The sequence below is a fragment of the Pseudomonas sp. S2_E02 genome (genome assembly GCF_054668355.1).
Map to the genome: position 1 here is coordinate 2,287,023 of NZ_CP162761.1, position 56,563 is coordinate 2,343,585.

At 56.5% G+C, this 56,563-nt stretch carries 58 protein-coding genes (2 of these 58 only partly in view); 23 read left to right on the plus strand and 35 right to left on the minus strand.

Annotation, left to right across the window (positions count from 1 at the left end; all coding sequences use genetic code 11):
- From AB4O01_RS10135 to AB4O01_RS10145, 3 genes are all read right to left on the minus strand, one after another.
- Position 1, minus strand: a 1-nt sliver of a protein-coding gene (locus AB4O01_RS10135) for an alpha/beta fold hydrolase (RefSeq protein ID WP_186624064.1). The gene continues 728 nt to the left of window position 1, outside the view; just 1 of its 729 coding nucleotides falls inside the window; the start codon is cut by the window's left edge — 1 of its three bases falls inside, at position 1; its stop codon lies beyond the left edge, outside the window.
- 3 nt (positions 2-4) lie between these two features.
- Positions 5-502 (minus strand): PAAR domain-containing protein, encoded by a 498-nt coding sequence (locus AB4O01_RS10140; protein ID WP_150811783.1) that lies wholly within the window; start codon positions 500-502, stop codon positions 5-7.
- Positions 503-637: 135 nt separating this feature from the next.
- Positions 638-1,303, minus strand: coding sequence for a ribonuclease T2 (locus tag AB4O01_RS10145; protein WP_320337513.1), 666 nt, complete (start codon positions 1,301-1,303; stop codon positions 638-640).
- A gap of 165 nt (positions 1,304-1,468) precedes the next feature.
- Between AB4O01_RS10145 and AB4O01_RS10150 the strand changes: the two genes are divergently transcribed.
- The 3 genes from AB4O01_RS10150 to AB4O01_RS10160 all read left to right on the plus strand — a co-directional run bounded on the left by AB4O01_RS10150 (position 1,469) and on the right by AB4O01_RS10160 (position 4,236).
- Positions 1,469-1,939, plus strand: coding sequence for a hypothetical protein (locus AB4O01_RS10150; protein WP_320337512.1), 471 nt, complete (start codon positions 1,469-1,471; stop codon positions 1,937-1,939).
- Between the two features lie 123 nt (positions 1,940-2,062).
- The gene (locus tag AB4O01_RS10155) at positions 2,063-3,334 is read left to right on the plus strand and encodes a V-type ATP synthase subunit I (RefSeq protein WP_093433803.1); all 1,272 of its coding nucleotides are present in this window, start codon (positions 2,063-2,065) and stop codon (positions 3,332-3,334) included.
- A gap of 110 nt (positions 3,335-3,444) precedes the next feature.
- Complete coding sequence (locus AB4O01_RS10160; RefSeq protein ID WP_460091585.1) at positions 3,445-4,236, plus strand: transporter substrate-binding domain-containing protein; 792 nt, start codon at positions 3,445-3,447, stop codon at positions 4,234-4,236.
- Positions 4,237-4,239: 3 nt separating this feature from the next.
- Here AB4O01_RS10160 and AB4O01_RS10165 read toward each other — a convergent pair whose 3' ends face one another.
- Positions 4,240-4,452 carry a hypothetical protein gene (locus AB4O01_RS10165; RefSeq protein ID WP_016984584.1) on the minus strand — a complete coding sequence of 71 codons (213 nt, stop codon included), beginning with the start codon at positions 4,450-4,452 and terminating at the stop codon, positions 4,240-4,242.
- Positions 4,453-4,630: 178 nt separating this feature from the next.
- Here AB4O01_RS10165 and AB4O01_RS10170 point away from each other — a divergent pair, with 178 nt between their 5' ends.
- Complete coding sequence (locus tag AB4O01_RS10170; protein WP_460091586.1) at positions 4,631-4,999, plus strand: DUF7079 family protein; 369 nt, start codon at positions 4,631-4,633, stop codon at positions 4,997-4,999.
- Between the two features lie 77 nt (positions 5,000-5,076).
- Here the strand turns inward: AB4O01_RS10170 and AB4O01_RS10175 are convergent, their stop codons facing one another.
- A complete protein-coding gene (locus tag AB4O01_RS10175; protein ID WP_093433799.1) occupies positions 5,077-5,577 on the minus strand; it encodes an Lrp/AsnC family transcriptional regulator in 501 nt (166 codons plus the stop codon).
- A gap of 119 nt (positions 5,578-5,696) precedes the next feature.
- On the opposite strand from AB4O01_RS10175, the gene AB4O01_RS10180 reads away from it, so the two are divergent.
- From AB4O01_RS10180 to AB4O01_RS10190, 3 genes are all read left to right on the plus strand, one after another.
- Positions 5,697-6,731, plus strand: a complete 1,035-nt coding sequence (locus tag AB4O01_RS10180; RefSeq protein ID WP_320337508.1) for a histone deacetylase family protein — start codon at positions 5,697-5,699, stop codon at positions 6,729-6,731.
- Between the two features lie 50 nt (positions 6,732-6,781).
- On the plus strand, positions 6,782-7,834 hold the full coding sequence (locus AB4O01_RS10185) for an ornithine cyclodeaminase (protein ID WP_460091589.1): 1,053 nt from the start codon (positions 6,782-6,784) through the stop codon (positions 7,832-7,834).
- Between the two features lie 127 nt (positions 7,835-7,961).
- Positions 7,962-9,377 (plus strand): amino acid permease, encoded by a 1,416-nt coding sequence (locus tag AB4O01_RS10190; RefSeq protein WP_460091590.1) that lies wholly within the window; start codon positions 7,962-7,964, stop codon positions 9,375-9,377.
- Positions 9,378-9,421: 44 nt separating this feature from the next.
- Here AB4O01_RS10190 and lepB read toward each other — a convergent pair whose 3' ends face one another.
- The 6 genes from lepB to AB4O01_RS10220 form a co-directional block, all read right to left on the minus strand.
- Complete coding sequence (gene lepB, locus AB4O01_RS10195; RefSeq protein WP_460091591.1) at positions 9,422-10,219, minus strand: signal peptidase I; 798 nt, start codon at positions 10,217-10,219, stop codon at positions 9,422-9,424.
- Between the two features lie 81 nt (positions 10,220-10,300).
- Positions 10,301-10,627: a hypothetical protein gene (locus AB4O01_RS10200; protein WP_460091592.1), complete on the minus strand. Its 327-nt coding sequence runs from the start codon at positions 10,625-10,627 to the stop codon at positions 10,301-10,303.
- Positions 10,628-10,854: 227 nt separating this feature from the next.
- Positions 10,855-11,217 carry a DUF6124 family protein gene (locus AB4O01_RS10205; protein WP_095050540.1) on the minus strand — a complete coding sequence of 121 codons (363 nt, stop codon included), beginning with the start codon at positions 11,215-11,217 and terminating at the stop codon, positions 10,855-10,857.
- A 469-nt stretch (positions 11,218-11,686) separates the two neighbouring features.
- A complete protein-coding gene (locus AB4O01_RS10210; RefSeq protein ID WP_460091594.1) occupies positions 11,687-13,618 on the minus strand; it encodes an AAA family ATPase in 1,932 nt (643 codons plus the stop codon).
- A gap of 4 nt (positions 13,619-13,622) precedes the next feature.
- Complete coding sequence (locus AB4O01_RS10215; protein WP_460091596.1) at positions 13,623-14,096, minus strand: hypothetical protein; 474 nt, start codon at positions 14,094-14,096, stop codon at positions 13,623-13,625.
- Positions 14,093-15,295: an ABC-three component system protein gene (locus AB4O01_RS10220; RefSeq protein WP_460091598.1), complete on the minus strand. Its 1,203-nt coding sequence runs from the start codon at positions 15,293-15,295 to the stop codon at positions 14,093-14,095. Before AB4O01_RS10220 ends, AB4O01_RS10215 begins: the two co-directional genes overlap by 4 nt.
- A gap of 319 nt (positions 15,296-15,614) precedes the next feature.
- Between AB4O01_RS10220 and dusA the strand changes: the two genes are divergently transcribed.
- Both dusA and AB4O01_RS10230 read left to right on the plus strand, forming a co-directional pair.
- The gene (dusA, locus tag AB4O01_RS10225; protein WP_460091600.1) at positions 15,615-16,610 is read left to right on the plus strand and encodes a tRNA dihydrouridine(20/20a) synthase DusA; all 996 of its coding nucleotides are present in this window, start codon (positions 15,615-15,617) and stop codon (positions 16,608-16,610) included.
- Positions 16,611-16,637: 27 nt separating this feature from the next.
- Positions 16,638-17,057 (plus strand): DUF2388 domain-containing protein, encoded by a 420-nt coding sequence (locus AB4O01_RS10230; RefSeq protein ID WP_460091602.1) that lies wholly within the window; start codon positions 16,638-16,640, stop codon positions 17,055-17,057.
- Here the strand turns inward: AB4O01_RS10230 and AB4O01_RS10235 are convergent, their stop codons facing one another.
- Positions 17,058-17,891 (minus strand): undecaprenyl-diphosphate phosphatase, encoded by an 834-nt coding sequence (locus AB4O01_RS10235; protein WP_099756770.1) that lies wholly within the window; start codon positions 17,889-17,891, stop codon positions 17,058-17,060.
- 505 nt (positions 17,892-18,396) lie between these two features.
- Here AB4O01_RS10235 and AB4O01_RS10240 point away from each other — a divergent pair.
- From AB4O01_RS10240 to AB4O01_RS10250, 3 genes are all read left to right on the plus strand, one after another.
- Entirely contained in the window at positions 18,397-19,137 is a 741-nt protein-coding gene (locus AB4O01_RS10240; RefSeq protein WP_186624444.1) for a winged helix-turn-helix domain-containing protein, read from the plus strand.
- Positions 19,138-19,416: 279 nt separating this feature from the next.
- Positions 19,417-20,049: a winged helix-turn-helix domain-containing protein gene (locus AB4O01_RS10245; RefSeq protein ID WP_093433774.1), complete on the plus strand. Its 633-nt coding sequence runs from the start codon at positions 19,417-19,419 to the stop codon at positions 20,047-20,049.
- A gap of 389 nt (positions 20,050-20,438) precedes the next feature.
- Entirely contained in the window at positions 20,439-21,833 is a 1,395-nt protein-coding gene (locus tag AB4O01_RS10250) for an undecaprenyl-phosphate glucose phosphotransferase (RefSeq protein WP_093433772.1), read from the plus strand.
- Positions 21,834-22,725: 892 nt separating this feature from the next.
- Here AB4O01_RS10250 and AB4O01_RS10255 read toward each other — a convergent pair.
- From AB4O01_RS10255 to galE, 6 genes are all read right to left on the minus strand, one after another.
- On the minus strand, positions 22,726-24,804 hold the full coding sequence (locus AB4O01_RS10255) for a YjbH domain-containing protein (protein ID WP_099756773.1): 2,079 nt from the start codon (positions 24,802-24,804) through the stop codon (positions 22,726-22,728).
- Positions 24,801-25,559 carry a capsule biosynthesis GfcC family protein gene (locus AB4O01_RS10260; RefSeq protein ID WP_093433764.1) on the minus strand — a complete coding sequence of 253 codons (759 nt, stop codon included), beginning with the start codon at positions 25,557-25,559 and terminating at the stop codon, positions 24,801-24,803. Before AB4O01_RS10260 ends, AB4O01_RS10255 begins: the two co-directional genes overlap by 4 nt.
- Complete coding sequence (locus AB4O01_RS10265; RefSeq protein ID WP_414926301.1) at positions 25,559-26,224, minus strand: YjbF family lipoprotein; 666 nt, start codon at positions 26,222-26,224, stop codon at positions 25,559-25,561. The genes AB4O01_RS10260 and AB4O01_RS10265 overlap by 1 nt, the downstream gene beginning before the upstream one ends.
- Before the next feature lie 9 nt (positions 26,225-26,233).
- The gene (locus AB4O01_RS10270; RefSeq protein WP_175559610.1) at positions 26,234-27,352 is read right to left on the minus strand and encodes a polysaccharide biosynthesis/export family protein; all 1,119 of its coding nucleotides are present in this window, start codon (positions 27,350-27,352) and stop codon (positions 26,234-26,236) included.
- A gap of 90 nt (positions 27,353-27,442) precedes the next feature.
- Positions 27,443-27,679, minus strand: a complete 237-nt coding sequence (locus AB4O01_RS10275; RefSeq protein WP_007910552.1) for a hypothetical protein — start codon at positions 27,677-27,679, stop codon at positions 27,443-27,445.
- Between the two features lie 230 nt (positions 27,680-27,909).
- Positions 27,910-28,926: a UDP-glucose 4-epimerase GalE gene (galE, locus tag AB4O01_RS10280; RefSeq protein WP_460091605.1), complete on the minus strand. Its 1,017-nt coding sequence runs from the start codon at positions 28,924-28,926 to the stop codon at positions 27,910-27,912.
- 389 nt (positions 28,927-29,315) lie between these two features.
- Between galE and galU the strand changes: the two genes are divergently transcribed.
- Entirely contained in the window at positions 29,316-30,149 is an 834-nt protein-coding gene (galU, locus tag AB4O01_RS10285) for a UTP--glucose-1-phosphate uridylyltransferase GalU (protein ID WP_116256600.1), read from the plus strand.
- A gap of 29 nt (positions 30,150-30,178) precedes the next feature.
- Entirely contained in the window at positions 30,179-30,583 is a 405-nt protein-coding gene (locus AB4O01_RS10290) for a phosphohexomutase domain-containing protein (RefSeq protein WP_093433750.1), read from the plus strand.
- A gap of 142 nt (positions 30,584-30,725) precedes the next feature.
- Here the strand turns inward: AB4O01_RS10290 and AB4O01_RS10295 are convergent, their stop codons facing one another.
- The 8 genes from AB4O01_RS10295 to AB4O01_RS10330 all read right to left on the minus strand — a co-directional run bounded on the left by AB4O01_RS10295 (position 30,726) and on the right by AB4O01_RS10330 (position 40,431).
- Complete coding sequence (locus AB4O01_RS10295) at positions 30,726-31,856, minus strand: SGNH/GDSL hydrolase family protein (RefSeq protein ID WP_460091607.1); 1,131 nt, start codon at positions 31,854-31,856, stop codon at positions 30,726-30,728.
- Between the two features lie 233 nt (positions 31,857-32,089).
- Positions 32,090-33,136, minus strand: coding sequence for an acyltransferase family protein (locus AB4O01_RS10300; protein WP_460091609.1), 1,047 nt, complete (start codon positions 33,134-33,136; stop codon positions 32,090-32,092).
- 12 nt (positions 33,137-33,148) lie between these two features.
- A complete protein-coding gene (locus AB4O01_RS10305) occupies positions 33,149-34,252 on the minus strand; it encodes a hypothetical protein (protein WP_016986717.1) in 1,104 nt (367 codons plus the stop codon).
- Positions 34,243-35,475, minus strand: coding sequence for an MATE family efflux transporter (locus tag AB4O01_RS10310; protein WP_460091611.1), 1,233 nt, complete (start codon positions 35,473-35,475; stop codon positions 34,243-34,245). Before AB4O01_RS10310 ends, AB4O01_RS10305 begins: the two co-directional genes overlap by 10 nt.
- Positions 35,472-36,584: a polysaccharide pyruvyl transferase family protein gene (locus AB4O01_RS10315; RefSeq protein ID WP_414926296.1), complete on the minus strand. Its 1,113-nt coding sequence runs from the start codon at positions 36,582-36,584 to the stop codon at positions 35,472-35,474. Before AB4O01_RS10315 ends, AB4O01_RS10310 begins: the two co-directional genes overlap by 4 nt.
- Positions 36,585-36,599: 15 nt before the next feature.
- On the minus strand, positions 36,600-37,682 hold the full coding sequence (locus AB4O01_RS10320; protein ID WP_095050484.1) for a glycosyltransferase: 1,083 nt from the start codon (positions 37,680-37,682) through the stop codon (positions 36,600-36,602).
- A gap of 40 nt (positions 37,683-37,722) precedes the next feature.
- Positions 37,723-39,951: a polysaccharide biosynthesis tyrosine autokinase gene (locus AB4O01_RS10325; RefSeq protein WP_186624450.1), complete on the minus strand. Its 2,229-nt coding sequence runs from the start codon at positions 39,949-39,951 to the stop codon at positions 37,723-37,725.
- A gap of 39 nt (positions 39,952-39,990) precedes the next feature.
- Positions 39,991-40,431, minus strand: a complete 441-nt coding sequence (locus AB4O01_RS10330) for a low molecular weight protein-tyrosine-phosphatase (RefSeq protein WP_093433725.1) — start codon at positions 40,429-40,431, stop codon at positions 39,991-39,993.
- A gap of 293 nt (positions 40,432-40,724) precedes the next feature.
- On the opposite strand from AB4O01_RS10330, the gene AB4O01_RS10335 reads away from it, so the two are divergent.
- Together AB4O01_RS10335 and tal are read left to right on the plus strand one after the other, a co-directional pair.
- Positions 40,725-41,681, plus strand: coding sequence for a cellulase family glycosylhydrolase (locus AB4O01_RS10335; RefSeq protein WP_460091614.1), 957 nt, complete (start codon positions 40,725-40,727; stop codon positions 41,679-41,681).
- Between the two features lie 202 nt (positions 41,682-41,883).
- The gene (gene tal / locus AB4O01_RS10340; RefSeq protein ID WP_016986723.1) at positions 41,884-42,810 is read left to right on the plus strand and encodes a transaldolase; all 927 of its coding nucleotides are present in this window, start codon (positions 41,884-41,886) and stop codon (positions 42,808-42,810) included.
- Positions 42,811-43,008: 198 nt separating this feature from the next.
- On the opposite strand, the gene rssC is transcribed toward tal, so the two are convergent.
- Complete coding sequence (gene rssC, locus AB4O01_RS10345; protein WP_003226553.1) at positions 43,009-43,491, minus strand: anti-sigma factor antagonist RssC; 483 nt, start codon at positions 43,489-43,491, stop codon at positions 43,009-43,011.
- Positions 43,491-44,672, minus strand: coding sequence for a two-component system response regulator RssB (gene rssB, locus AB4O01_RS10350; protein ID WP_016986724.1), 1,182 nt, complete (start codon positions 44,670-44,672; stop codon positions 43,491-43,493). The genes rssC and rssB overlap by 1 nt, the downstream gene beginning before the upstream one ends.
- Positions 44,673-44,947: 275 nt before the next feature.
- On the opposite strand from rssB, the gene AB4O01_RS10355 reads away from it, so the two are divergent.
- Positions 44,948-45,247 (plus strand): PilZ domain-containing protein, encoded by a 300-nt coding sequence (locus tag AB4O01_RS10355; protein WP_093433719.1) that lies wholly within the window; start codon positions 44,948-44,950, stop codon positions 45,245-45,247.
- A gap of 52 nt (positions 45,248-45,299) precedes the next feature.
- On the opposite strand, the gene AB4O01_RS10360 is transcribed toward AB4O01_RS10355, so the two are convergent.
- Positions 45,300-45,989 (minus strand): MlaA family lipoprotein, encoded by a 690-nt coding sequence (locus AB4O01_RS10360; RefSeq protein ID WP_093433716.1) that lies wholly within the window; start codon positions 45,987-45,989, stop codon positions 45,300-45,302.
- 197 nt (positions 45,990-46,186) lie between these two features.
- Between AB4O01_RS10360 and AB4O01_RS10365 the strand changes: the two genes are divergently transcribed.
- Together AB4O01_RS10365 and AB4O01_RS10370 are read left to right on the plus strand one after the other, a co-directional pair.
- Complete coding sequence (locus AB4O01_RS10365; protein ID WP_099756786.1) at positions 46,187-46,807, plus strand: phosphatase; 621 nt, start codon at positions 46,187-46,189, stop codon at positions 46,805-46,807.
- Between the two features lie 108 nt (positions 46,808-46,915).
- Positions 46,916-47,179, plus strand: a complete 264-nt coding sequence (locus AB4O01_RS10370) for a DUF4404 family protein (RefSeq protein WP_034156421.1) — start codon at positions 46,916-46,918, stop codon at positions 47,177-47,179.
- A gap of 187 nt (positions 47,180-47,366) precedes the next feature.
- On the opposite strand, the gene queF is transcribed toward AB4O01_RS10370, so the two are convergent.
- Both queF and copI read right to left on the minus strand, forming a co-directional pair.
- Positions 47,367-48,197 (minus strand): NADPH-dependent 7-cyano-7-deazaguanine reductase QueF, encoded by an 831-nt coding sequence (gene queF / locus AB4O01_RS10375; RefSeq protein ID WP_460091617.1) that lies wholly within the window; start codon positions 48,195-48,197, stop codon positions 47,367-47,369.
- 61 nt (positions 48,198-48,258) lie between these two features.
- Positions 48,259-48,792, minus strand: coding sequence for a copper-resistant cuproprotein CopI (copI, locus tag AB4O01_RS10380; RefSeq protein ID WP_186624457.1), 534 nt, complete (start codon positions 48,790-48,792; stop codon positions 48,259-48,261).
- 154 nt (positions 48,793-48,946) lie between these two features.
- Here copI and AB4O01_RS10385 point away from each other — a divergent pair, with 154 nt between their 5' ends.
- A complete protein-coding gene (locus tag AB4O01_RS10385) occupies positions 48,947-49,627 on the plus strand; it encodes a heavy metal response regulator transcription factor (protein ID WP_116256588.1) in 681 nt (226 codons plus the stop codon).
- Complete coding sequence (locus AB4O01_RS10390) at positions 49,627-50,973, plus strand: heavy metal sensor histidine kinase (protein WP_460091619.1); 1,347 nt, start codon at positions 49,627-49,629, stop codon at positions 50,971-50,973. The genes AB4O01_RS10385 and AB4O01_RS10390 overlap by 1 nt, the downstream gene beginning before the upstream one ends.
- 119 nt (positions 50,974-51,092) lie before the next feature.
- Here the strand turns inward: AB4O01_RS10390 and AB4O01_RS10395 are convergent, their stop codons facing one another.
- The 3 genes from AB4O01_RS10395 to AB4O01_RS10405 all read right to left on the minus strand — a co-directional run bounded on the left by AB4O01_RS10395 (position 51,093) and on the right by AB4O01_RS10405 (position 54,342).
- Positions 51,093-52,337, minus strand: a complete 1,245-nt coding sequence (locus AB4O01_RS10395) for a lipoprotein-releasing ABC transporter permease subunit (RefSeq protein WP_093433700.1) — start codon at positions 52,335-52,337, stop codon at positions 51,093-51,095.
- 63 nt (positions 52,338-52,400) lie between these two features.
- Positions 52,401-53,099 (minus strand): lipoprotein-releasing ABC transporter ATP-binding protein LolD, encoded by a 699-nt coding sequence (lolD, locus tag AB4O01_RS10400; RefSeq protein WP_007910506.1) that lies wholly within the window; start codon positions 53,097-53,099, stop codon positions 52,401-52,403.
- Entirely contained in the window at positions 53,092-54,342 is a 1,251-nt protein-coding gene (locus AB4O01_RS10405; RefSeq protein ID WP_034156426.1) for a lipoprotein-releasing ABC transporter permease subunit, read from the minus strand. The genes lolD and AB4O01_RS10405 overlap by 8 nt, the downstream gene beginning before the upstream one ends.
- Positions 54,343-54,436: 94 nt before the next feature.
- Between AB4O01_RS10405 and AB4O01_RS10410 the strand changes: the two genes are divergently transcribed.
- Both AB4O01_RS10410 and AB4O01_RS10415 read left to right on the plus strand, forming a co-directional pair.
- Complete coding sequence (locus AB4O01_RS10410; RefSeq protein WP_007910502.1) at positions 54,437-55,018, plus strand: PilZ domain-containing protein; 582 nt, start codon at positions 54,437-54,439, stop codon at positions 55,016-55,018.
- Between the two features lie 14 nt (positions 55,019-55,032).
- Complete coding sequence (locus AB4O01_RS10415; protein WP_007910500.1) at positions 55,033-55,755, plus strand: glycerophosphodiester phosphodiesterase; 723 nt, start codon at positions 55,033-55,035, stop codon at positions 55,753-55,755.
- A gap of 42 nt (positions 55,756-55,797) precedes the next feature.
- On the opposite strand, the gene sthA is transcribed toward AB4O01_RS10415, so the two are convergent.
- Positions 55,798-56,563 carry the 3' portion of a Si-specific NAD(P)(+) transhydrogenase gene (gene sthA / locus AB4O01_RS10420; protein ID WP_064117858.1) on the minus strand. Its footprint extends 629 nt past the window's final position, so 766 of the gene's 1,395 nt are visible here — the last part of the coding sequence; its start codon lies beyond the right edge, outside the window; it ends in the stop codon at positions 55,798-55,800.

Sequence of the window (56,563 nt, forward strand, 5' to 3'; positions counted from 1 at the left end):
TGCCTTACTCCTCCAAAAACAACTTGATGGTTTCCGGCAGATGCGAGCTGACTTGATGAGTAAATCCGTTCGCGTCAGACACTCCATGTTCCAGACGCCCGTCAGCGCGCTGAATAACGTAAGGATGATCAGGCATTGGCTCACCGGTCACGTCATTGACCAGTTTCAACCTGTCAGTGAAATGCACCGGCATCGGCAGCAAACCACTGAAGGGAGCCGACGTCACCGTGTCACCGATGATGACCGTGCCTGAACCGCCGATGACGACGTTGCCGTGCCCACCGGTGCTGTCCAGTGTCGCGGCGTTCAAACCGTTGATGAACACCGTCGACGCAACAGCGCCGGTAATCGGGCTACCGCAGGCGGATTTGTCAGTCATCCGCGCAGCCGCCAAGCCGTCGAAATTCACATTCGGGGAGCCACTGACAATGGGATTGGTGCCATGTCCCGGCAATGGGCAGGCGGTTGGATCGGTGACGCGGGCGGCGGGTTTTCCGCTCATGAACAGCTCCTTGCAATGTAACGTGGTCATCCTTTCGGGAGCGCAAGCATGCGGGAGTTCGCCGGGTACTTCAAACCTTCAGACCAAAAAAGGCGCCCGATCGGGCGCCTTTCCTGTTCATGGAAACTGCTCGTATCAGCGCGACGGCGGCACCCGAATATCCCCCGCCCGACACTGGGTTTTCACGCCCTTGCCACAGGCGCCGAACTGCAAATCCTTGCCCATGCACACGCGCACTTCCGACAGTTCCGGGCCGCTGCAAATGACGGCGATGCCATCTGCCGGGATCCCCGGGTTGGCCTTGCGGAACAGGTCAGCAATTTCCTGAGCTTCGAAGTAATAGGAGCTGCTGAACGGTTGCAGTTCCTGCGGGATTTTCACCGCCGCCACCGCTTTGTCCGCTTCATCCAGATAGCCCATCGCGCCGAGGCCGCTGCAGGTGCCGTGTTTGGACCATTCGTGGTCGAGCAGTTTTTTGGTCGGGAACAGCGTCAGGCCCTGGCTGGTTTGCGCCGCGTTCAGCGTGGTCAGCGGTGGACAGGACTCCGGCCAGCCACCCTTGGCGTATTGCGGCCACAAACCGTGAAGCACGAAGCCGTAGCCCTTGCCCGTGCACTGCGAGTCATCTTTGTGCGTCAAACAAAAGGTCGGCGACCAGGACAGCGCCAGCAGGTAGTAATCGAACACCCCCGCCACCGATTCTGCCTGGGCCTTGCTGGACTGTGACTGGCGCGCCGAACTCAAACCGATGCTACCGGCCGTCAGCGCAATCACCGCCAAAATTGTAAACAGCTTTTTCATGTACCCACTCCTTTGGGACGCCTGCGTCCATGGTTTTTGATCCTGACCGACTTGGCCAGCGCTGATTTCGACACGCTTGTGTTGCAAGCGCATGACGCAAGGCAAAGCCGTACGCCGTTGAAAGGTCTACGATTAACAGGCAGCCACCAAACCAAGGGAACCAAAATGAGTAAAGCAGACGAACTCGCCGCCAAACTCAAACAAACCCGGCATACCCACGCGGATGCGGCACTGGAAATCGATTGCTGGCCTGCTCAGGTGTATGACTTGTACCACCGCATTGAGGCGTGGTTGCAGCCCGTCACCGAAGTAGGACTGAAGATTCGGCGAAATCCTACGCATGTTTGCGAAACTTCACCGGATTGTGAGGCGCATGACTACGCAATTGATCAACTGGTGATCGAGGCCAATGATCGAAGCCTGACATTCGATCCCATTGCGCGGTTTACCGAGGATGGCGCCGGGCGGGTGCAGATCATCCCGTCAGCCACGGACACCTATCTGCTGCGTACCGTGGATGAGCACGGTGAAAGCCATTGGTGGATGCAGTCGATTGAAACCGGGCAGCAGTTGGATGCCATTGCGCTGACGGAAAATAATCTGTTGTTGGCGGTGCAGGAAGGATTGGGGCTTTAAATTCTTTCCATCACGAACAACTCAGAAAAACAGACCAATTGCATTGAATGGCCGGATTTCTAAAGAAATCTGGCCATTTGTCGTTACAGAACCACCAATCAAACCCGATGGAATCTTGATCGCATGGATGCTTCGCCCGCACCAACGTTTACGCAGTTCTTCAAACGCAATTTCAAACGCGTTCTTGATTACTGGAGCCAGATCACCGTCACTCTGGGCTTTCTCGGCGCGGGGTTGGCAATCCTTGGGCTATACGTCTACACCCGGACAATTGGTCGTACTGACCTTTTCCTGGCAGGCAGCGATGCCAAGTCAGCCCTTGCTATCTGGCTGTTACTGATCGTGCTGATCATGGTGGGCTACCTCGGCGTACTCTCCGCCAGCGCATGGTTCTACGGAATCACCGTTTCGATGTTCGAAAAAGTGCCAAAAAGGCACAAACAAATCGCTGCCTTTTTGCTGCTTCCTATGTGTTTTGGCTTTGGTACCTTCATTTCTCTGCTTTTCAAGTTCCCGAACACATTCAGCGCCGCAGGTTCGATGCTGTTTGTTTTTTCCTTGACCCTGCTGGTCTACTTCGCACTTTTCCTGCTCAAACGCTTTCGAAAGATCTTCAACAAAAACACCCGGCGAATGGGTGGCTGGAAGAAAAACGGGTTCCGACTCTTGATCGGTAGCATGATCGGCTTTGCCGTTCTGTGTGCGTCCCTCCCCACATTGCTGATTATCTCGACCTACGTCGGCGAAGATAACGCGAAAGCGGTAGTGGTTGTCGGGGTGTTTTCCCTCGGCACACTCATTTTCAGTCTCCTCCCCGTTTTCATTTTTTACATCAGCAAAGGTCATGTCTTTGCGCGTATCGCTTATGGAATCGCAACAGCACTGGTTCTGTTCAGCGGGTTTCTTCTTTTATCGCCAGGTGCAATGCCAAGCATCACCTACGCGGCTGCTGGAAATCTGGCGATTCGTCAGCAGCCAGCGCGATTCATACTTGACGAAAACATCAGCCTGGACGATCTGGATAACAGACTGTGGCGAACCACACTCAATGAAAAACAAAAGATCGAAGTCACGGCGTTTCCATTGTTCACCTTTGGCGACATCTTGCTGTTGTGCAGCAGAGACCTGCAGCGTTTGAACCTCTATGAATTGCCTCGCTACACACACTTTTGCATCGCCACACGTAACAGCAAGGTCACTCAGAAACCGTTGCGTCCAGGGGTTGCGCCGCTACTCAGCTGGCAGCAGCGTGCTGAACACGTCGTTGGCTGGGATCACTTGCGCTCAGCCATTCTCAAGCCGATTCACCTATCGCCACAGGTCTTCCAACTGCAACGCCGCATTGAGCAATTGGCTGAACCTGTCAAAACTGTAATCCCCTACTCAGCCAACTGAAAGCTGGCGCTGGAGGCGTTGCCCGGTACGTTGAGTCCGGGCGCGGGATGACACCCGGGAAAGCCTTTCACTACACTGGGCCACCGTCCTTCTCAGAAGCCCCGATCGCAATGACAACATTAAAAAGCACGATGATCCTCTGCGGCCTGCTGACCCTGGCCGCCGGCGCCCATGCCGAGCAACCCCCTTCGCACCTCGACAGCATCCAGCAACAAGGCCAGTTGCGCGTCTGCACCACTGGCGACTACAAGCCCTACACCTTCAAACGCACCGACGGCGATTTCGAAGGCATCGACATCGCCATGGCTCGCTCGCTGGCCGACAGCCTCGGGGTCAAAGTCGAATGGGTGCAAACCACCTGGAAAACCCTGATGCCGGACATGCAGGCCGGTAAATGCGACATCGGCATGGGCGGCATCTCGGTGACGCTCGAACGGCAGAAAAAAGCCTACTTCAGCAACACCCTCGACACCGACGGCAAGATCCCGCTGGTGCGCTGCGCCGATGTCAGCAAGTACCAGACGGTGGAACAGATCAACCAGCCCAACGTGCGTCTGGTCGAACCTGCCGGTGGCACCAACGAAGCCTTCGTCCACGCCTTCCTGCCCAAGGCGCAACTGGCCCTGCACGACAACGTGACGATCTTCCAGCAACTGCTCGACAACCAGGCCGACGTGATGATCACCGACGCTTCGGAAGCGCTGTATCAGCAGAAACTCAAACCGGGCTTGTGCGCGGTGAATCCGCATCAGTACATGCAATATGGCGAGAAGGCTTACTTGCTGCCGCGCGATGACATCAGCTGGAAACTGTATGTCGATCAGTGGCTGCACTTGAGCAAAGTCACCGGCAAGTATCAACAAACGCTAAGCGAATGGATTGCCGTACCGGCCGCGCAGTAATCCTTAATCGTCATGCAGCATCCCGGAGCTGTACTGATTGAGACTGCTGCCGATACTGTTGCCGCCGAACTTCAAGGTATTGGCGTTGCGCCCCTCCGGCGACTGACAGTCGCTGGAGAAGCAACTGGTGGTGGTCAAACCACCCGCGCCGGAACAGGCACTCAACACCGATACTGCAGCAGCAATCAACAGCACTTTGACGACATTAAGGCGCATGGCACGATTCCCCTCGGGATGAACAGCGACGATCTTGTCTCAGCAGACTAGGCCTGCTTTGCACGCGGCAAGATGAAACTTTGCTGAGCGACAGCGCGCGTTCAGAATCGACTAACCACCAGACAAGAACCGCCACGTGCAATCGGATCAGCGCAATTCAACGCCAGGAGGCCCAAGCTTGAGACGAGAACTGAGCCACGCCGATCTATACAAAATCCGCGCAGCCCTCTCCGATGTTTTCGTCGACACCGGCGTCGATTACCCCTACATCGCCCAGCAAATCGAAGGCTATGATCCGGAACAGGTCAAAGACATTCTGTATGCCGAAGTTGCCGTCGTCTGCGCCTGGAACCTGGAATGTGTACTCCCGCCGATCTGGACAGGTTTCGAACCCGATGCGTTGAACAGGGACATCGAGCAAATGCTGCTCGCAAACACGAACAGCTGGATTCGGCGGCAACTGCATAACCTGCACACCGCGTGGTTGCGATTCAGCTATCGGGAAGTCTGGGCAGAGATTACCGCTCACTGCAAAGGCTGGAATTAATACAGCCCTGCGTGGCAATGGCACATCAACGACATACAACGCGTTGAAACTGAAAAGATGATTGCCCCTCTGTCCGTTCAGTCCTTTCCCGGTTTGGGTATCGCAATCCGGCTACCAGTCTTGACCTCGCGCAACGCCAGGCTGGACTGAATTGAGGCAATCCCCACCTGACGCCTGAGCACCTGCTCAATGAAGTCGCTGTAGCTATCAAGATCCTCGGCCAACACCTGCAACACATAATCGGCATCGCCAGTAATTTTGTGACAGGCCACCACCTGCGGCAATTGCGCAATCACCGCCTCGAAGGCGTCCGGCGCGTGGTCGGCGTGGGTGGAAAAACGAATGTGCACGAACGCCATGATATCCAGCCCGAGCATTCGCCGATCAAGGTTGGCCTGATAGCCCTTGATGACCCCGGCCTCCTCCATGCGCTTGCGCCGCCGCCAGCACGGCGTAAGGCTCAGCGACAGCCGCTCACTGAGTTCAGCGTTGGAAATGCTGGCGTCTTCCTGCAATAACTCAAGAATCGCCAGGTCGGTCTCGTCGAGGCTGATGCGTTTGGATATTTTTTTCTGCATGCCGCCATTCCTGAGTAAAAACGCCCGAATAATCGACCAAACCACGAAAACAAAGCAAAGAAAGCGCAGCCAAGCCGGAACAGAATATTTGCACTGGCTAACAATAACGGATGCGCAGAATGTTTACAGTTTTCAGTGATTCCCACCGTTTGCACCACGGCACCGAATTGAAAGACGGCGTGCTCAAACCTTCTTTCGAGCAACCGAGTCGCGCCGACACCGTGCATAACCGCGTCAAACAGGTCGGCCTCGGGCAGATCGTCGAACCGCGCGCGTTTGATCGCTCGTGCTACGTCAACGCGCACAGCGAGCGCTACGTCAGTTTTCTCGAAAGTGCCTGGAGCGAATGGCGCGCAACCGGTCGCACTCACGATGCCTTGCCGCTGGTATGGCCGGTGCGCGATCTGGCCGGCGAAGAGGTGCCGACCTTCATCGATGGCAAGCTGGGTTTCTATGCCATGGATGCCGGTTCGCCGATCACCGCGACGACTTGGCAAGCGGTAAAAACCAGCGCCGATATTGCCCTCACCGGCCTGGCCCTGATCGATGAAGGCCACGACAGTGCCTTCGCCCTGTGCCGTCCGCCCGGCCATCACGCCGCGCGCGAATACATGGGCGGTTATTGCTACCTCAACAACGCCGCCATTGCCGCGCAACAAGCCATCACCCAAGGCGCCAAACGCGTCGCAGTGCTGGACGTCGACTTCCATCACGGCAACGGCACGCAGAACATTTTTTACCAGCGCAGCGACGTCATGTTCGTCTCGTTGCATGGCGAACCGGCGGTGTCCTATCCGTACTTCTCGGGGTACAGCCACGAAGTCGGCGCGGGTGTCGGCGAGGGTTACAACCTCAACTATCCCCTGCCGAAAAACACCACGTGGGAGAGTTACCGCAACGCCCTGCTCCACGCCTGCAAAAAGCTTCAGCAGTTCGCGCCTGAAGTGCTGGTGATTTCCCTGGGTGTCGACACGTTCAAGGACGACCCCATCAGCCACTTTCTGCTGGAAAGCGAGGACTTCATTGGCATCGGTGAACTGATCGCCAGCGTCGGCTGCCCGACCCTGTTCGTCATGGAGGGCGGCTACATGGTCGATGAAATCGGCATCAATGCCGTCAACGTGCTGCACGGCTTCGAGAGCAAACGCAGCTGAGCCGCCCGCCGCTCTACAACCTTTCAATGACTGGATCGGAGAATAAAAACATGACGCTTTTTATAGATGTCGATGATGCTGCACGCCTGTTCACCCAAGTCGGCATCCGCCGCGCCATCCGCGAAATGGCCGGCTACATCGAAGCGGACTACGCACGCTGGGCGCAGTTTGATAAATCACCGCGCACGGCCAATCACTCGGCAGACGGCGTGATCGAATTGATGCCGACCGACGACGGCCAGCAGTACTCGTTCAAATACGTCAACGGCCACCCGAACAACGGCCAGCAGAACTTGCTGACGGTCATGGCCTTCGGGCTTCTGGCGGATGTGCAGAGTGGCTATCCCACCCTGCTCAGCGAACTGACCTTAACCACCGCCGTGCGCACCGCAGCCACCTCGGCACTGATCGCGAAGTCGCTGGCGCGCCCGGGTGCGACTTCGATGGCCCTGATCGGCAACGGCGCGCAAAGTGAATTTCAGGCGCTGGCCTTTCATGAAATGTTGGGTATCAACGAAATCCGCATCTTCGATATCGATCGCGACGCCTCCCTCAAGTTGAAGCACAACCTCGCGGCATTCCCGGACATCGAAGTGATTCTGGCCACCTCGGTGAAGGACGCGGTAAAAGGTGCGGATATCGTCACCACGGTCACCGCCGATAAAGCCTACGCAACCATTCTGACGCCCGAAATGATCGAGCCCGGCATGCACATCAATGCGGTCGGCGGTGACTGCCCGGGTAAAACCGAACTGCACGCCGACATCCTGCGCAACGCCCGGGTCATCGTCGAATTCGAACCGCAAACTCGCATTGAAGGCGACATTCAGCAACTGGACGCCGATTCCCCGGTGATCGAGTTTTTCCGCATTGTGCAGGGCGAAGTGGCCGGACGCGAAAACGCTGCGCAGGTGACGGTGTTCGATTCGGTAGGTTTTGCTCTGGAAGACTTTTCCTCTCTGCGCTACCTGAATGACCTGGCTCAGGCACAGCAAATCGGCCAGCGCATCCACCTGGTGCCGACGCCGGCCAACATCAAAAACCTCTTCCAACTGCTGGATCCGCAACCGGCCAAAGCCTCGCGTCTGCGTACCGTCAGTTGATCGCTAACCGCCGCCCCCAAGCCACAGGGGGCGATTCACCTTGTGCTTAGCCGCTGCACCTCTAACAAGAACGCTCAACACCCACTTTCTGCCAAAACTCAAAAACATAAAATCAAGAGGTTTTGCAATGAAATCGACCCCTTCCGGGCTGCTCGAACAGCCCGCGCTGCAGCGCACGCTCAGCAATCGTCACATCCAGTTAATGGCCATGGGCGGTGCCATCGGTACCGGCCTGTTCATGGGTTCCGGGAAGATCATCGCCCTCTCCGGGACGTCGATCATCCTCATCTACATGATCATCGGTCTGTTCGTGTTTTTCGTCATGCGCGCCATGGGCGAAATGCTCCTGTCCAACCTCAACTTCAAAACTTTTGCCGACTTCGCCGGTGCCTACCTCGGCCCACGCGCAGCGTTCTTTCTCGGCTGGTCATACTGGCTGAGCTGGAGCGTGGCGGTGATCGGCGATGCCGTCGTGGTCGGCGGATTCTTCCAATACTGGTTCCCCGACGTACCGGCGTGGATACCCGCCGTCGGCATGCTGGCAACCCTGTTCGCCCTCAACGTACTGACCGTCAGGTTGTTTGGTGAAGTGGAATTCTGGTTCGCGATCATCAAGATCATTGCCGTCGTGACCCTGATCGGCGTCAGCACCGTGCTGATCGCCAGCTCCTTCGTCTCGCCCAGTGGCGTCACCGCGTCCCTGAGTCACCTGGTGGACAAACAAGCGGCGTTCCCCAACGGCTTGTTCGGCTTCTTCGCCGGATTTCAAATGGCGATCTTCTCCTTCGCCGGCACCGAACTGATTGGCACCGCCGCCGCCGAAACCCGCTCGCCGGAGAAGACCCTGCCCAAAGCGATCAACTCGATTCCGCTGCGGATCATCCTGTTCTACGTGCTGGCACTGACCTGCATTATCGCCGTGACCTCGTGGCAGCAAGTCTCCCCGGTCAAAAGCCCCTTCGTCGAACTGTTCCTCGTCGCCGGATTTCCCGCAGCGGCCGGTATCGTCAACTTTGTAGTCCTGACCTCGGCGGCCTCATCGGCCAACAGCGGCGTGTTCTCATCAAGCCGCATGCTGTTCGGGCTGGCCAATCAAGACAACGCGCCCGGCCTATTCCGCCGACTGTCGAGCAACAGCGTGCCGCTGCTGAGTCTGGCGTTTACCACGCTATTGATGCTGGTCGGCGTGCTGGTGCTGTTCATCGTGCCGGAAGTCATGACCGCATTCACCATCGTCTCCACCGTGTCGGCGATTCTGGTGATCTTCACCTGGTCGACCATCCTTGCGTCTTACATCGCCTACCGGAAAAAACGCCGGGATCTACATGCGAAGTCGGCTTACAAGATGCCCGGCGGCGTGCCGATGGCTTGGTTTTCGTTGGCGTTTTTGGGGTTTGTGCTGGGGTTGCTGGCGTTGCGGCCTGACACGCGGATTGCGCTGATGGTGATGCCGGGGTGGTTTGTCTGGTTGGGGATTGCTTATCAGTTGACGCGGTTGAGGAAGCCGAAATCTGCGGTTGAGTCGGCTAGTCAGTTTGGCTAGAGCTGCAAACGAAAGCCGTCACCTTAAGGTGACGGCTTTTGTTTTCACTGAAAGGCTGTGCCAATCCTCGATCGATCGGATGAGTACCAGATTCCGGTGACTTTACCGGTAATGTCTTCGAGTGCGACCTGGCCCATGAAGCGGCTGTCGTTACTGCTGTCGCGGTTATCACCGAGCAGATAAACATGATCTTTCTCGACCACCGTCGGCGGCGTTTGCAGATAACGAGGATTCTTCACGCGCTCTGGCGGTGCAAAGAACAGCCCCATGTTTTCGCCGTTGCGAATGACCTTACCATCAACAATCGACAAGGTATCGCCACCCACTGCCGCCACACGTTTGACCGCCTCCGTGCCGTTGTAGCGATAAGTCACAATGTCGCCCACCTGCGGCGCGTCGATGCGCATTTTGGTGACGATATAGTCACCGATCGAAAGGGTCGGAACCATCGAGCCAGAGGGGATGAAGTAAGTCTTGAAGCCCAGCGTCGGGCCTCTCAATGGCCCCAAAAGAATCAGCGTGAGAATGACCAGCACCACCACGTAAAGCACATGGAAACGGGTGCTGGGGCTGTTCACCGGATGGTCGTTTCTACGCACCGATATCGCAGCTGCCGTGGCCGAGCCGAGTTTCACCAGAACGATAAACGTAGCGAAGACATACAGGCCCACTGGCGTGGCAGGCACCCCGCAGACACCGAGTAAAATCACACCCAGATAAAGCAAAGCGGCAACACGCACCGCCCACTTCACCTGACCGGCGTACACCAGACCCCAGCCGGCCACCAGGCACGACATCACGAATGCTTGCAGCGGCAGCTTCGGCTTATCAGGAGCAGACATAAATTCTCTTCACGTAAATAGCTGACTATCAAGCGCCCGGCCTATTGAGCCAATAGGGCGCTACGGGCAATGCAGAGGGGGTTATTTAGCAGAAAAATAACCGGTCGTACGCAATTGCAGGCTGTACACCCAGATACCAAACACCAGTGCATATTCTTTGAACATCGGCAGAGTGAGCAGATGCACAACCGAACCGCTGTTCATTTGCGACAGAGAGAAGGCAATTCCCAGGATCAACGCCAGAACAAAGCACAGAGAACTGATCTTCTTTCTCGCCAGCAACAGCAAGCCGCCGACAAACATCAACAATGCCACCACGCAGACGTTCAACAACATCAAGAACGAAATATCCCCTTCCCGCGCTTGTTGAAACCCGTCATGAGCCACCCACAGGCCAGCCTGAATCAACACGACAAAGCAATAAAAACGGCCATGAAGACAACGGCGGGACGTGTGTTGTACCAAGCTTGGGACGATGTAGCTTCCATGGTGCGGCGACTCCTGAGTAAAGGCGCGGAATACTACTAAATGGCCATCACCGTGTCCATTTACTCACCCTCCTCTCGGCTGCCTTGCTCAGCGCCAACAGCCCCTCCGTGGCAACGGCTGAGCCGTTCGCCACAAAGGGAGCTGATTTACGCCTTCACCTCAACGTTATCCAACGCCTGATTCACCGCCAACTCCCCCAGCATCACCACCTGCGCAATGCCCAGCGCGGTTTTGCGGTGCGAGGGGTCGAGTGCTGCGGCGAAGTTGTTGAGCATTTCCGAGGCCGAACTCAGCGTTTCACTGGCATTGGCCAGTAAGGATTCCGAGTCGTACTTTGGATTGGCGAGGTACATGCGCTCGGGCTCGTTGACGCTGGCCATGATGTGCCCGGCGGGAAGGAGGTAGTGATCGAGCGCGCGCTCGGCGGCTTCGTGGAGTTTTTTGGAGTTGAGGGATTCGTAGGGGGATGCGGGATCGGTTTCTGGTGGGTTGGGCGTTACTTTGAACATAGATGGAACTCCAGCACTTACAAAATGGGAGCCATCCACTCTCGCTACCAAACGAAGGGTGGTGACCATACACAGGTTGGTAGACCGGAGCACTGGAACCGGCGCTTCCGAAGAAGCCCTGAGCATGGCCACCATAATCCAGGCGCAAAAATGCGACTGCATGAAGTGACGCGATGCATCAGTGCTGCGGGTCTACCAAACCCGATCACTGGTTTTCAGTGACCCAGGAACGATAGAACCCGCTAGCTAGACGCACAAGCCGGCGGATTCTGTCTTAGGTGTAGGGGGTGGCGCAAGGTGTTGTAGGGATTCAGTAGTGACAGTTCACCACGTTTAAACACGCCAGAATTTTAACGTTTATATTGAGGAACGTTCAGACGCTGCGCCAAATAGGGCAATACAACTGCGAGCAATTATATGCGCAAACTTTTGGTATAAAATTAACGGCCAACGGCTATCTCAGCCACACTTAATAGTCATTGATCAATCCTTTCTCAAATTTCTCACCATGCTTACTAAACCGCTTAACCAAGTGAAAATTCTTTCCCTCGATCAAAAATTTTGGCAAGTCATTATCGACGACTATTATTTGACACTTTCGATCAATCCTTGCTGCATATTTGCATATAGAACTGAAGCGCTTAAATATTTTGTCATATACAACCGGATCGGAAACTTCAGACTCCTCATCATCACGAACATTCCTTCCGATATTTTGACCGGGAGTGTCAACCATTAAAAACGTCGGTAGATTGCCTGTATTCTCAAGCAAATACTTCAGCCTCGCAGCAAAGCTTAATATCGAAGTTATTGTTCTAACACCACCCGAAGAAGTTGCATAGTAAGACATATCCCTAAAGTGGGGAACAAACCTTTTGTCGAGATATACATCCCTGACATTTTGAAGCCCACTTTTTCGAACATACAGCCTAAACACACCAGAAAGTTGCTGAATTATTTCATCCAAGCCAACCAAAGCATCCGTCGCCACCTTTATACTGTGCTTCAAACGTGAAATCACTACTTCTTTGCTTTCAGTTCTTTTTTCCAAGTCATCATATTTGTTATTAATCGCAACATCTCGCTTAAGCTGTGAAAGCTTTACACGCAATTCCACCTTTTGCTTTTCCACCGCCTCGATTGATTTAAGCAATGCGGATATATTATCAATATTGAGACTATCAAACTTAACAGAAACCCCTTTTAAAACCTCGGTGATTTTTTCTTCATCGCTTTCGAGCAAACGATTCTGCTCCCAAACTCCATCCAGCATCCCCTGAAGTCCAGAGACTCGATTTTTTATTGATTTAATTTCAGATTCAAGCACTTCATCCTCCAGATACTCGGAGGTCAAAGGAACATCGCTACGGCAAAGCGGGCACGACAACCTATGATCTTTTAGGAGAGCAGCGGGCACACTGTCGCGTGTCAACTTAGAAATCTTCAAACACTCAAGATCGTTAATATAAGTCGACTTTAAACTTGAGAACGATTTATATTTGCGAAGATTCTCATCGATCATCCTATTCGTTTCAGATAATTGCGCTTTTAACGAAGAGATTTCGCCTGCCATAGATAACGCAAGGTCGGTAGCAAATTTATAATCGCTTTTCAATGCGACTGAACTTTCATTTAGCTTTTCTAGATCCGCTTCTGCGGATTCCAACTCTTGCTCGAACGGGACATCCTGCAACGAAATCTTTACATCAACTAGAAATTTAGATACGGCAACTTGATTGCTTTTTAGTTTATTTAGATCACTTGTTTCAGCCGCCAAATCTTGATTCAGAGCAGAAATTTTATCATCATGAATATTATAGACAAACTTCTGCACTTCAATATTTTTATTGAAAAGCGCAGCGTTACCATAATTCAACAAACTATCCGCACCAACCTTCGTCTGCTTCAAATACAAAAGCTTCATCAAATCACGAAAACTTAAACGATCAGACCCTGAATCATCCCTAACTTTCGACTCCTTAATACTGACTTTCGCGATCCCCAGCGAATCCAAAATGAAGTCAGACACCCACCCATCGGGCATATTTTTACTGGGAGACCCGGACATCAGCATCGGAAATTCATCATTACCCGCGCCGATCTCCGACATAAAAACCTTTATTGCGCCTTGCTCATCAGAAATAGATCTTTCAAACGTGCAAATAGTACCATTCAGATCAACTTCTAATTGTGCTGACCGCCCTCTAGCTGACAGTTCTTCATACATAAGACTCTCATTTTTTCCACCCAAGCAATAATCAATTAAATTAAGAATACTGGACTTACCGCAATCCATATCCCCCCAAATAACATTCAATCCTTCCTCAAATTTCGCCTCATATTTTGAGGTAATTCCCTTCACCACCAACTTACGCACTATCAGGTACGGACTGATTTCCATATCTTTACCTCAGACTATTTTTTTGAAGGATATTTAGTGACTTTCCCACTAGTGGCTTGAGCAATGACAGATTGAACTTCCAACTTTCAATCAGATTTGACTCGAAAAAAAATTTCTTATCACCAGATGCGACGTAGCATTCCGAGCCCAAAATGTTTAACTCGACGTACCCCTCGACTTCGAGCGTAAGCATGCTCTCCAGAAATTCTTTAACATCGGAAAAAGCTCCATACTCAGCGTCATTATCATACAATATATCCGCATAGGGACTATTTTCATTCAAGCGCTTAAATGAAACTAGAAAAGCGTGCATATCCTTTGGATTCTTTAGCAAGAAATCAAAAAGCGCAGCTTTTTGAATATCAAGAACAAAATCTCCATTTCTATTTCGGCCCAACTGATCAACTATCAGCCAGCGCCGAAACATAGAAACATACACTTCACCGCGAAAATCAAGCATCGAGCTAACGCTTTTCATGGCATCATCTTCTTGATATCTTCTACTGTTATATCTTTATCCCAAATTACAGTTCTATCGAGCCGGTTTGCCACTTGATGCAGCAACCCACCTTTATGTAAAAAATTAATATAGCGCACTGCACAAATTAAAAGACTTGCGTCTTGATCTCGCAATTCCTTATGGACAGCAGAGAAAATTTCATCCGCCGTCTTCTTGCTATTACCATTATATGTTTGCCGATAAATACTAAGAACTTTTTCTTGCAGATCAGCAAGATGCTGCTTATCATCGCGCTTCGCAGCTTTGGAGATAATTTCCGCATGAAAAAATGAAGCCTTGGCATCAGCAATGCCCATCTCTCCAACTTCAGAAAGAATAAGTTTAATAACAAAAATCTCCTTGTTAAAATCCTCGTCACCCCCCGAATATTTCAGAGCTGCCACATCAGTCATATATCGCTCATGCGATATTTCTTCCAAAAACTTTTTTAGCCTTTTGAAGGAGTGATCTTTTTTATCATCCGGTTTGCAAATAGAAGTGTGATCATGATTAAGCGTAAACGCATCTGAGGTTCTAACCTTATAAGGGATTGAGCTAACCTCAGTAACACACTCATCATGCGACGCGACCAAATAAACACATTTTGGAAGTTCTTCCTTCCTTTCGTACCACTCGGTATTTAGCCCATCAGAATATTCTGAAAGTGGCTGCATCTCCGCTGCATTTATATTCGCTGTTGGAGAGAGCAACACTGAGCCTAATGAGCCTTTATGCGGCACAGCAATAGAGACATATCCGATAGGTCGCGGTCCTTCTCCAGCAACATAATTTAAAATATGATCTTTCGCGATCAACCCTCCCATGCTATGAGCAACAAGCACTACCTCATCGAACTCATCCAACTCCGTCCGAATAAAGCCATTCAACAGGTGACTCAAATATCTTATCGGCTTATTTTTTTGGACTTTTGTACTTAGATTCACTAGTGGAATCTTATTCAGTAATTTTTTCAATGCTTGAACAGGCGCCGACTTAAAAACGTCTAGCACTTGCGTAAAATAATCAAACTCAAAAAACTCAAATTCCTTGCCGATACTACTTTCTGAGGCCAGCAGATCACAAAACCTCTCACCTCTTTTATTTATCCAGGTTTTTGTACCACCGGTGAATCCATGGATAAATACAACTCCGACCTTTTTGATTTGTGGATCTCTCATCCTTAAATGACCTCATGAGCTCTAGATATGAAGCATATTCTTATGCCATCAATATGCCATAATCGCAGCATTTTCACACCTTTCACTCGTGGCGCGCTCAGACGCGACTTGCTGATAGCGCTGTTGGCGAATTCAATACCAAAGAAAGACGGCCTAAAGCTCACAGGTACACTGTTTGCTGATTCTGACCTGACCGCATGCGTTGCTCATCGCTCTCTTTGGAGAATCTCACTCACCAGCATTAAGCCTGAGTCGCCCCCCTCTATCCCAATCCTGATAAACTCCTCCCCCCCCAGCCCCACCCAATCCAGAATCGCCAATGTCCCCTATCACCGCCACACCCGCCCCACTCTCCCGCCGCTTCTCCGTCGCCCCGATGATGGATTGGACCGACCGCCATTGCCGTTTCTTCCTACGCCTCCTGTCGAAGAACGCCCTCCTCTACACCGAAATGGTCACCACCGGCGCGCTGCTCAACGGCGATCACGAACGTTTCCTTCGTCACAACGAAGCCGAGCACCCTCTCGCGCTGCAGTTGGGCGGTAGCGTTCCATTGGACCTAGCCGCCTGCGCCCGCATGGCCCAGGAGCACGGTTACGACGAAGTGAACCTAAACGTCGGCTGCCCAAGCGATCGTGTGCAGAACAACATGATCGGCGCGTGCCTGATGGGTCACCCGCAACTGGTGGCGGATTGTGTGATGGCAATGCAAGACGCGGTGACGATTCCAGTGACGGTGAAACATCGCATCGGCATCAACGGTCGCGACAGTTACGCGGAGCTGTGTGATTTCGTCGGCACCGTCCGCGATGCCGGGTGCACCAGTTTTACCGTGCATGCGCGGATTGCGATTCTGGAGGGGTTGTCGCCGAAGGAGAATCGCGACATTCCGCCGTTGCGCTATGACGTGGCGGCGCAGCTGAAGGCGGATTTTCCGGAGTTGGAGATTGTGCTGAATGGCGGGATCAAGACGATGGAGGCTTGTCATGAGCATTTGCAGACGTTTGACGGTGTGATGTTGGGGCGTGAGGCTTATCACAATCCGTATTTGCTGGCGGAGGTGGATCAGCAGTTGTTCGGCAGTTCGGCGCCGGTGATCAGTCGGGCTGAGGCGTTGGCGCAGTTGCGTCCTTATATAGCCGAGCATTTGCTCGCCGGTGGGGCGATGCATCACATCACGCGGCATGTGCTGGGCTTGGGCACGGGGTTCCCGGGGGCGCGGAAATTCCGTCAGTTGTTGTCGGTGGATATTCACAAGGCCAAGGATCCGCTGGCGTTGCTGGATCAGGCGGCTGAGTTGCTTGAAGGTCGTTGATTGATGGTTTGAGTGTGCGGGTGACGCATGAGCGTTGCCCGGTGTTTTGTTGTACTGACAGGATGTCTTTTGTTTATGCCCGCGTTTACTTTTTCTGCTTTCAAGCGCTTCACCCTCCTCGCCTTGTTCAGTTTCACTTCCGACGTTTATGCGCACTGCGATGGCTTTTGTATGGGCCGTACCGATACGCCGTGGGAGGTGACGCAGATTTCCGGGCTCACCTCGGTGTCTTTATTTCTCGCACCTTTTTCGGCTAGCCAGGAAACGACCGACAGTCACAAGCGTGTTTACTCCGCCGAGGAGCAGGAAGACGCGCGACTCTATCTGGCCAGCGACGGCATGCTGCAGGCCGCGTATTTCACCTCGGCCTTGCAGCGCTATCGCCAGGAGTCGTCGGATTCGGCGTTAAACGATCTCGCCGTGGCGGCGTTGATCAGCGCTCAATGATCAGGCCGCCGCTGCGGCGGTCCAGTTGACCCAGCCAAACAGCCACGTCGCCAGAATCAACAAACCAAACGCGATCCGATACCAGGCGAACGCGGCGTAGCTGTGGTTGGCAATAAACTTGAGCAAGCCGCGCACGGCGATCATCGCGAAGATGAATGCAGTGACGAAGCCGAGGGCGAAGACTGGCAGGTCGTTGGGCTGGAACAGGTCGCGGTATTTGTAGCCGGAGTACACGGCGGCGCCGACCATGGTCGGCATGGCGAGGAAGAACGAGAATTCGGTGGCGGCTTTGCGCGACAGGCCGAAGAGCAGACCGCCGATGATGGTCGAGCCGGAGCGCGAGGTGCCGGGAATCATCGCCAGGCATTGTACGAATCCGACTTTCAGTGCGTGGGACCAGCGCATGTCGTCGACGTGTTCGACGCTGATCACATGGCTGCGCTGTTCGGCCCACAACATGATGATGCCGCCGACGACCAGTGCCACGGCGACGGTGATCGGGTTAAACAGGTATTCGTGGATCGCGTCGGCGAACAACACGCCCAAGACCACGGCGGGCAGAAAGGCGATTAGCAAGTTGAGGGTGAAGCGTTGTGCATTACGTTCGGTGGGCAGGCCTTTGATGATGTCGAAGATCTTCGGTCGAAACTCCCAGACGACGGCAAGAATGGCACCCAGTTGAATAATGATGTTGAAGGCCATGGCGCGTTCGCCGCCGAATTCCAGCAAGTCGGCGACGATGATCTGGTGGCCGGTACTCGAGATCGGCAGGAACTCGGTCAGGCCTTCTACCGCACCTAATATCAACACCTGGAAAAGGGTCCAGAAATCCATTAATCCTCCGTCAGAGCGCTCTTGATGAGCGACCGGGTAATAACACTCAGGGGTTGAGTATCTGCAGTGAGACCATTGACATACATAAACGCAAAAGTTCATCAGCCACAAAGATTACGTCTTATTAAAAGACACACTCAAGCCATGTTAGTAATCGTCGGCCGACGAACTACGCAGAAAATATTTAGGCCTTTTTGCAGAAAAAAGTTGCTCTGACAAAAAAGTGTGATCAATATCACATTATTCTAGGATGGCCAGACAGTGGCAATTGGACACGGATAAGGCTATCGCAATAAGCTCAAAATAGTGGCACCATTGCATATCGCCACCATCTAAGCAGTAGTTCACCCCTCCGAGAAAATCAACTAAAAGCTTGAAAAGCTTAATTATTGTTAGAAAACTCGCGAGCCACGTCTAAAAATCGCGTGAATGTTACCAATTGTCAGTCACAGATGAGAACCGGTGCTTTAACATCCCGATGTCAGCACTTAATTCGAGTCAATGCATGATGCTCTCAGCGAACTTAGCGACTAGAAGCCCGCGCCCGACAAACGACGAACCTGGTGTTCTTACTCTGGGTCGTACCCGTGGCGTGGCTGAACATTTCAAAGCGCTAGTCGCCCAGCATATACGTACCGATATGGCGCTCGAAGCCAGCGCGTACACTAGTTCATATCAGTTGAATGAACAGTCTGGTTCGTATCGAGCGATTTTCCTGATTATCGACAGCCCTCAGGCGCTCGAAGACAATCTTGCCTTGGTCGAGAACCTGCGCAGCGACAACTTGAAACCGATCATTTGCGCGGTCATCACCGGTCGCGGCGCCTTCAACAAGATCAAATATTATCTGGCTGGCGCGGATGTTTGTATCAAGCTCAATACCCTTTCCGACGATGGCGCCGAGTTGCTGGGCGAGTTCTTCAACAGCGAAGAATGGCAACGCGATATCGATCTGACGCTTGATCCGACGCGTATCTGCCTGATGGGCACCAGCAAGAAACTCGATATCTCGTTTGCCGAAATGAAGATCCTCGAAGCCTTCGCGCAAACCAGTAATCACATTCTGAGCCATGATGAAATCGCCAGCATCATGGGCCTCAACACCAATTTCTACGACCCTCGAGCGCTGGAGAAGTCAATCAGTCGCTTGCGTGGAAAAATCAAGGACATGTATGGTACAAACGCGATTCAGAGCATTCGCGGCTATGGCTATCGCCTGCTGCGGGGTCTGATATCGACTGCCTGACTCTCGGGCAGCCATCCCATTTGCATACGTACGAAGGATCGTCTAATGCAACCATATAGCTTCCGTTCTGCTTCACGCCTGTTTGAAATCAAGCAATTGAATGAGCGCGACAACACGCCCCATAACAATAAAACTCCATAACATAGCAGCAGATCGAGTGGAATTTATCGAGGGCCAATCTTGGGCCCAGACCCTGCCTATCGATTACTTCCGAGGAAGTCATTGCTCGCCTGCCGATTTATCTTTTAGCCAATTTTGGTATGTATTCAGGAGAGAGACATGGAAACTAGTACAACCCTCCCAAGGAAATATTTTGTTGTCGTGACTCACAGTACAACGTCGCAACGCGAACTGGAGAGCATGCTGTCCAGTGAACGTTTCAATTCGTTTGAAGGGGTTGATTCGCCCTCTTCCGCTCCAATGGTGATGGAGTTCACATATCCAGGCATCAGTCGAAAAAATATCCCGCGCAGTATCGAACACGATACTCAGCGAATAGTGGCCACGCTCGAGTCCGAATGGCGCGCCGCGCAATCGGCTAATCCTTTCCAGAATGTCCCGGTCATTACCGGGGAATCCCGCAACATGCCACCTGCCGTTGAAGGCGATATGCCCGGCAATGAAACCTGGCATCTCGACCCGGCTCAGGGTGCACTGGTCAAAGAAGATGTCGAAATCAGCCTGACTGGCCTGGAAACAGCACTGGTCAGAAAAATGCTCAGCCATGAAGAGCGTGTTGTCAGTCGTGACGAGCTGATTCTCAGCATCGGTCGAGAACCGGAACAATATCGCGGCCTGGAAATGTGCTTGAGTCGCCTGCAAGACAAATTCAAAAGCGCCAGTAATGGTGAGCGACTGTTTCGTGCTGTCAGAAACCGCGGTTATTGCCTGATTCAGGAAGTCGTCGCTTAACCCGCAAGACCTCCACGAACAGAACAAACAGAAAAAGTGCGATTACAAAAACAACAAGAGCACTCTGTTTGGCTTGATCTTCCTCCCTGAAGTAAATATTCCCTGCCTCCACCCTCCAACAGTAACAAATACAACACACTTTATTCACCCCTCGCTCTACGACCTTTTTTAACACCCTTTTATTTAATTATTAAAAAGTTGGCACTGTGCCATCTTGTTAGAACTCGTCAGACACCATTCCAGCCAATAACTTAGTCTATTGACTGACGACAGTTCGGCATATCGATGCTGTTACCTCAGGACACTCGTTAAAACAAAAACAATAAGTCTGGATAACAACTCGGTTTTCAACTGTTGAAACCTGAATGGACGTCTTTTGGGGATACCGTATGGATCTTTCTTTAAGTATCAATCGAAGCACAGGCCTCAAGGGACTGACCTTTTGGGGCCAATGGGCGCTGGCACAAGGCTTTGTGGTGACGCTGCTGTTCATACTCGCCGAGCAGCACACCGGGACGGTCGCGTTCTACTACCGGATGTGTGCAACCCTGGCGGTACTGGCGTCGGTGCCGGCGTATACGTTTAGCGGTGTTTATCGCAAGCGTGACAACTACCTGACCGGTCTCGGTCGGCTGTTCATGGGTTGGTCGATGACCATGGCGGCGCTGGCGTGCATCGCTTTTGTCTGCCAGGCCGATGAGCTGTTTTCGCGGCAGGTGATTCTGAGCTGGGCGGTGTATGGCTTCCTCGGTCAGGCGTTTCTCTACGCGCCGCTGCATGCGTTTTCCAAGTACTACCAACGGTCGCGTAAAAGCGAACACAAGACGCTGATCGTCGGCACTGGCGAACTGGCGTTGGGTCTGGCGAAGAAGCTCAGCCAACTGGAAAATCTGCCGCTGGTAGGTTTGGTCAGCAATGGCGATGTGTCTGCACTGGGTTCGGATGCTCCGCGTGTAGTGGGTGATCAGGAACAGTTGCTGGAGCTGATCGAAACCCATGATATCCGCCGCTTGTACATCACCCTGCCGCTGTGCGAAGCCGCGAAAATCGAAGCGATTTATGGCGATTTGCTCGGCGCCAACGTCGACGTGGTGTGGGTGCCGGACTTGAACAGTCTGACCCTGCTCAATCACTCGGTGAAGGTTGTGGATGGCCTGCCGGCGATCTACTTGAACGAAAGCCCGCTGACCAGTCGCCCTACCGCTGCCTTGAGCAAGAGTCTGGTAGAAAAAACCGTGGCGTTTCTGGCGATCATCGCGCTGAGCCCGATCCTGCTGATCATTGCGCTGGCGGTGAAGATCAACTCGCCAGGCCCGGTGTTTTTCAAACAGGATCGCCATGGCTGGAACGGCAAGGTGATCAAAGTCTGGAAGTTCCGCTCGATGCGTGTTCACGATGACCGTGACGTGAAGCAGGCCAGCCGTAATGATTCGCGCATTACCGCAGTCGGCCGCTTTATTCGCCGCACTTCGCTGGATGAACTGCCGCAACTGTTCAACGTGTTGCAGGGGCATATGGCCCTGGTCGGCCCACGCCCGCATGCTGTCGCGCACAACAACTACTACTCGGGGAAAATCCTCGCGTACATGGCGCGTCACCGGATTAAACCGGGGATCACCGGGCTGGCCCAGATCAGCGGCTGCCGGGGTGAGACGGACACCATCGACAAGATGCAGAAGCGTGTCGAGATTGATCTGCAGTACATCAACAGCTGGTCGTTGTGGCTGGATCTGAAGATCCTGGTGAAGACACCGTTTACGTTGCTGTCGAAGGATATTTACTGAGGTTCGAAGCTGGATATCGCAAGGGGACGAAAGTCCCCTTTTTTGTGCGTGGGATTTGGGAGCGAGAGTGGATTGTGGAGGGATGCAAAAACCTTTGGGAGCGAGCCTGCTCGCGAAAGCGGAGGGTCAGGCAACATTGATGTTGGATGTGCTGACGCCTTCGCGAGCAAGCTCGCTCCCACAGGGGGCTTGTGGTTGGCTTGGGATTTGTGGTGTGACAAATAACCAATGTGGGAGTGAGCTTGCTCGCGATGGCGGTGGGTCAGGCAACGGGGATGTCGACTGAACGAACGCTATCGCGAGCAGGCTCACTCCCACAGGGCATTTGTGGTTGGCTTGGGATTTGTGGCGTGATGAAAATCCAATGTGGGAGCGAGCTTGCTCGCGATGGCGGTGGGTCAGGCAACGGGGATGTCGACTGAACGAACGCTATCGCGAGCAGGCTCACTCCTACAGGGGATTTGTGGTTGGCTTGGGATTTGTGGCGTGATGAAAATCCAATGTGGGAGCGAGCCTGCTCGCGAAAGCGGTGGGTCAGGCAACATTGATGCTGGATGTGCTGACGTCTTCGCGAGCAAGCTCGCTCCCACAGGGGGCTTGTGGTTGGCTTGGGATTTGTGGTGTGACAAATAGCCAATGTAGGCCTTCGCCAGCTCACGATGGCGGTGGGTCAGGCAACGGGGATGTCGACTGAACGAACGCTATCGCGAGCAGGCTCACTCCTACAGGGCATTTGTGGTTGGCTCGGGATTTTGGGCGTGACAAATAGCCAATGTGGGAGTGAGCTTGCTCGCGAAAGCGGTGGGTCAGGCAACATTGATGCTGGATGTGCTGACGTCTTCGCGAGCAGGCTCGCTCCCACAGGTTTCAGAGGTTTCTCGGAGATCCTCGCTTACTCAGTAATCTTCTCGAAATTCCGATAAAACATGTCCCCTTCCCGGCTATCGGTCATCGAGTGCAGCTGGTAGCTGCGGCTGAGTCGCGCACCACCGTCACGGGTCAGCGGGGCCCAGACCAGGTTGGCGCGGCGCATGGTCGACATGCTCATCATTTCGTCGAACGGGATCGACAGGTAGATGCCTTTGTCGAAACTACCTTCGCCATACTCCGCGCTGCCCGCCGTGGTGATCGTCGCCCACGCGCCAAATCGCACGCCATTGAAAAACTCGCGCGAGATGTCCAGCGTGCCGCCCCAGTCACCGGCCAGATAACGCCCGACGCTCACCGCCGCCAGCGTATCGAACGGCAGATCGGTATACGCCGTGACATGCCCGGTCACCACCGAGTAATCACGCAGGGCAAAACCCTGATCGAAATCGCGCTGCCGCACCCAGTTCAGATCCGCGCCCACCGACCAGCGCTCACCGGTCGGGCGGAACAACACCTCACCGCCGACACCGGCAAACATCGACTCCAGATAACCGCCATAGACCATGCCGTACCAGTCTTTATCCAACTGCTCGGCATGACTCACCTGAAACAACGGCATGGTCGTGTTGGACGTGGTCAGGTACTGACGCAAATCCGTGCGCACACGCGGCAAACCGCTCGGCGCGTCGTAGGTGAATTTGTCGAAGTTGTTGGCCAGGTTGGCACTGAGCAACCCGCTCCACCAGGTGTTGCGGTTGAAGCGGTATTCGGCGTCGGCATCGGCACTCAATTGATAGAGCAAGCCATCCGGACCACCAACGTTCTGCTTGAAGCCCAAACCCACGCCATAGCTGAAATGCTGCGGTGCTTCGGTGTAGAGGGTCTTCTCGTTGTGTGGCATCGCCGGGTTGATCTCGGTGGTGCGGTGCAGCGACTCCAGTGGCTCCTCGTTGTTGATCACTTCGCGGAAGGTCTGGCGCGGCACGCTGGTTTCTTCCAGCGGCAAGTCGTAGCGCTTGTTGACCACGGTGAACCAGTCGATGTCGTCGTTGACGCTGTTGTCGAGAATCCGGCTCGCCCGCCCGACAGCCTTGGACGAATGGAAGTAACGCTGCTGCTCGCCATACACGATCAGCTCGGAATCACGCTGCGCAATGCGCTCGACCTTGTAACCGGCATTCTGCTGCAAACGCTGCGAGACGTTGGCCCAGTTGACCTGATCCATCGCCGTGGTCGGCGCTTTCGCCGGCAGCGGTTCCGGGGTCGGATCGTAGGTCTTCGCCGGAGCCTTGCGGCTGACGAAATTGGTGTGGAAAGTCACGCCGAACATCGCCGTATTACCGCGCTCCCACGCCGCGCTGACATCGACCGAATCGGTCACCTTGAATACCGCGCCAAGGTTGATCGGCGAGTCCTGTTTGATCTCGTTGTCCTTCGGCTCATGCTTGTAGTCGTTGCCTTCGAATTCGAGTTTCAGGCTGAGGCGATCCCACGGCGTCTGATAGCTCACGCCACCGAAGAACGACGGCCGGCCACGGAAGTACGAACCCGAGTTGACGTCACCGGTGCCCTCGAGGGCCGGACGGGTATCGAAGCGATCGCTGACGTAGCCCAACGGGTTGTCGATGTCGCCGCGATTACCGAGGTAACCCCAGGCAATCCCGGCGCTGAAATCGAAGTTGTCGTAGCGTTTGTTGGCGACGAAAAATTCGCTGGAGAACAAACCGGTACCACCGACATCTCGGAAGCCCAGCGCCACGTCGGGCAACCAGTGACTTTCCTGCCACAGCCGGACTTTGACGTCGACCGCCTTGTCCTTATAGCTTTGGCTACCGCTGAGGGCCTCCGAGCCGTACGGCCGGTTGGTGATCGCGGTGTAGCGAAACGAGCCTTCGAGCCAGTCCAGCGGCTGTAACGACACGCTGTAGCGACTGTACGGATCGGTGCGGTTGGCGTTGACGCTCAACTCGCCGGCCGGGGCCATGCGCGCCGTCGGCGTCTGCAACAGCCCGGTGCCACCGAAATCATTCTGGGTAATGCGCGGTTCGGCATGAGCCAGACCGCAGGGCAATAACAACACAGCTGCAAAACGTAACTTCAACGAACCACCTCGGCCAGCTGCGTGGCAATGAATTCGGCCAACTGCTGATTCAGTTCAGGAAGAGGCGGATCAAGATCATCATTTTTCACCGGCACCAGAATCTTGCTGCCGGCCACGGGAAAGTGTCCGGACTCACGATTCCAGTGGGCGATGCCGACACGCCGCGAGACGCCGTTGGGCTGGATCAGCCACAGGTAATCGGCTTCGGCATCGCTCAGGATCGAACAGCCTTGCAGGTATTCACGCGCCTCCTGCAACGGCTGATACGGCAAGTGGCACGGCTCGGCGACGGCACCGAGCACTTGCACTTCGTCGACGCGTTTCGGGTAGATCAGACGATCACCGTCATCGAGGCGAATGTTGCGCGCGAAGCCGACTTCCAATGCAACCGGATCAAGATCGGCGATCTGCCGCCCCGTTACCGGCATCTGCCGCACTTCTTCGGCAATGCGCTGCGCCAGTGCCGCCCGACTCGGCCGGTCGAACAGCATCGACATGCGTTGCAGCACATCCAGATCAAACAACACACCGACCTTGAGCCGTGTCTGCGCCTCAATCAGCGACTGCCGCAGCAACCCGCCCGCCAGCCAATAGCCTTCGGCATTCGGCACGGCTTCGCTGATCACATCGAGCAAGCGCCCACCCGGTGGCAACGCGACCGGCCCGGGATTGGCGACATCGCCCGACACCGTGACAGCCGCCTGACTCACGCTCGCGACCAGCATCAAGCTCGCCGACAACATTTTCAGGCGCATCACGGCAGGTGCCTGCGATCAGGGGTCAGTTGCACAACCTTGACGCGCAACTGCGACGTCAGTTGCTGCTCGCTCTGCAAAATGAACCCGTCGCGCGGATCGACCCAGTAACGATTGGTCGCGCTCAGGCCAATGGCCGGGGCGTCAATGTGTTCATCGACACGCAGCACGGTGTATTCCTTTTCGAGAATCTTCAGGGTCTGTTCCGAGCGGCGGGAGAAGCGGCTGTTGACGATCACCCCGACTTCCTGACCTTTGTAGAGGTCGATCCAGCGCCGCGTGGTGAACCCGTCGGCAACGTGATGCAGGCCCTGTTTGAACGGCGAGTCGTCGGCCAGCCGCGTGCCATCGAGATCGCCTTCCAGACCCAGGCCAATGGAGCGCACGGCAAGGCCATTGCGCAGCAGCAGAACCTGTTTGCCCGAGGCGACCCAGAACTGCAGGTCTTCACGCTCGCGCACCAGCGCCAGCACCCCGGAGCCGGAAGGCGTGGTCAGTTTCATTTGCGGATAGTTGACCCCCGCCACTTCGGCCACCGACACATCGACCTCATCCGGGCCGACGACTGCGGCCTTGAGGTTATTTAACGAAGCGCTCATCAGCGGGTTACAGCCGCACAGCAACGAGGCCGCCATCAGGCACAGGCCAACTTTCAAAATGTTCAAAGTCGGACCTTATTTGGCGTTGTTGTTGCTGTATTCGCTCCAGTTCTTCGCAGCGGAAGCGCCGGTGCCGACAATCGATGCCGACGGCACCAACTGGCTGATCAGACGGTTCCAGCGAGTCACGTTGGCAGGCCCGACATACACCACGTCCTGCGGGCGAACTTCGAAGTGCGAAGCGAGCGCCATGGCGGTCGGCGATTCGGCTTCCAGCTGGTAGATCTTGGCCGGTTCGACATCAAGGTTTTCCACGCCACGAATGACATAGACCGCGTTGCCATTGGAGGTGGTCTGGGCCAGGCCGCCAACCGAACCGAGCACGTCGGTGAGGTTCATCGTCGCGGTCTTGAAACTCAGCGCACGCGGCTGGTTGACCTCGCCCATCACGTAGATGCGCTTGTTGTCGTTGTACGGCAGATACAGCTGATCGCCGCCCTTGAGGTAAACGTTCTGCAACTCGGAATCCGCCTGATTGAGCGAGTCGAGATTGAGCGGATAAGTACGCCCCTTGCGCGTCAGCAACAACCCGGACAGATCAGCGTTGTTGGTGTCGATGCCGGCCGAGCCGAGGGCTTCGACCACGCTCAGCGGATTGGTGGAAATCGCTTGCGGGCCGGCCTTGGCCACCGCGCCGGTGACCACGACCTTCTGGCTGGCGAAACGCAACACCGCGACATCTACCTGCGGCTCGGCGATGAATGCCGACAGCCGTTGTTCAATGTCCGAGCGCAGTTGCTGGATGGTCCGGCCAGTGGCCTGGACTTCCTTGATGAACGGGTAATAGAGCGTGCCATCGGAGCGCACCAGACGGCCGTTGGCATCGATCTGTTGTTGCGCGCCGGACGGGGCCGTCAGCTCAGGGTGATCCCACACGGTGATGTACAGAACATCGTTGTTGCCGATGCGGTATTCGGCCGGCGTCGCCAGCAGCTCCGGCGGCAGCGACTCACGCTTTTGCGTGGCGCGGTTCATGGCAATCAGCTTCGGCGTGATCGGAATCAGCTCGACCCGGCTGCTTTCGCTGGCACCCTGGCGGGTGATGTCACTGGTGCTGAGGTATTGACCGGGGGAAAACATGCAACCTTGCAAAGCGAGACTTGCCAACATTAAAAGATAAACACTACGAGTCATAATGGCACTACGCTATTCAAGGGCGAATCCAAAAACAAAGTCACCCGACTTGCGTCGGGCGACCCTGTACTGCACTAACAGAACTTCCTGTTAGTTATGCGTGCCGGTTGTACCGGTGGTACCCGTCGTACCGGTGGTACCGCCGTTGGCACTGCCACCGCTGTTAGACGCCGCTACAGCACTGGCAACCATTGCAGTACTGGCTGCGGGCGCTTGAGAAGCCGCCACGTTGCCACCTACATTGGTTACCGCTGTCAACGGTGCTTCAGCGGCGGCAGCCCAGTTGCTCAACATCGTCAACAGGGCAACTGCCATCACTTTTTTCATATCAACTCCTTTCTAACATTCGACCTGTTAAAAAACCGGCCTGAGTTAGCGGTGGTGAGTTCAAGTCCGCAAAAAGCGCGAACATGATCCGTCGTTCTTTCACAGTCTTACCCAACTGATAAAAGTCGAACGGCAGGTTTATATCTACGGATTTGCAAAAGGCATTGCCAGTGTAATTTCCCGACGTAATCTAACAACCTGACTGAAAATAACATTGGACTAAATGGCCATCATCGCGAGTAGCCTTGGGGATGGTTCGATTGCCAGCGCCAAGTATCAGTGACCATGTCCTGCAAGTTGCGCGTAGCTTTCCAGCCCAGCTCTTTTGCCGCCTTGGAGGCGTCGGCCCAACTCTCGGCGATATCCCCGGAGCGGCGCGGCATCATTCGGTACGGCACCGGTTGCCCGCAGGCCTGCTCGAACGCGTGGAGCACTTGCAGCACGCTGTAACCATCGCCGGTGCCGAGGTTCCAGGTGTGAATGCCGGTGCGCCCGGAGATCGACTGCAACGCCTTCAGGTGGCCGTCGGCCAGATCGACGACGTGGATGTAATCGCGCACGCCAGTGCCATCGATTGTCGGGTAGTCGTTGCCGAAGATCGACAGCTCTTGCAGGCTGCCGACCGCCACCTGACTGATGTACGGCACCAGATTATTCGGGATGCCGTTGGGGTCTTCGCCCATGTGCCCGCTGGCGTGGGCGCCGATCGGGTTGAAGTAGCGCAGCAAGGCGATGCTCCAGCGCGGCTCGGCCAGGCTCAAGTCACGCAGGACATTTTCGACGATCAGCTTGGACTGGCCGTAGGGATTGGTCGGATTGCCGGTGGGAAAATCCTCGCGAATCGGCATCTGCTCAGGCTCGCCATACACCGTGGCCGACGAGCTGAACACCAGCCGGAACACCCCCGCCGCCGCCATCGCCTGACACAGATTGATGCTGCCGCTGACGTTGGTCTCGTAGTACTCGAGCGGTTTGCGCACGCTCTCGCCGACCGCTTTCAGGCCGGCAAAATGCAGCACCGCTTCGATGTTGTGCTCGCGGAAAATCCGGTCAAGCAATGTCCGGTCACAGACATCGCCGCGGATCATCCAGGCACTCTTGCCGCAAATGCCCTCAACGGCGTGCAACGCGGCTTCGCTGCTGTTACAAAGGTTATCCAGTACGACAACTTCATAACCTGCTTCAAGTAGAGCAAGTGTGGTGTGCGAGCCGATATAGCCGGCGCCACCCGTTACCAGAATCTTCATAGTGCTATCCGTCTTTGGATGAGTGACAAGTAGCGTGTCAAGCCTGTTTTATTGAAGATGTGTCACAACTCACACAAACAGGCGACAACAACCGAAAACAAAACTAGTTCAATGACTGGCAATAAATATTTTTGCAGGTCACACTGTATTGCCCGCTACTTATTAGCACTCCCTGTGCGCTCATCACTATCAACCGATACCGACTAAAAATAACTAATAAAGCATTCGCCGACATCTCATAACATTGTCATGTTTTACCGGCCCAACTAATTGCCATTAACAACCTGACTCAGGTATTAAAGTAGGCCTTCAATCAACATTGAAACTTTCAGCCATTGTTTATGGCTCGCATCCGTCGCCTGTGTTCCATGACTGTCCAGGATACTTTTATGATTCGTAAATGTTTGTTCCCCGCTGCCGGCTATGGCACGCGTTTCTTGCCGGCCACCAAAGCCATGCCGAAAGAGATGCTGCCGATCGTCAACAAGCCGTTGATCGAGTACGCCGTTGAAGAAGCGCGGGACGCCGGCCTGCAACACATGGCCATCGTCACCGGTCGCGGCAAGCGTGCGCTGGAAGACCATTTCGACATCAGCTACGAACTTGAACACCAGATTCGCGGCACCGAGAAAGAGAAATTCCTAGCCGGCACCCGCGAGCTGATCGACACCTGCACCTTCTCCTACACCCGGCAGGTGGAAATGAAAGGTCTGGGCCACGCGATTCTCAGCGGTCGTCCGCTGATCGGCGATGAGCCGTTTGCCGTGGTGCTGGCCGATGACCTGTGCCTGAACCTGGAAGGTGACGGCGTGCTTACGCAGATGATCCAGCTGTACAAGAAATTCCGCTGCTCGATCGTCGCCATCCAGGAAGTCCCGGCCGACCAGACCCACAAGTACGGGGTGATCGCCGGCGAGCTGATGTCCGACGGCATCTACCGCGTCAACAACATGGTGGAAAAACCGGCCCCGCAAGACGCGCCGTCGAACCTGGCAATCATCGGCCGCTACATCCTCACCCCGGACATTTTCGACCTGATCGCCGACACCCAACCGGGCAAGGGCGGTGAAATCCAGATCACCGACGCACTGATGAAACAGGCGCAGAACGGTTGCGTGCTGGCCTACCAATTCAAAGGCCTGCGCTTTGACTGCGGTGACGCCGAGGGTTACTTGCAGGCGACCAATTTCTGCTACGAAAACGTCTATCTCAAGGGCCGCTGAGACGGCTCCCTTCACCCAACGAGGCCACCATGAACATTGCACAACATTCCGTAGAGATTGAACGCGAGGTGGGTAACCTCGGGGTGATGAGCTGGCTGTCGCGCCATCAACCGTTGCCCAGCGCCAACGAGTCCTGGCTGGGCACGATTCTGCTGGTGGAGCGGATTGGCGTGTTTCCGGCGTCCGGTGATATCCGCCGGCCGCTGCGTGATCCGTATCCCCTGCTCGCTCATCTGAAAAAGCTGTATGGCGAGCAGGCATTGGAGATGGATGACCAGGATGGCCTGAAAGTGATCTTCAGCGACTGGCGCTTTCGCGTACGGATTTGCTGCAACGACCCGGCGATCATCATCAACGTTGAGACACGGTGCGATACGCGGTTGATGCCGCAGAAGATTGCGGAGTTGCTCGAGCAAGTAGACGCCTTCGAATAACTCCCCTCACCTGATCGTTCCCACGCTCTGCGTGGGAATGCATCCAGTGACGCTCTGCGTCACCCAGCGAAGGGACGCGGAGCGTCCCGGGCGGCATTGCCACGCAGAGCGTGGGAACGATCACCGCTCTGGGGTTTGCGTGTTATTTAGGGGAGGCGTCGCACCGATCCTTGGCGCCGGTAATCCAGCCATAAAAGTAATCGGCAATCACCTTCCCGCCCGTGGCCGGTACCGGATGAATCTTGTCCGGGCCGATCATCGCTGCCGCGTAGCGTTTGACGTCAGGGCCGAACGCGCATTGCAGATTGGCGTAGCCCAGACGTTGCTCTCGCGCCCACGGCTCAAGCACCTGCGCATACGCCGACATCGGGTAAGCGCTGGAGCGCGTGGTGTCCTGCCGCATGATCAGGTTGATGCTCGCCTGCGGTTGAATCTCACGCAACATGCCCACCAGCCCCTGAACGTTCTGCAGATACTGCGCGGGCTTCACGCCGAAGCCCTGATCGTTGCCACCGAGCATGATCAGGTAAACATCAGCGGGGATCTTCGACACGGCAGCTTTCCACTGCACCTGCCATTGCGGATCCTGGTGATAGAAATCCGCAGACGCCGCACCGGAGGCCGCCAGTTTCGATACGCGCACGCCGTTCTGATCGTTGCTCATCCACAGGCCGAACAACGTCGGCGCGCCTTTCACCACTTCCAGTTTGAAGGACCAGTCTTTCGCTGCAGACAGGCCTGCCAATGGCACTTCCTGAACCCCGGCGCCTGTCAGCGTCATCGGCTGCCAATCTTCTGAAGGTGACCAGCGGTAACGGATCTCAGAGGATTCGCCAGTGCCGAGGTAAAGCAGTTTCGCCTGAGTGACCGCCGTATCGATGCGCGGCGAAGGATTGGCATCCACCTGCAACCACGCACCGGACCGGCCCGTCACTGTGCGGCTGTCCGGGCTTGCTTGCCCCAACTCTGAAACCTTCCAGTCGCCGCCGAAGTACTTGTCACTGCTGCGGGTGTATTTGAAGTGCGTGCCGCCCAGCGCGGCACCGTGATTGAAACCGACGTAACCCGGCCCGGCAAAACCCACCTCCCCGGCCACGCGCTGCACCAGTTTGTTCAGGTAGAAATCCTGCCCGGCGCTGTAGCTGTCGCCGATCACCGAGACCGACAAAACCTTACCGGCCTTGCCTTCACGCCACTGCGCGAAACGCTCGCGGGCGTCACCTACCTGAACCACCGACGCTGCGACGGGTTGCGCGTCATCTACTGCCAACATGCAAAATTTCCTTCAGTCTGAAATGGCCCACTGAATGCCGGGATGTACAGAGATCAACTGTAGGAGTGAGCCTGCTCGCGATTGCGGTCTATCCAATACAAATGCATTGACTGACACAACGCTATCGCGAGCAGGCTCACTCCTACATTTGTCGCGGTCATCCGCTAAATCTGTGTACACCAAAAAAACCTGTGGGAGCGACGGTGCGACGATTCGACTTGCTCGCGAAGCTCTTAGCTGTTTTGTGGTTGCACCACCGGGGTGACAGGCGCCGCCGGTTTGTTCTTCGCCGCCCGCTCCCCAAGGAACAACACCGAGGTGGAATTGAATCGGCTGAAAATCATCGACAACAGCACCGGCCCGAGCAAACCAAAGGTCAAACCACCGAGCACCAGCAAACTTTCATCCTTCACCCCCAACCGCCCCAGCACCAACCGCGACGTCGCCGCGAACAGCACATGGAACAGAAAGATCGCATAGGAATAGCCACCCAGCCAGGTCAGCGCTTTCGAGCGCATATCACTCGAGAGCAAGGCGATGCACGATACGCAACCCACGGTCAGACCGATCAGGCTACGGCGATCAACAATCAACTCACGATCAATCGCTGCCACATACAACAACGTCAGCGAGATCAACACAAACACCAACGGCCCGATCACCTTGAAGCGTTGCTTCAGCGCATCGACGTTCTCCTGGCCAATCATCCCCGCGACAAAAAACGGCAACAGATAAATCGCCCCGTTGATCCCGAACGCGTCGAACTTGAACGGCGGCAGCAGAAACAACACTGCCGCAAACGCAAACAGCCCATACAAGCGCGTCGCCGAGCGCAGCATCCCGCGCCACTCCAGCAGCCCGACGAACATGAAAATGATGAACACCGCCTGCAGGAACCAAAAGTGGTTGATCGGCACCCAGAACGACAACAGCGCGTCGATCACCCCGACATCCTTGTTCACCCCCGGCCCCACCGCTTGCAACACCGAGAACGGTACACCGACGCAAAACAGCGGCACGATCAAGCGACGCACCTTGCCGCTGAAGAACGCGGAAAAGTCATTGCCGCGGATTTTGTAAATCGAATAGATGTACCCGGAGATGAAGGTGAACAACGGCATGCGCACGTACACCATCGAATCGGCGAGCACCCGGAACGGCGAGCCGACATCGATCTTCAACCCGCCGCCCAGCGGGCCGATGACGTGATAGAGCACCAGCAACAGGCACGCCAGGCCACGCAGGGTTTCAATCTCCAGGGACTTTTTCTTGCTCGACATAAAGCACCTGCCTCAATTCAGAATTCTTGATTCAACCTGCACCGGTTTGTTCGCCCGCAGCATCAAGCCCAGACCGACAAACAACACCGGCACCACCATCGAGAAGTGCCGGGCGAAGGAGCCGAAGTCCGGCTCGAACAGGCCTTGCACCAGCAGAAACGCCAGCGGAATCGCGATCAGTTCCTTGGGTTTGGTCTGGATCGGCGCGCCTTTGTAATCGGTCGAGGTGATGACTTTGAACAGCAGCAACGCGGTCATGATCATCAACGCGACGAAGATCACCTGCCCCGGCCCCGACAGCAGAATCAGCTCCACCGGGAACGACAGGCGGAAGAAGATGATCATCGAGTCCAGCGCCTGCGAAACGAAGTCGCTGCCGCTGAGCCACGACACGATCAACGATTTCGAGCCCTCCTCGCCCGCCGTGCGCAACTCGTTGTTACTGGCGCGGATCGACGACACCGGAAAGCCCAGGGCGAGCTGGATCGACATCGCCACCGCCAGATAAAACAGGAACAGCATCAGAAAGAACGTCGTGCGCGACACGTACTTTTTCATCACACAGACGCCGACCCACGACAGCGAAAACAAAATCCAGTAGGGCCGAATCAGCACACCGTAGATCACTGCCGAGAGGAAAAATCCGCCGCGATATTTTCGCGTCAGCGAGCTGAGCAAAATGCTCAACACCGCCACCGACACAATGATTTCCTTGGTCAGGTTCTCAAGGAAGAACGAGCGCACGATGCCCCACAGGCACAGGGTGCCGAAGATCGCCAACGGCATGCGCCGAAAAACCACCACCGGAATCGCCGTGAGGAAAAAATTGCAGAACATGCCGTAGGCCCAGGCATTGGTCAGGTTGATCCCGGTGGGCCGCAGCAGGAACGCCGAACACTCGTAGGACGAACGATCCGGCGAGAACGGGTTCCAGAAATTGCAGTTGTCGGCGCGGGCGTAGGACGACCACAACGTCATCGCATCCGGCCCCGGATCACGTGGAATCAACAGCGGCATCGCCACCGACAGAAACAGCCCGGTGAAGAGGATCAGGAACGACACATACGAATCGAGTCGCTTGCCGCGAAACTCGATGCACGGCAGTTTCAGGCCCATGACAACGCAGCCTTTTTCCCGGCCGTTGCGCGGGTCAGCACGGCAATCACCAGCAGTTGCACGATGATCGCGAAGACATTGCCCCAAGCGGCGCCGTAAATCGAATAGTGCTTGATCAACACATAGCTGACCGGCACCGAAACCAGCAGACAGATCGCCGCGCTGGCGAGCGATACGCGGCTGTTTTTCGAGGCAATCAAACCGCCCCAGACGATGTCGCCAATCGCGCGCAAAGCGAAGGAAAAAATCAGCACGCCGAGGATCACATTGTCCGGACGCGGCACGCTGGTGGCGACGTAATCGAGCACCACGTTGAAAAACACATAGATCGCCACCGCCACCGCCGCCGACACCACCAGCGAGCGCATGACCCACTTGTTGACGAACAACTGCTTGACCGTGAACGCCTGCTGATCGGCTTGAAAACGCTTGGCCAACAACGGAATCCCGATCACCGCCACTACCGCATACGACAGCGCCTGCAAGGTGTTGGCTGCTGACCACGCGTACACGTATTGACCCAGTTTGGCGTACGGTTCGAGGTCGGCGATCAGAAACCGCTCGGCGCATTGACTCAACGCGATCAACCCGGTGCCGAGGTAAAACGGTAATCCCGCTTTCCATACAGTAGCAGTGGCCAGTGTCCCGGTTTCCCGGCCGTGATGAACGTTCACCACGATCAGGTAACCGGCGATGATCACCAGCACGTTGGCGGCGACCCACAACCACAACACACTGGCAATTCCCGAGACCCAGTCGAGCATCATCCCGCCCACCGCCAACAGCGCCCACAGGCCAGTCTTGATGAAAAACAGCAGCGCACCGGCCGTGGCTTTCTGCGCGGAAAACACGAACGAGTTGATCTCGAACGACAGATGCTCAGTGAGCAACACCAACGTCACACAAAGGATCAGCGCGGCGCTCGCTTCGACTTGCTGGAACAGCGAATAAATCAGCACCGTCACCACCGACAAGATCACGCCAACGGCGAGGTACAGCAGCAGCACCTTGTCGACCACGCGGCGCGAACTGCCGCCGACACTGATCAAGCGATTGATCTCGGAACTGAACCCGACACTGTAGAACTTCGACGCGATCAACGAAGCGGCGACCACCACACCGTAAAAACCCAGCGCTTCATACCCCAGGTAATGGGTGATCGCCAACACCAGCAAAAACTTCGCGCCCAATGCACCGCCGCGAAGCAGTAGCCGAAATATCATCGAACGACACCTTTGATGATCTCGTCCATGGCCACGGTTTTTGCCTCGATTTCACGGCAGGTATCGGTCAGGCGCTTGCCGAAATTCGACAACGCATTCGGCGCGTAAACCGTGTCGATGATGGTGTCGACATTGATGTCGCCGCCGTTGATCACCCAGTCTTCCACGCCCATGTCCTGATAGGCGCCGAAGCCTTTGCGTTCGTAGCTGATGTGGTACGCCGGCACGCCGGAAAGCAGCGATTCAATAGCGCCGTGCAGGCGTACGGAAATCACCAGGTCCGGCTGATACTTGGCAATCGTCGCCTTCAACGACAGCAAGTCTTCGCTAATGCCCAGTTCGCGATAGAACGCACCGTCATCGTTGCCGCGTACCGCGCTCTGTACGGCGCAGACCACTTTGCTTTTGTTCTTCAGGCGCTGCAGCAGCAACTTCAGATTGGCGACGTAAGCGACTTTCTTTTCCTTGCTCCACTCCGGCGGCTTGCGCAGTACCACGCACACCGTGGCTGGCGATGACGCACAGCGGGTGAATTTTGCTTGCTGGAGGATTTTGCTCGCCAGCGATTGCACCGCCAGATCCGGCGCACGGTAGACGTTGGCGCAGGCATCGAAAATCGCCGAAGAGCGGTTGTCACGGACGAATACCGCGTCGGCGCTGGCGTAGTGCTCGACGATTTTGCTGCTCTCGCCATGGAACGGGCCGATGCTTTGCGGCAGGTACACCGACGGCACTTTGCTGAGGATCGCGGTTTCCAGTTGCTTGGCGTGGCCGAGTTTCAACTTGATATGTTCGAAAGCACTTTTTGAGCGCATGTAGCCGCCGCCGACGCCGACGATCAGGTCGGTTTTCTTCAACAGATCCGCCAGCCCGGCGTAGGACTGATTGAGAAACACCGCTTGCTTGACCCGGCCAAAACCCTTGGCCGCCATCACCGGCGCGTCGAAACGCGGGTGCGGCAAGTAGCTGAAAGAATCCGGATCGGAAGCCACGACACTGATCGCGGTGTCTTCGCCAAAGTTGCGCTGCACCAGGGCAATGGCCAGATCGACGAGCAAGCCGTCACCGGAGTTGGACGCACTGTAGCCATGCAAAATCGTTACGTTCATATGCTTGAGTTCTACTTAAAAAGTGGGAGCGCGATACAGGTCGTAGGTCTGGCGAATCATCAACGCGGCGCTGAAACGCTCGCGGACAATGCTCCGTCCTTCGTTGCCGAGGTCGAGCAAGCGTGGTTTCTGGATAATCGTCAGCACGTCGGCCAATGCCTGGTGATCACCGGACGGGAAGACATAACCGGAGACTTCATTGGTGACCAGTTCCGGCAGCGAGGTGCAGTTGCTGGCGATTACCGGCAAACCCATGGCCATGCCTTCCAGCGGCACCATGGCGAAACCTTCCCAGCGACTCGGCACGATCAGCGCATCGGCTTTCTGGTACAGCGCCTGCACTTCGCTCGGCGTGACCCATGGCAGGTATTCAACAGAGTCCATCGGCGGGCACTCCACCGCGTCCTCGTTCACCGCGCTGCCGACCACGGTCAGCTTCAAGTCTTTGCGCTGCACGTTGGCGAAGGCCTTGAGCAACACGTCGAAGCCTTTCTGATAATCGAGGCGACCGACGAAGAGCAGATGAATCGGCTCGGGACTCGCCGCTTTCGGCGCGTCATCCTTGTGGTGAATGCCGTTGTAGATCAGCTTCATGCGCTTGCGCTCGATACCGAAGCGCGCGGCTTTATCGAGTTCATACTGGCTGACGCAAATGATCACATCGGTGACTTTCTGCAGTACCCGCTCAATCCATGCATAGACTTTTTGCTTGGTCGGCGAGCTTTCCATCAGGAACGAAAACGCGTGCGGGCAGTAGACGATTTTCGGCTTGCGCCACGGTCGCAACAGCACACATACGCATCGCCCGATCACGCCGGAAAAGGTGCTGTGCAAATGCACCACGTCGGGTTTTTCCTTGAGCATCACCTGGGTCAAACGCCAGGCGAAACGCAGCAACGACGGCACATTGCGTCCAGTGCGGGGAAAGGTGCGGATCTGCTGCGCGCCGATGCCGTGCAACTCTTTGGCCTGATCGTCCGGGACCAGGTACACCAACTCGTAGTTCGCCGCATCACCTTCAGGCGAAGCCGAAATCGTCCGGATCACCGTCGCGACGCCACCTTTGATCGTCTCTGCCACGTGCAGTATTTTCTTCACAAATCACCCACTTCAAACAGGAAAAAACAGTCGCTGACAGTCAGGATTTGTCGGACGCGTATTCGTAGTTGTAATAGCCGTAACCGCCATTGCCGTAGTAGCTGGCCGCACGCTTCTCGACGCCGTTGAACACCGCGCCTTTCAACTCGATGCCGTTCTGCGCGAAGCGGCGAATGGTCAGTTCGATCTCTTTGGCCGGGTTCACCCCGAAGCGCGTGACGATCAGGCTGATCCCGGCTTCACGGCCGACGATGGCCGCATCGGTCACCGCCAGCAGCGGCGGCGTATCGATGATCACCAGGTCGTAGCGCTCGCTCAGTTCCGCCAACAGCTCGCGGAAGTTGGCGTGCATCAACAGCTCGGAAGGATTCGGCGGCACCTGGCCACGGCTGATGAAGTGCAGGTTGTCGATTTCGACCTTGTTGATTGCCTGATCGATGCTGCAGCGCTTGACCAGCAGATCGGACAAGCCGTTGGTGATCGGCGTGTTGAGGGTTTTGTGCAGGTGACCTTTGCGCATGTCGGCATCGATCAGCACCACGCGCTGACCGCTCAACGCCATGACCGCGGCGAGGTTGGACGAGACGAAGGTCTTGCCGACCTGTGGGCTCGGCCCGGAAATCATGATGCGGTTGTTGGTCGAATCGAGCCCGGCGAAATGCAGGCAGGTGCGCAGGCTGCGGATCGATTCAATCGACAGATCCGTGGGATTACGCAGGGCCAGCAGGTACGCCGGTTTGTCGACACCGTCGCGGGCGCGGCCTTTTTTGTTGTCTTCTTCATCCTGCAAGGCGCTGTACGGAATCGACGCGTACACCGGCAAACCGAGTTGCTCGATGGCTTCCGGGCCTTCCAGACCACGGCTCAGGGATTTGCGCAGCAGCACCAGCGCCACGCCGACAAAAGCGCCGAGGAAGGTGGCGATCAGCACGATCAGGGCTTTTTTCGGTTTGACCGGACTGGTCAGGTCGACATCCGCTGCGTCGACCAGACGCACGTTACCCACGGCACCGGCGCGGACGATGTCCAGCTCCTGGGATTTGTTCAGCAACTGCGTGTAGATCTGCGACGCCACTTCGACATCGCGGGTCAGGTTGAGCAGCTCTTGTTGGGTCGCGGGCAAATCGCCGACTTTGCCTTCCAGCGATTTCTGTTGCTGGGTCAGTTCGCCGATCTGGCTCATCAACGCGCGATAGGCCGGGTGCTGTTTGGTGAACTTGCGATCCATCTCCGCCTGCTGCATTTTCAGCTCGGAGATCCGCGTTTCCAGCGCTACCGACTGACCGAGCACCGACTGGGTTTCCAGCGAGATGTTCACGGTCTTGCCGTGGGTCTGATAGGCGTTCAACGCATCGCTGGCCTTGGCCAGATCACGCTTGACCTGGGGTAACTGGCTTTGCAGAAAGGCCAGGCTCTGCGCCGCTTCCGCCGAGGTGCGGCGCACGTTCTGATCGACGTACAGCGCGGCGATCTTGTTGAGGATCTTCACCGCTTCAGCGGCGTCGCTGCTGGCCAGCGCCAGTTTGATAATTCCCGATTCCTTGCCCTGCTCGGAGATATCCAGCGCGTCCTGATAACCCTGAATGGTCACGATCCGTGGGTAACGCACCACTTCGAAACGCGTACCGGGATTGGCCAACAACTGAGTGATCTGCCCTTCTACGCCGTCCTGCGCGAACGCTTCGCTGGCGACGCCTTCGACCAGCAGATTGTCGTTGTCATCGAGCAACTGGAAGTGCTTCTGTTCGCCGGCGATCAGGGTGAGTTTCTTGCCCAACAACTCTTTGGGCAGATTGAGCCGGGCAAACTCCAGGCGCTCACCGCCCCAGGCGTAACTGTTCAGACCGAAACGCGGCGCCGCGACACTGGTTTCAGTCTCGCCGCGATAACGCCGGGCGAGAAAGCCGCCAATCATCGGGAAGGTGTTGGGGGTGACATCGATGTCCAGCCGCAGGTCGTCGACGGTTTTGCCGATCACCGCGCGGGATTTGATGATGCCGATTTCGGTCACCGACGGCGATTGCCCACCGAGCATGCTGTTGAGGTCGGAGAAACCGAGCATGTCGTTCTTTTTCGGCTCGACCTGCACCAGCGCATTGGCCAGGTATACGGGCGTGGCCAAAACCGCGTACGCGACACCGGTCACCATGAAGGCGCCGGTGAGCGCGCCGATCAACCATTTCTGATCGATCAGGCTGCCAAATATGCCGAGCAGATCAATACTGTCTTGATCGTTGTCACGGGTGCCGATTACTGACGGTAACTGCATAAGTCTGTTCTTACCATTCACTGATCTGAAGAATATTCATCAATGCCCGAGGCGCTGCGCCCATGAACTAACAGCATCTTCAATCAATGCATGGGCATGAATAAAAGCGGCCTTGCCTTGACGATACGGGTCCTGTATTTCGCGCTCGCTCTGCCACTTGCCGAGCAGAAACACTTTGCCTCTGGCGTGAGAGGCAATCTTCAGTACTTGATTAACATGCTGTTTTTCCATGACCAGAATCAGGTCTGATTCATTGACGATGTCTGCGGTCAGTTGCCGTGCCATGAAGCCTTCGGCGTTATGGCCATGGTCTTCGAGCACTTGCCGCGCGGACGCTTCTACACCCTCGCCCACCCGCGCCGACAGGCCTGCGGAGGAAACGGTGATCGCTGAGGGGGCCAGCGCGTTACGCAACATCAGCTCTGCCGTCGGACTACGGCATATATTGCCCACGCAAACGACAAGGATCTTTCTGAACAAGGTTTTACTTTCCTGTGTAATATCAAACGGCCAACATCCGAGAGCAATTGAATGAACCCTCAAGATCTTCCTGCACTCAGAAATAGATTCGCCCTGTTAGTACCGAAGCATTAAGTACCACAGCGTTTAAAAGCTCCCCAACCACTATTAACGGACTAAAAATAACTGTGATTTTCGAGTGATTGTTTTCCGACAAAAACTAACATTCGCGCACTAAGTGCCATCACCTCACTCGAAAATTGAGAAACGAGATCATTTATTCGCAGTTGTCACTTCTCTTCGGGAGAGCAGACATGAAAACAACACATCTCAAAAAACTCGGCGCGTTGGCATTGATGGTGGCAGGGGCTACGACTCAGGTTCACGCTAGCGAAGTGTTTCCCAGCCTTCCAGCCAAGAACATCGGTGTGCAGGTGAAGATCCAGAACTTCACGGCCGCCGACGCCGCGCAGATCAAGTCGGCAGGCTTCGGTTTTGTCCGCTTCGGTGTGTGGAGCGACAGCCTGACGGCCAAGGCTTATCAGAAACAGGTCAGCGATGCCTTCGCCGCAGCCCAGTCTGCGGGCCTGCCTGTGTTGCTGACGGTCCGCGCGATCAAGGCGTTGCCCGCCACCTCGAGCGCCGAGCTGAGCACTGCCGGTGAAGGCTTCGCCAAAGCCGTGACGGGGCTGCAACAGTCGTACAGCGCGCAACTGGTGGCGATCGAGTTATGGAATGAGCCGGACCTGGAAACCTACTGGCCGACGCGCAATTTCGACACCACGTTTGTGCCGTTCATGAGCGGCGTGTGCAAGGCGCTGCAGGAGCAGCCTCCATCGACGCCCGTGATCGGTTACGGCTTCGCTCGCCCGCCTAGCGCAGGCTCGGCTGCAACCGTGGCGCTGAACCGCATCGTCAGCGAATACCCCAAATGCCTGAGCGCCGTGTCCTACCACCCCTACGGCATGACCGCCACGCAGATCAGCAATGCGCAAAACTTCATTCAGCAAAACTTCCATCTACCGGGAGTCATCAGTGAATGGGGCATCTCGGCACTCGCCTCCAATGGTGGGCCTGAAGGACAAGCGAGCAAGATCAACACGTTTATTGGCGATGTTAAAAAACTCAATATTCCGCTGACGTCCATTTATGAATGGAAGAACAGTGATTCGGGCAGCAACGATCGCGAGAAGAACTTCGGCCTGCTGACCTCTGACGGGCAGCCGAAACCGGCGCGTATGTCCGTCGAAGCCCTGTTGAACGCCCAGTAGCGCATGCACAACCGGCCTGTACGCAGGTCGGTTGCTTTGAACCTGTTGGCTGTTTTGGCATCGTATTCATCGATACCGCGTCCCGCCTTTCAAACAATCGTTTTCAGGTTGTTGCTGCAGGGGCCATCGATACACGCACCTACCCTTGAGTGGCCGTCAGCGCTCGGGTAATGTCATCAGACCCATAGGACAGAGCACGCCCATGACTTCCAAGCTGGAACAACTCAAACAATTCACCACCGTTGTTGCCGACACCGGCGACTTCGAAGCGATCGCCCGAGTCAAACCGGTCGACGCCACCACCAACCCGTCCCTGCTGCTCAAAGCGGCAGCCATTCCGGCCTACGCCGAGCTGCTGAACGCCTGCGTCAGCGACTGCAAGGGCGATGTCGGCCTGGCCAGCGACCGTTTCGGCGTCGCGGTCGGCCAGGAAATTCTCAAAGTGATCCCGGGCCGTATCTCCACTGAAGTGGATGCGCGTCTGTCGTTCGACAAGGATGCCGTGCTCAAACGCGCGCATCGCTTGATCGAGCTGTACGACAAGGCCGGCATTGGCCGCGATCGCGTACTGATCAAGATCGCCTCGACCTGGGAAGGCATCCGCGCCGCCGAAGTGCTGGAGAAGGAAGGCATCCAGACCAACCTGACCCTACTGTTCTCCTTCGCCCAGGCCGCCGCTTGCGCCGACGCTGGCGTGTTCCTGATTTCGCCATTCGTGGGCCGCATCTACGACTGGTACAAGAAGGCCAACGGTAACGACTACACCGGCGCTGATGATCCGGGCGTGCAGTCGGTCACCCGCATCTACAACTACTACAAGGCCAATGACTACAAGACCGTGGTCATGGGCGCGAGCTTCCGCAACCTCAATCAGATCGAGCAACTGGCCGGCTGCGACCGCCTGACCATCAGCCCGGACCTGATCGACAAGCTGGCGGCCGATACCGGCAAGCTGGAGCGCAAACTGGCACCGGGCAACGCCGGTGAAGCCCGTCTGAGCCTCAATGAAGCGCAGTTCCGCTGGTTGTCCAACGAAGACGCGATGGCTACCGAGAAACTGGCTGAGGGCATCCGTCAGTTTGCTCGCGACCAGGAGAAGCTTGAGGCGCTGTTGCAGGCCAAGCTGTGATTTGAGCGGTTGAAATGCAAAAAGGGCGAACCTTCACAGGTTCGCCCTTTTTTATTCTGCATTGGGAGCCGCGTTGACTGAACTTAAGCCTTCGCGAGCAAGCTCGCTCCCACAAGGGGATTGGTGATCGACACTGATCCAGTGTGGGAGCGAGCTTGCTCGCGAAGAGGCCGGCCCAGACAACATCACGTCATGAGATCAATGCCGCTCGAGGGCATTCACCAGGTCATGGAACGCTTCACGATTGGAATCGTTCAGGCCCATGAGGATCTTGTGCGCTTCAAGCACCTTGATCCGCACCACTTCTTCCGACTGGTCCTGATCAGGCAGGTCGTCCAGGCACTCCGGGCATGGCACCGGGTGGTTGACGATGTTGAACACCTGCTCGAAACCCATCGATTGCAACAAACGGGTGATGTCTTCGTGGGTGGTGACGACGGTCGGCAGCAGGCCGACCTTCTGCCGCGACAGGATCGACAGTTTGGCCAACAGGCCCAACGTCGTGCTGTCGATGCTGCGGGTTTCGGTCAAATCGATCACGATCGCGTTGAAATTCAGCGCGGTGAAGATTTTCTCAATAGTCGCATCCAACGCCGAACACAGGGTCAGGCGAACTTCACCGACGAACTTCAGGACGAAGGTGCCGTCCTGCTCGGCGAACTGGATTCTACCGGTACTCATTAAAGATTCCTGCTCAACACCAACAGGGCGATATCATCCGGCATCTCCCCTAGCGTGGCCAATCCAAACACTTGCCGCAGACCATCCAGGCTGCCGCCCGCCGACTTCACCCGTTGAGGCAAAGCGGCTTCTTTTTCTTTGAGCGTAGGTTCTGGCAAAAGATCCAGAATGCCATCGGACATCAGCGTCAGGCTGAATGTCGGCGGCAGCTCAAGCACGTGGTCTTCGTAGGTGGCTTCATTGAAGAGGCCTACCGGCAGACCACGCCCTTCGAGATAACGAACACTGTCAGGCGTGTACAACACAGGCAACGGCAGATGGCCGCCGATGCTATAGGTCAACAAACCGGTCTCCTCGTCGATGACTCCACCGACCATTGTGACGTGTTTACCCAGCTTACAACTGATCAGCCCCCGGTTGATATGACCAAGGACTTCCGAAGGCTTGAATTCCGGCAATGTGCCGTTGCGCTTGGATTCGAACAGCAAGCGCGTGGTCATGAACTTCAGCAGCACGGTGACGAAGGCTGAAGAAGCGCCATGCCCGGATACATCGGCCAGGTAAAACGCGACCCGGCGCTCGTCGACACGGAAATAGTCGACAAAATCACCCGACAGGTACAACGACGGGATGATCTGGTGCGCGAACTTGAACTCGTCAATGCTCCACGGGCTTTCCGGGAGCATGTTCATCTGCACCTGGCGACCGGCGTTCTGGTCTTCCTGGAGCAGGTTCAGACTGGCTTCAAGCTCGCGGTTGGCCTTTTCCAGCTTCTCGCGGTAGCGCTGGTTTTCCAGCAGCAGGCGCGCACGATCGAGGGCCCGGCGCACAGAGTGCTCGAGCACAGCCAGATCTTCGAGAGGCTTGATCAGGTAATCCGCCGCGCCCAGGCGCAGGGCCTCGACCGCGTCGTTCATCACGCCGGCCCCCGACACCACGATCACCGGCGTTTGCGGCGATCGCTCGGTGACCTGACGGATCAGTTCGAGACCGCCCATCTGCGGCATGCGCAGATCGCAGATGACCAGGTCGGGCGTGTCTTGCTCGAATACCTGAAGACCCTGTTGGCCGTTGCTGGCCTGCAGGACGCTGAAACCACTGTCTTCCAAATAGGCCGCGAGGCTCGCGCGCACTACTTCGTCATCATCGATTATCAGCAGCGTGGCACTGGTTTTTGGCATGTGGGCAAACGGCGCCAGAATTAGGTTGGCGTAGTTGGCGGGGCATCTGGCCCTGCGCAGACTACTGGATTCGCTTTCTAGCCTCTCTGCTGCACCGCTTTCGAGCATTGACTGCAAACGCGGTTGCACCAGAGGTGCCCTTCTAAGGCGCAGACGGTACTCCCATCCGCAGAGCGTTTCAAGCATGCGCCGATGGTCGCTTGACGACTTTACTTGTCAAATCACCGAGAGTTATAAGAACAGCTCAAACCGTAACCCAATGGAAGGACGAACCTATGAGTCAAACCAGTCGGGACTACAGCGAAAAGCGCGATTTCATCCGCATGCGGGTCGATGCCGATGTCGTGTTGATTCATGAAGGTGATGAAGTTTCAGGGGTATGCATCGACCTCTCCAGCACCGGCATGCAGATCGAAGCACCGCGCCAGTTCGCGGTCGGTGATCGTTTGAGCGTGCGCATCGACTCCGATCACGCCGCACTCAGCGGCCTTGAGGCCGAGACCGAAGTGGTCTGGATTCGAGCACAGGATGACGGCGGCCAGAAACTCGGTCTGACCATCCTGAAGATGAAATAGCTACACACAAAAAAGGCGACCCTGAGGTCGCCTTTCTTTTTACCGGTCGAGATTAAAAATCGTCTTCGACCTGGCCATCCTTCACTTTGAACTCGCGGTTCTGCAAGTAAGCGTTGCGGATGAAGGTGTACTTGTCGCCGCTGATCAGCTTCTCGCTCGACAGCAGGCTGGCGCGGGTGTCGACGATGTTCAGGCCGAAGATCGAATTACGCGCTGGCACGTCGTCGATGTAGCGGTACATACCGGTGTAGCTGTCGACGTATTTCGACGGTGCATCACGCAGGGTGCTTGGGCCGAGCAATGGCAGCATTACATACGGACCGCTGCCGACGCCCCAGTAACCGAGGGTCTGGCCAAAATCTTCATCGCTGCGGTTCAGGCCCATTTTGGTACCGACATCAAAGAAGCCGAGCAGACCGAACGTGGTGTTGAAGATCAGACGTGCAGTGTCGACGCCAGCGGCAGCGGGTTTGGCCTGCAGGATGTTGTTGGCAAGGTTGGTGACGTCACCGACGTTGCGGAACATGTTGTGAATGCCGTCTTCGAGAAACTGCGGTGTAACGAACTCATAGCCCTGCGCCAATGGCTTCAGCGCGTAGGTGTCAACGAAGTCGTTGAACTGGAAGATCGGACGGTTGACGCTTTCCCAAGGGTCTTCTTCCGTTGCCGCCTGAGAGGCAAACGGGGCCAGCAACAGGCCGGCACATACACAAAGCTGAGCGAGCGGATTGCTCCAGCGCATAGAAAAACTCCTTGGAATGGTACTGTCGCGGACCTCTGGGTCCGGGTATTCAGGTCGCTAGTATAAGCGCAAAAGCCCGTTTGGACAGTCTGCGCAATGAAGCAGTCTGTAGGACGCTTCGCGCGTCGCCTTCACACCTCTGTCATCCAACTGTCACTGAGACGCCCTAGCCTGATCGTTATTTCAGGGACGTTGCCATGACACACGCCGAAACCTTGCCCGTCGCCGCCGCCAGCCTGACGGCCGTACTGTTCGGACTCAGCGGTTGTCTGGTGGATTTCGGTGCTCGCGCCCGGCAACAGACGATCGCCCTGCCCGAGCATGCCGAGCCCACACCCGGCGCACTCGACAGCCTGCACAGCCTGCAGCGCCAGCAGATTCCCTGCGCCTGGCTAGATGAATTGCCCCCGCCCCTCGCGCAAGCGTTGTCGGTCTCATTGCCAGCGTGGATCAAACCTGCGCAACATTCGGCAACAATCAATCCATGGCCCGCCCCGAACGCCTGTTGGCAAGCATTGATGACGCTGAACGTCGGCAGCCTGGACGGTTGCGTGCTGGTCAGTGGCGAACCGCGCCTGCTGGAAGCTGGACTGAATGCCGGCCTGTGGACCATCGGCCTCGCCTCCTGCGGCTCGCTCTGCGGCCTGGCGCCTCAGGAATGGCAAGCCTTGAGCCAGAAAGAACGCGAACACTTGCGTGGCAAGGCCACCGTGCAGTTATTCGGGCTGGGCGTGCATTCGGTAATCGATCACCTGGGTGAACTCGACACTTGCCTGGCGGACATCCGCCTGCGCCGCCTCAAAGGCGAAAAGCCCTGACCGGGATCATGCAGGTTTGCCGGGAGTGGATTAATCTAAAGGTCAGCCATAGACCTTTGGCGCGCGGCTGCGGTCAATGCCAGTGCCTATTGATAAAAGGAAAACACCATGCCCGCCCAAGAACTGCAAAAACAGCTCGATACCCTGCGCGAGCAGCTGGAGCAGAATCCGCCGCTGTCGGAAGCTGAACGGGAAGATTTGCACGCGCTGATGAAGCAGATTGAACTGGAACTTGAACTCGAAACCAAGACCAACGATTCGAACATTGCCGACGGCGTGAACCTCGCCGTTGAACGCTTTGAAGTTGACCATCCAACCATAGCTGGCACCTTGCGCAATATCGTCAACGCGCTGGGCAGCATGGGGATCTGATTCCCCCGAAACGCAAAAAGCCCTGCCATCACTGGCAGGGCTTTTTCATTTCCGGACTTGAAACACACTTCCCTGTGGGAGCGAGCTTGCTCGCGAATGCGGTGAGTCATTCAACGATGATGTCGACTGACACGACGCCTTCGCGAGCAAGCTCGCTCCCTCATGGGATATCGCACATTCTGGATCTTTATTGACGTACGAGCCGGTGGTTCGGCAGCTGTACGCTTTCGGTGCTGCGATACGGATTGATATCCAGACCACCACGACGCACGTAACGTGCAAATACCGTTAATTTCTCGGGTTTCAACAAGCGCTGCAGATCGAGGAAAATCCGCTCCACACACTGCTCATGGAAGTCCGAATGCTGGCGGAAGCTGACGATGTATTCCAGCAGACTCGCATGATCCAGTGCCGAGCCACGATATTCCACCACCACCGTGCCCCAGTCCGGCTGACTGGTCACCGGGCAATTGGATTTGAGCAGGTGGCTATAGACCGTCTCTTCAACAATCCGCGAATCATCGCAGCGCAGCAATTCCGGGCGCGGATGCTCATAGTTGCTGACGCTGATATCCAGATCATCAATGCACACGCCGGGCAATGCCACGACGCCTTCCGCTTCAACGTCCTTCAGGCTGCGGACCCGAACGCCCACCGGTTTACCGGCGGCGGCCGACAAATCCTTGACCAGCGTCGCCTCCAGGCTCGCAACGTCGGCAAACGCCGTCTGGTTCAGCGAGTTCAGGTACAACTTGAACGACTTCGACTCAATGATATTCGGCGAATCCGCCGGAATGCTGAACTCGCCGATCGCCACCACCGGCTTGCCCGACGGCAGCAGCCACGACAGCTCGAAGCAGTTCCAGAAATCCACACCTTTATACGGCAGGGTTTCGGCGGTCAGGCCCAGTTCGGCCCATTTCGCGGTGCGCGGAATCGGGAACAGCAGGGACGGCGTGTATGTGGCGATGTATTCGCTGGATTTGCCCAGCGGCGAATGTTCGGCTGCGGGATGCATGGCGGAAACCTGACTGAAGAATCAGCGGATTCTACCAGTCTTTGCCCGCGCCTTTGAGTGCTTACTGACTGACCGTCAGTTTGCCGACCATGCCCGCCTGATAATGCCCGGGAATATTGCAGGCGAATTCCAGGCTCGTGGCCTTGCTGAAGGTCCAGGTCAGCTCGGCAGTTTTGCCCGGCTCGACCAACACGCTATTGGGGTCATCGTGCTTCATGCCGTGGCCCATCGCTGCGTGATCCATGCCAGCCATATCGTGGGACATTTCCTTCATACCGGTAGGCGTAAGCATGCCGCTTTGCTGCATCTGCAACATTTCCTGCTGGTGTTTGGCGTGCATCGCTGCGTCACCGAGGTTGAATTCGTGCAACAACTGGCCTTTATTCACCAGCACAAAACGAACGGTCTCACCGGCCTTGATCTGAATCGCCTTGGGGTCGAACGACATGTCGTTCAACACCACTTCAATGCTGCGCGTGGCGTTGGCGGCAGGTGCTGGCTGGCCAAAATCGTAGGTGTGAGCTGGCGCGGCCCACACTGGCGAACTCAGCGCCAACAGACAGGCAGCCAACGTCAGGGATTGGCGTAAAAACATGGTCGTTCTCCAACAAGATAAGGTTCAGCCTGTGGGAAACTCTAGCCGGCCTGCGCTGGCATCTACCTGACAGGCAGATTACAACTTTGTCAGGTTGGCGCTTACCGCACGCGCTCACGATATAAAGCCTTAGTTACTACAACCCGAGTTGCCCATGAAACTGTTGATCGTCGAAGACCAAGCGAAAACCGGCCAATACCTGCGCCAGGGCCTGACCGAGGCCGGGTTCAATACGGAGCTGGTGGCCGATGGCAACAGCGGTCAGCAACTGGCACTGAGCGGTGATTATGCGCTGCTGATCCTCGACGTGATGCTGCCGGGCCGCAACGGCTGGCAGATTCTGCAAGCGGTGCGCAGCGCCGGGCTGGATACGCCGGTACTTTTTCTGACGGCCAAAGACGCCGTGGAAGACAGGGTGCATGGCCTGGAACTGGGCGCCGACGACTATCTGGTCAAACCGTTCGCCTTCTCCGAACTGCTGGCGCGGGTGCGCAGCCTGTTGCGTCGCGGCAGTGCTACACCGCAAGAAACCAGCCTGCAATTGGCCGATCTGCGTCTGGACCTGATTCGCCGTCGGGTCGAACGCAGTGGCCAACGCATTGATCTCACCGCCAAGGAATTCGCGCTATTGGAAATGCTTCTGCGTCGTCAGGGTGAGGTGCTGCCGAAATCGCTGATCGCCTCACAGGTCTGGGACATGAATTTCGACAGCGACACCAATGTCATCGAAGTGGCGATCCGCCGTTTGCGTCTGAAAATCGATGACGAATTCCCCAACAAACTGATCCACACCGTGCGCGGCATGGGTTACGTGCTCGAAGAGCGTGGCGCCTGATGCGTCGTTTGTCTCTGAGTTCACGCCTGGCCTTGTTGTTTGCCGCCTGCACCGCGGTGGTTTCGCTGTTCGCCGGGGTGTTGTTCAACCGTGCCAGCGAAGCGCACTTCATCGAACTCGACCAGCAACAACTGGACGGCAAGCTGATCGGCCTGCGCCGCGCCTTGCAGGATCTTCAACCCGGCCAACGTGAAGCACGGCTGGCGGATGAGTTGAGTCGTCAGGCCGATCTGTCGCTGCGCATCACTGGCGGCGACGGCCAACGCTGGTACGACAGTTCGACGCTAATCCCCAAGGATTTACCGCAACAATCCGGCCTGTCGACTGTTAGCAACGACGGCACCGATTACCGCGTGCTCAACGCCCCGCTCTACCCGGACAAAGCCGATTCACCGCAATTGTCCTTGTTGCTCGACATCACCCATCACCAACACTTCCTGCAACGCATGCAGCACCTGATCTGGCTGACGGTCGGTCTCTCGGCGCTGGCCACTGCCTTGCTCGGCGCCTGGGCGGCCCGCAGCGGCTTGCGTCCGTTGCGGCGCGTGAGCGCGGTCGCCCGTGGGATTTCCGCCCAATCGCTGAATGCCCGACTGCCGGAAGCGCAAATGCCGCCCGAGCTTGCGGAAATGGCCCACAGCTTCAACGCCATGCTCGCACGCCTCGACGACTCGTTTCAGCGGCTCTCGGCGTTTTCCGCCGACATCGCCCATGAACTGCGCACACCGCTGTCGAACCTGCTGACCCACACCCAGGTCACCCTCACCCGCCCCCGGCCGATCGAAGATTACCGCGAAGCGCTGCACAGCAATCTCGAAGAACTGCAATGGATGGCGCAACTGGTCAACGACATGTTGTACCTGGCCAAAGCGGACCACGGCTTGCTGATGCCCAAGCGTGAACCGCTGGAACTGGCGGATGAAACTGATGTGCTACTAGAGTTTTTTGCGCCGCTGGCGGAGGACGCCGGGGTCAAGCTGACGCGCGAGGGCAATGCGCGGATCGAAGGTGATCGCAGCATGTTACGCCGGGCGCTGTCGAATTTGCTGGATAACGCACTGCGGTTTACCCCGGCTGAGGGCTATGTGAGCTTGCGGATCGTTGAGCTACCGAACGCTGTGCGCGTTTCAATAGAAAACAGCGGCGAGGGGATTTCTGCGGAGCTGCTGCCACGCTTGTTCGACCGGTTTTATCGGGCCGATCCGGCGCGGCAGGAAGGCAGCAGTGAGCATGCGGGATTGGGGCTGGCGATTACTCAGTCGATCGTCCGCGCCCATGGTGGGCAGATTCATTGCGAATCTGAAGCAGGATGGACGCGGTTTGTGATTGAGCTACCTCGAACCTGATCGTTCCCACGCTCTGCGTGGGAATGCAGCCCGGGACGCTCCGCGTCCCTTCCAGAGCCGAACGCGGAGCGTCCGTTGAGGCGTTCCCACGCAGAGCGTGGGAACGAGCATGGAGTCGCTTACGAATATCTCAGGGCGTGAGCCGGCTCGATCTTCGCCGCCCGCCAGGCCGGATACACCGTAGCCAGAAAGCTCAGAATAAAGCCCGCCGAGCAGATCAACAGCACGTCCCCACCCTGCAATTCCGACGGCAAATTGCTGACGAAATACACATCCGAACTGAAGATGTGCTGCCCGCTGACTCGCTCGATCCAGCCCACGATCTGACTGACATTCAGCGCGGCGATCACGCCCAACACGCCGCCAATGATCGTGCCGACAATACCGATCACCGTGCCTTGCACCATGAAGATCGCCATGATCTGCCGTGGCGTGGCGCCGATGGTACGCAAAATCGCGATGTCCGCGCCTTTGTCGTTCACCACCATGATCAGGGTCGCGATGATGTTGAACGCCGCCACCGCGACGATCATCAGCAACAGCAGGCCGATCATGGTTTTTTCCATCTTCATCGCACTGAACAGGCTGCCCTGGGTGTGGGTCCAGTCGTCAGCCTTGAACTCGGCGCCCAAGCCGGCGGCGATGTCCGAAGAGACTTTCGGCGCGGCGTAGAGGTCTTTCACCGCCAGACGCACGCTCTGCACCTGATTCGGCTGCCAATGCTGCATGGTCGCGGCGTCTGCGACGTGGATCAGCCCCATCGAGCCGTCCAGTTCAGCGCCAACCTTGAACACGCCGACTACGTTCAGACGCTGCATGCGCGGGGTAATGCCGCCCGGGGCGGTGCTGACTTCCGGGACGATCAGGGTGATCTTGTCGCCAACATTGAGACGGAAACGGCGGGCGGTGATTTCGCCAATCACCACGCCGAACTCTCCCGGTTTCAAGGCATCGAGACGGCCCTGCACAATGTGCTGGGCAACGATGGAGACCTTGCCTTCCTGCGCCGGATCGACGCCGCTGATCTGGATCGGCTGCATCAAGCCCTTGTAGGAGAGCATGCCTTCCATCTCAGTGAACGGCACGGCCGCAGTCACTTCAGGATTTTTCATCGCGGCGGCGGCTACCGGCTGCCAGTCATCGATCGGCTTGACGCCAACGATGGTCGCGTGGGGCACCATGCCGAGGATGCGCGAGCTCATTTCGCGCTGGAAGCCGTTCATCACCGACAACACCACGATCATCGCCAGCACGCCGAGGGCGAGGCCGATCATCGAGGTCATCGAAATGAACGAAACAAAGCGATTGCGGCGCTTGGCGCGGGTATAGCGCGTGCCGATAAAGATCGATAACGGTCTGAACATTCGCTGGGGCACCGTATAAAAATAAAAGACCCGACGCCTTTACAGACGTCGGGTTTCAGCCAGTCAGATAGGCGTGAGGCAACCTTCTTGCAGGTGCAGTACGCGATCCATCTGGCGGGCCAGGTTCATGTCGTGAGTCACCACCAGGAACGCCGTGCGCATGGAGGTGCTGAGTTCCAGCATCAAATCCTGAATGCCTTGGGCGGTGTGGGAGTCGAGGTTGCCGGTTGGCTCGTCGAGCATCACCAGGCCCGGCTTGTTCACCAGGGCGCGGGCGATGGCCACACGCTGACGTTCACCGCCGGACAGTTCCGCCGGTTTGTGCTCCAGGCGATGACCGAGGCCGACGCGCTCCAGCAACGCCGTGGCGCGCTGACGCGCTTCCGGGATCGGCGTCTTGCCGATCAGCAGCGGCATGCAGACGTTTTCCAGTGCGGTGAATTCCGGCAGCAAGTGGTGGAACTGGTAAACGAAACCGAGCGCACGGTTACGCAGCAGGCCACGCTTCTTCTCGCTCAGCGCCGACAACTCTTCACCGTCGAGCCAGACGCTGCCCTTGGTCGGTGTATCGAGGCCGCCGAGCAGGTTGAGCAAGGTACTTTTGCCCGAACCCGAGGTGCCGACGATCGCAACGCGCTCGCCCGGGTGTAACTCCAGTTGCAGGCCGGCCAGTACTTCTACCGATTCCGGGCCTTCCTCGTAAGATTTGCCCAGGTTGCGGCAGCTCAGGATTGCTTGTTCACTCATGCCCGACTCACTCATAACGTAGCGCCTCCGCCGGCTGGGTGCGCGCGGCACGCCAGGCTGGATACAGGGTGGCGAGGAAACTCAGGACCAACGCAGCGGCGCAGACCATGACCACATCCTGGCTCTGCACCTGCGACGGAAGATAATCAATGAAATACACGTCAGCATTAAGGAATTTGTGGCCGATCAGGCCTTCCAGTGCCGAGATCGCCGCGCTGACATTAAGCGCGGCGAAAATACCCACCACCGCGCCAATCGCCGTGCCGACCACACCGATCACCGTGCCTTGCACCATGAACGTGCGCATGATCGTGCCCGGCGTCGCGCCCAACGTGCGCAGAATGGCGATGTCGCCCTTCTTGTCGTTGACTACCATCACCAGCGTGGAAATGATGTTGAACGCAGCGACGGCGACGATCAGCAACAACAGCAGGCCGATCATGGCTTTTTCCATACGGATCGCCTGATACAGATTGCCGTGGGTGCGGGTCCAGTCACGGGCGTAGTAATGGTCTTCGCCAAGCTGCTGGGCGATGTTCCACGCCACACGCGGTGCCTGGAACAGGTCGTCGAACTTCAGGCGAATGCCCTGCACCTGATCAGGCTTCCAGCGGTGCATCTTCGCCAGATCCTGCAGGTTGGTCACGCCCAGATAGCCATCGAGTTCGCCAGCGCCGACATGGAAAATGCCGACCACGGTGAAGCGCTTCATGCGCGGGAACATCCCGGCCGGGGTCACGCTGACCTCCGGCGCGACAAAGGTGACCTTGTCACCGATGCCGACGCCGAGCTTGGTCGCAGCCTTGTCGCCGATGACGATGCCGAAACTGCCCGGCGTCAGATCGTCGAGTTTGCCCTGTTTCATGAAGTTGTCGATGATCGACACATTGCGCTCGAGCGCAGGGTCGATGGCGTTGAGCAACACCTTGGACACCTGACCGTTATTGGTCAGCAGGCCCTGCATCTGCGTAAACGGCGCAACCGCCGTCACCTGCGGGTTCTGCTTGACCTGGGTGGCCAGGCTTTGCCAATCGTTGATCGGTTCAGTGGATTCAATGGTCGCGTGGGGCACCATGCCCAGCACACGGGTGCGCATCTCATGATCGAAGCCGTTCATCACCGACAACACGACGATCATCACGACCACGCCAAGGGCGAGCCCGATCATCGAAGTCAGGGAAATGAATGACACAAAATGATTGCGACGCTTTGCACGGGTATAACGCGTGCCGATAAATACGAAGAGAGGTCTGAACATGTCGGGGCTTGTTCGGAGGGAAAAGGAACGTCCTTGTGGCGGGGGTCGATAACCAGCTTTACACTCAGACCACCGCCGCTACCATGGGTTCGCCATGTCGACATTAGATGAAGAAGATCGCCGCGAATACTACCGTATCGAGGACACGATCGCACTGGAAATTCGGCCCCTGTCTGCTCCCGAAGCCGCAGGCCAGGAAGTGTTGCAGGATGCTTCCCCACTGTTCAACCTGCTCAGCGAACTGCACCTGAGTGAATTCGAGTCGCAACACCTGTTGCGGCAGATCAGCGAGCGCGACCGGGCCATCGCCGCGTTCCTGAAATCCCAGAACAAGCGCATCGACCTGCTCAGCCAGGTGGTCGCCCTGACCGTGCTCGGCCATATCGGCGAGCCGCAACCGGTGATCATCTCCGAGGGCGGAATCGACTTTCAGCACCCGACACCGATTGCCACCGGCGCTCACCTGTCAGTGAAACTGGTGCTGATGCCGCAAGCGCTCGGCCTGTTGCTGCGTGCCCGCGTCACCCATTGCGACCGCAAGGGCGAAGGTTATGACATCGGTACCGAGTTCGAACACCTGACCGATGCCCAGCGCCAGTTGCTCGCCCGCTATATCTTGCAGAAGCAGGCCCAGGAACGACGTCTGGCCCGCGAACAGAACGAATCAGGCATTTAATTTAAGGAAGCACCGTGACCCTCATCTACGGCCACCGCGGCGCCAAGGGCGAAGCACCGGAAAACACCCTGAGCAGCTTTCAGGAATGTCTCAAGCACGGCGTGCGCCGTTGCGAACTCGATCTGCACCTGTCCAAGGACGGCGAGTTGATGGTCATCCACGACCCGACCCTCAAACGCACTACGGAGCGGCGCGGCAAAGTCGTCGAACACACCGCCGCCGAGCTGGTCACTTACGACGCGCGCAAGGGTGGCCCGGGCTGGATCAAGCCGTGCCCGATTCCGACGCTGGAAGAGTTGTTCGAGAAGTGTGATTTCGAGCATTGGCAACTGGAGGTCAAAAGCGCTTCACGGACTCGCGCCGCAACCACGGTGCTGGCGATTCGTGAAATGGCGCAACGGCATGGCCTGCTCGACAAGGTGACGATCACCTCGAGTTCGCGGGAAGTGCTGAAAGCGGCGCTGGATCTGGTGCCGGATGTGTCACGCGGATTGGTCGCCGAATACGCCTGGCTCGACCCATTGAAAGTCGCGGCCAGCTATGGCTGTGAGATTCTCGCGTTGAACTGGACGCTGTGTACGCCGGAACGCCTGCAGAAGGCGCAGCGTCAGGGGCTGCATGTGTCGGTGTGGACCGTCAACGAGCCTGCGCTGATGCGCAGACTCGCCGACTTCGGCGTTGACAGCCTGATTACAGACTTTCCCGGTTTGGCCACTGCCACCCTCGAGAATTGCTGAAATCGGTCTCCCCGGCCGGCTCAGGCCACCGGCCGGAGCCCGTCAAAAAAGCCGGTTGAGGCCATCGTACGCCGCTACCCGATAGGCTTCGGCCATGGTCGGGTAGTTGAACGTGGTGTTGACGAAGTACTTCAGGGTGTTCAGCTCGCCCGGCTGGCTCATGATCGCCTGGCCGATGTGAACGATCTCCGACGCCTGATAACCGAAGCAGTGAACGCCCAGCACTTCCAGGGTTTCACGGTGGAACAGGATCTTCAGCATGCCTTGCGGCTCGCCGGCGATCTGCGCACGCGCCATGCTCTTGAAGAACGCCTTGCCGACTTCGTACGGCACTTTGGCCTGGGTCAGTTCCTGTTCGTTCTTGCCGATCGAGCTGATCTCCGGAATGGTGTAAATGCCGGTCGGCACGTCATTCACAAAGCGCCAGCTACCGTTATCGACGATGCTGCCAGCAGCCGAACGACCCTGGTCGTGGGCGGCACTGGCCAGGCTCGGCCAGCCGATCACGTCACCGGCACCGTAGATGTTCGGCACGCAGGTGCGGTAAGCCTCGTCGACTTCGATCTGGCCACGGCTATTGACCTTGACGCCGATGTTTTCCAGACCGAGCTGATCGGTGTTGCCGGTACGACCGTTGCACCAGAGCAAGGCATCGGCCTTGATCTTCTTGCCGGACTTGAGGTGCAGGATCACGCCGTTGTCGACGCCTTCAACGCGATCGTAATCTTCGTTGTGGCGCACGGTGATGTTGTTGTTGCTGAAGTGATAGCTCAACGCCTGGGAGATTTCCGAGTCGAGGAAGCTCAGC

Excerpts from the sequence above, each read along its gene's own strand:
- AB4O01_RS10140 (WP_150811783.1), bottom strand. The coding sequence starts at position 502 with ATGAGCGGAAAACCCGCCGCCCGCGTCACCGATCCAACCGCCTGCCCA.
- AB4O01_RS10145 (WP_320337513.1), bottom strand. The coding sequence starts at position 1,303 with ATGAAAAAGCTGTTTACAATTTTGGCGGTGATTGCGCTGACGGCCGGT.
- AB4O01_RS10150 (WP_320337512.1), top strand. The coding sequence starts at position 1,469 with ATGAGTAAAGCAGACGAACTCGCCGCCAAACTCAAACAAACCCGGCAT.
- AB4O01_RS10155 (WP_093433803.1), top strand. The coding sequence starts at position 2,063 with ATGGATGCTTCGCCCGCACCAACGTTTACGCAGTTCTTCAAACGCAAT.
- AB4O01_RS10160 (WP_460091585.1), top strand. The coding sequence starts at position 3,445 with ATGACAACATTAAAAAGCACGATGATCCTCTGCGGCCTGCTGACCCTG.
- AB4O01_RS10165 (WP_016984584.1), bottom strand. The coding sequence starts at position 4,452 with ATGCGCCTTAATGTCGTCAAAGTGCTGTTGATTGCTGCTGCAGTATCG.
- AB4O01_RS10175 (WP_093433799.1), bottom strand. The coding sequence starts at position 5,577 with ATGCAGAAAAAAATATCCAAACGCATCAGCCTCGACGAGACCGACCTG.
- AB4O01_RS10180 (WP_320337508.1), top strand. The coding sequence starts at position 5,697 with ATGTTTACAGTTTTCAGTGATTCCCACCGTTTGCACCACGGCACCGAA.
- AB4O01_RS10185 (WP_460091589.1), top strand. The coding sequence starts at position 6,782 with ATGACGCTTTTTATAGATGTCGATGATGCTGCACGCCTGTTCACCCAA.
- AB4O01_RS10190 (WP_460091590.1), top strand. The coding sequence starts at position 7,962 with ATGAAATCGACCCCTTCCGGGCTGCTCGAACAGCCCGCGCTGCAGCGC.
- lepB (WP_460091591.1), bottom strand. The coding sequence starts at position 10,219 with ATGTCTGCTCCTGATAAGCCGAAGCTGCCGCTGCAAGCATTCGTGATG.
- AB4O01_RS10205 (WP_095050540.1), bottom strand. The coding sequence starts at position 11,217 with ATGTTCAAAGTAACGCCCAACCCACCAGAAACCGATCCCGCATCCCCC.
- AB4O01_RS10210 (WP_460091594.1), bottom strand. The coding sequence starts at position 13,618 with ATGGAAATCAGTCCGTACCTGATAGTGCGTAAGTTGGTGGTGAAGGGA.
- AB4O01_RS10215 (WP_460091596.1), bottom strand. The coding sequence starts at position 14,096 with ATGAAAAGCGTTAGCTCGATGCTTGATTTTCGCGGTGAAGTGTATGTT.
- AB4O01_RS10220 (WP_460091598.1), bottom strand. The coding sequence starts at position 15,295 with ATGAGAGATCCACAAATCAAAAAGGTCGGAGTTGTATTTATCCATGGA.
- dusA (WP_460091600.1), top strand. The coding sequence starts at position 15,615 with ATGTCCCCTATCACCGCCACACCCGCCCCACTCTCCCGCCGCTTCTCC.
- AB4O01_RS10230 (WP_460091602.1), top strand. The coding sequence starts at position 16,638 with ATGAGCGTTGCCCGGTGTTTTGTTGTACTGACAGGATGTCTTTTGTTT.
- AB4O01_RS10235 (WP_099756770.1), bottom strand. The coding sequence starts at position 17,891 with ATGGATTTCTGGACCCTTTTCCAGGTGTTGATATTAGGTGCGGTAGAA.
- AB4O01_RS10240 (WP_186624444.1), top strand. The coding sequence starts at position 18,397 with ATGATGCTCTCAGCGAACTTAGCGACTAGAAGCCCGCGCCCGACAAAC.
- AB4O01_RS10245 (WP_093433774.1), top strand. The coding sequence starts at position 19,417 with ATGGAAACTAGTACAACCCTCCCAAGGAAATATTTTGTTGTCGTGACT.
- AB4O01_RS10250 (WP_093433772.1), top strand. The coding sequence starts at position 20,439 with ATGGATCTTTCTTTAAGTATCAATCGAAGCACAGGCCTCAAGGGACTG.
- AB4O01_RS10260 (WP_093433764.1), bottom strand. The coding sequence starts at position 25,559 with ATGCGCCTGAAAATGTTGTCGGCGAGCTTGATGCTGGTCGCGAGCGTG.
- AB4O01_RS10270 (WP_175559610.1), bottom strand. The coding sequence starts at position 27,352 with ATGACTCGTAGTGTTTATCTTTTAATGTTGGCAAGTCTCGCTTTGCAA.
- AB4O01_RS10275 (WP_007910552.1), bottom strand. The coding sequence starts at position 27,679 with ATGAAAAAAGTGATGGCAGTTGCCCTGTTGACGATGTTGAGCAACTGG.
- galE (WP_460091605.1), bottom strand. The coding sequence starts at position 28,926 with ATGAAGATTCTGGTAACGGGTGGCGCCGGCTATATCGGCTCGCACACC.
- galU (WP_116256600.1), top strand. The coding sequence starts at position 29,316 with ATGATTCGTAAATGTTTGTTCCCCGCTGCCGGCTATGGCACGCGTTTC.
- AB4O01_RS10290 (WP_093433750.1), top strand. The coding sequence starts at position 30,179 with ATGAACATTGCACAACATTCCGTAGAGATTGAACGCGAGGTGGGTAAC.
- AB4O01_RS10295 (WP_460091607.1), bottom strand. The coding sequence starts at position 31,856 with ATGTTGGCAGTAGATGACGCGCAACCCGTCGCAGCGTCGGTGGTTCAG.
- AB4O01_RS10300 (WP_460091609.1), bottom strand. The coding sequence starts at position 33,136 with ATGTCGAGCAAGAAAAAGTCCCTGGAGATTGAAACCCTGCGTGGCCTG.
- AB4O01_RS10305 (WP_016986717.1), bottom strand. The coding sequence starts at position 34,252 with ATGGGCCTGAAACTGCCGTGCATCGAGTTTCGCGGCAAGCGACTCGAT.
- AB4O01_RS10310 (WP_460091611.1), bottom strand. The coding sequence starts at position 35,475 with ATGATATTTCGGCTACTGCTTCGCGGCGGTGCATTGGGCGCGAAGTTT.
- AB4O01_RS10315 (WP_414926296.1), bottom strand. The coding sequence starts at position 36,584 with ATGAACGTAACGATTTTGCATGGCTACAGTGCGTCCAACTCCGGTGAC.
- AB4O01_RS10325 (WP_186624450.1), bottom strand. The coding sequence starts at position 39,951 with ATGCAGTTACCGTCAGTAATCGGCACCCGTGACAACGATCAAGACAGT.
- AB4O01_RS10335 (WP_460091614.1), top strand. The coding sequence starts at position 40,725 with ATGAAAACAACACATCTCAAAAAACTCGGCGCGTTGGCATTGATGGTG.
- tal (WP_016986723.1), top strand. The coding sequence starts at position 41,884 with ATGACTTCCAAGCTGGAACAACTCAAACAATTCACCACCGTTGTTGCC.
- rssC (WP_003226553.1), bottom strand. The coding sequence starts at position 43,491 with ATGAGTACCGGTAGAATCCAGTTCGCCGAGCAGGACGGCACCTTCGTC.
- rssB (WP_016986724.1), bottom strand. The coding sequence starts at position 44,672 with ATGCCAAAAACCAGTGCCACGCTGCTGATAATCGATGATGACGAAGTA.
- AB4O01_RS10355 (WP_093433719.1), top strand. The coding sequence starts at position 44,948 with ATGAGTCAAACCAGTCGGGACTACAGCGAAAAGCGCGATTTCATCCGC.
- AB4O01_RS10360 (WP_093433716.1), bottom strand. The coding sequence starts at position 45,989 with ATGCGCTGGAGCAATCCGCTCGCTCAGCTTTGTGTATGTGCCGGCCTG.
- AB4O01_RS10365 (WP_099756786.1), top strand. The coding sequence starts at position 46,187 with ATGACACACGCCGAAACCTTGCCCGTCGCCGCCGCCAGCCTGACGGCC.
- AB4O01_RS10370 (WP_034156421.1), top strand. The coding sequence starts at position 46,916 with ATGCCCGCCCAAGAACTGCAAAAACAGCTCGATACCCTGCGCGAGCAG.
- queF (WP_460091617.1), bottom strand. The coding sequence starts at position 48,197 with ATGCATCCCGCAGCCGAACATTCGCCGCTGGGCAAATCCAGCGAATAC.
- copI (WP_186624457.1), bottom strand. The coding sequence starts at position 48,792 with ATGTTTTTACGCCAATCCCTGACGTTGGCTGCCTGTCTGTTGGCGCTG.
- AB4O01_RS10385 (WP_116256588.1), top strand. The coding sequence starts at position 48,947 with ATGAAACTGTTGATCGTCGAAGACCAAGCGAAAACCGGCCAATACCTG.
- AB4O01_RS10390 (WP_460091619.1), top strand. The coding sequence starts at position 49,627 with ATGCGTCGTTTGTCTCTGAGTTCACGCCTGGCCTTGTTGTTTGCCGCC.
- AB4O01_RS10395 (WP_093433700.1), bottom strand. The coding sequence starts at position 52,337 with ATGTTCAGACCGTTATCGATCTTTATCGGCACGCGCTATACCCGCGCC.
- lolD (WP_007910506.1), bottom strand. The coding sequence starts at position 53,099 with ATGAGTGAGTCGGGCATGAGTGAACAAGCAATCCTGAGCTGCCGCAAC.
- AB4O01_RS10405 (WP_034156426.1), bottom strand. The coding sequence starts at position 54,342 with ATGTTCAGACCTCTCTTCGTATTTATCGGCACGCGTTATACCCGTGCA.
- AB4O01_RS10410 (WP_007910502.1), top strand. The coding sequence starts at position 54,437 with ATGTCGACATTAGATGAAGAAGATCGCCGCGAATACTACCGTATCGAG.